Here is a 57671-nt window from a genome sequence, read left to right as displayed (position 1 = left end):
AGATAGCAAGCTATCAATCAGGGAAAAAATTAAATCCCCTCACTTATAGTTACCGCATTCCCTTGGGTTTGATTTTAATTATCGTTTTAATTTTGACCTGTTTATTTAGCTATTTAGCAAGCTTTGTCTGGGATCCTGATAAACATAGAAAGTAAAAGTTCATCTTTGAGATGGCTTTTTTTATTTTTGGTTTTTATTTTTCGGATTAAATAAGTGAGGTGAAAAATGTTATTAAATTATTTATCTAGAATCAAAGATTATTTATCCCAAAATTATATTTTAAGTCGGATACTTACGCTTTTATTAGCTTTGGGGATTATTGTGTTACTATTTGTTTTCATCTGGGGTGGGCAGGCTAATAAAGATAAAGAAGTTTCTCTTCCTCTAGCTGTGGAAAAAGAGGATAAAACAGTATTAGCAAGCAATCAAAATGAAGATAATAAAAATCATAAAAATCAAGTAGCTGAAAAAATACTGGTAGATCTTAAAGGGGCCGTCCAAAAAGAAGGTGTTTATCACTTAAAGCCAGGTAGCAGAGTTACAGACCTTATCCAAGAAGCTGGGGGATTAACTGAAGAAGCAGATAGAAATGCCATTAATCTTGCTCAAAAATTAAAAGATGAAGAAGTTATCTATATTGCAAAAAAAGGAGAAAATCCACAAGGAGTGGCCTCATCTTCTAAAGCAACTATAAGTAAAACAGGAAATCCTAGTCAGCCTGATAATAAAAAGGTTAATCTTAATAATGCCAGTCTAGAAGAATTAACTAAAATTCCAGGTATCGGAGAAAAGCGTGCAAAAGAAATTATTGAAAATCGTGATAAGTTGGGAGGCTTTAAAAGCTTAGATGATCTATTGGCAATCTCTGGGATTGGTCAAAAGACCTTAGATAAACTAAAAGATGATGTCGAAGTTGATTAGCTTTGTACCTATTACCCTTAGTCAATTAGCTTATCTTCTTGTTTTGGTATTTTATTCTGTTTTTAGCCCATCACTACCAATCTTTATTATTGATTTCATAATCCTTGTTAGACTATTGATAGGATATGACTTTAGAAAATTAAAGCAACTTTTTTGTATAGTAGCTTGTTTTTTAGTCTATTTTTCCTTATTAAAGGTAAAACAAGAAAAAGACTTTCATCATCAGGCTAGTACTTTAACTAGAGTAATCTTAGTACCTGATACAAGTACTATAAACGGGACTAGCCTTAGCTTTCTTGCTAAACATAAAGATAAAGACTATATGGTATTTTATCAGTTAAAGAATAAAAAAGAGTCAGATTTCTTTAGAAATAATACTAATTTTTTAGAAATAGAAGCTGATATTAGTTTAACAAAGGCTGAACAAAGAAGGAATTTTAATGGATTTGACTATCGGAACTTTTTAAAATATCAAGGTATCTATCGCATTGGCAACATCAACAAAATAGATAAAGTTACTATTAAAAAAGCAGATAATCTACTAGCATTAATATCTCAGTTAAGACGACAAGCTATTGTGTGGTGTCAAAAAAACTTCCCCCAACCAATGTCGCATTATATGACAGGACTACTTTTTGGTTATTTGGATAAGTCATTTGGTCAAATGACAGACCTCTATAGTCAATTAGGTATCATTCATCTTTTTGCCTTGTCTGGGATGCAGGTAGGCTTCTTTTTGAATTATTTTAGAAGGATTCTTATTTATAGCGGTCTTCCTCAAGAGTTTATTCCTTATTGTGAAGGTATTTTTTCTTTATTCTATGCAGGTATGACAGGCTATAGTATTTCAGTTATTAGAAGTTTGTTACAAAGGAATTTAGCTAATTTAGGTCTAAAAGCTCCAAATAATTTTGCTATTAGTCTTATTTGTATGTTTTTTATTAATCCTTATTTTCTTTTATCTATAGGAGGTGTCTTATCCTTCACCTATGCTTTTATTCTTTCTATACTTAATTATAATGATTTAAAGGCTGGTAAAAAAATAATAGTGGAAAGCTTAACACTTTCTCTTGCTATTCTTCCAATTTTACTTTTCTTTTTCTCAACCTTTAATCCAGCAGCCATTCTGTTAACAGCTATTTTTTCTTTTTTATTTGATGTTCTCATACTTCCCTTACTTTCTTTGGTTTTTATGATCTCTCCTCTTGTAAAACTAGGATTCTTCAATAAAATCTTTATAATCATGGAGAGTCTCATTCATTTTATTGGCCACTATCTATCTCGTCCGATTATATTTGGAAAACCTTCTCTACTTTTAGTTATCGTTTTGATAATTCTTTTAGCTATAACTTATGATTACCGGAAAAATAAAAAGATAGTTATACCCTTACTTTTTCTTACTACACTTTTATTTTATTTACCAAGAATAGCTTTGACTAATGAAGTTACAATTCTTGATGTCGGACAAGGAGATAGTATTTTTATTCGCGATCTTTATAACAGAACAATTCTCATTGATGTGGGAGGAAAGCATTATCACCAAGGGAAACAGGTCTGGCAGAAAAGACATATTATCAAAAATGCTCAAAGAACACTAATTCCCTATTTAAAATCACAAGGAATAGTCAAGATAGATCATCTCATACTTACCCATACAGATACTGATCATGTAGGAGATATGGAAGAGGTAATAGAAACTTTCAAAGTAAAAGAAATATTAATTAGTCAAGGTAGTCTTTCCAATCAGAAATTTGTAAAACGTCTCAATAAAATGGCAATCAAAACTAAGACCATCACTTGTGACTATCAGTTACCTATTATGGATTCTCACTTGCAAGTGCTTTATCCATGGAAAAAAGGTGATGGCAAGAATAATGATTCTCTAGTCCTTTATGGTAAACTCTTAAATAAACGTTTTTTATTCACAGGAGATTTAGAAAGTGATGGGGAAAAAGCTATTCTTGAAAAATATCCTAACTTAAAAGTTGACATCTTAAAAGTCGGCCACCATGGATCAAAAACCTCTTCAAGCCAAGCATTTCTTGAACAAATTACTCCAAAGCTTAGTCTCATCTCTGCAGGAAAAGATAATCCTTTTAAACATCCACACAAGGAAACTTTAGAAAGATTGAAAAAAGTAAAGACTAAGATTTATCGAACAGATCAAGATGGAGCTATACGTTTAAAAGGCTGGTCAAAATGGCAAATTGAAAAGAGTCACTCTAACTAGTAAAAAGTTCCTAAAGCAGATTGGAGAATAAGGTGGTATAATAGAGTTATGATTGCAATTGAAAAAATTGATAAGGTAAATAAAACACATTTAGCAGCTATAAGTCTAATAACTGGTGAAGATATTGGTCAATATAGTCAACTTAAAGAAGAATTCTTGAAAAAAATTGATTTTAATAAAGAAGACCTAGCTTACTCATATTTTGATATGTCTGAAAGTTCTTATCAAGATGTAGAAATGGACTTACTTAGTCTCCCTTTTTTTACCGACTATAAGATTGTTATTTTGGACCATCTACTAGATATTACTACTAATAAAAAAAATTATCTCAAGGACAATGAACTGAAAGCCTTTGAAGCTTATTTAGAAAATCCTCAAGAATCCACTAAATTAGTTATTTTTGCTCCAGGTAAACTAGATGGTAAAAGAAGAATTGCAAAACTATTAAAACGAGACGCAGATGTCTTAGAAGCTAGTCTTCTTAAAGAAAGAGATTTGCGTGCTTATTTTGATAGTTATAGCAAAAAGCTGGGATTGGCCTTTGACAGTGGAGTTTTTGATAAATTAGTCCTAAAATCTAATGCAGATTTTAGTCAGATGCTGATTAACCTTAATTTTTTAAAATCTTATAGGGGTCAAGGGACGGTTACTTTAACAGATATAGATGAGGCTATTCCTAAAACACTACAAGATAATATTTTTGACTTGACACGTTTTGTTTTACAAAAAGATATGGTAATGGCTCATGATCTAATTCATGACTTAATTCTATCTGGTGAGGATGAGATAAAGTTAATTGCTATTATGATAGGACAATTTCGACTTTACTTACAAATTGCGATTCTTACAAAAGAAGGTAAAAATGAACAACAAATAGTGATGGCCTTATCTGATTTATTAGGAAGAAAGATAAACCCTTATCAGGTTAAATATGCTATTAAAGACTCTACTAATTTAAGCCCTTCTTTTTTAAAATACAGCATAAAAACCCTTATTGAGACTGATTATCAGATAAAAAGTGGCCAATATGACAAGTCCTATCTCTTTGATTTAGCTATCTTGAAAATCCTTAATTTCTGATGATAACAGTGCTTTCAAGGCCTTATTTTTAGACAGTCAAAATAGTTGAAAGCTCTAATCATTTGCGTTACTATAGACTTAGAAATATAGGAAAAGAGGACAGAAATATGACTATTATTTTACCAGAACTTCCCTACGCATATGATGCATTAGAGCCACAATTTGATAAAGAAACAATGACTCTCCACCATGATAAACATCATGCAACTTATGTAGCAAATGCTAACGCTGCCTTGGAAAAGCATCCAGAAATCGGAGAAAATCTTGAAGAACTCTTGGCAGATGTTGAAAGTATTCCTTCAGATATTCGTCAAGCCTTAATTAATAATGGTGGTGGACACCTTAATCACGCTCTTTTCTGGCAATTATTGTCTCCTGAAAAGACTGAACCTACAGATGATGTAGCACATGCTATTGATGAAGCCTTTGGTTCATTTGAAGACTTCAAAGAAAAATTCACTGCCGCAGCAACTGGACGTTTTGGTTCAGGTTGGGCATGGCTAGTAGTTGGTCAAAATGGTAAATTAGAAATTATGTCTACTGCTAATCAAGACACTCCTATTTCAGAAGGTAAAAAACCAATTTTAGCATTGGATGTTTGGGAACATGCTTATTATTTAAATTATCGAAATGTACGCCCTAACTATATTAAAGCCTTCTTTGAAATTATTAACTGGAATAAGGTTGCAGAACTTTACCAAAAAGCACAAGCTTAGTCTAAGCCTCTTTATAGGCTTTAATGAATGATAACATTTAAACTTTAATAGAGAAGATAAATTGAACGATGTTTACAAACTCACTTGTGAGGAGAAAACAAAACTTCAATAAGGTCTTCTCTTTTTATATGTTAGAGTTCTATTTTTCACACTCTAAAGAGATTAAAAATATCAAAAATATAACCTTTGTAATATAAATGAAATCTTTTTGTCTATAAAATGACATATTTCCTTGATTTTTTATTAAATTAATATAAAATATAATTAATAGGAGAGATGACGTGATGCGAGAAAGAGACCCTCAGAAAGAAAAACTGTATAAATTGCTCATTTTTGTTAGTAGTATCTTGTGTTTGCTACTAGTGATAAATTTTATCACCATAAAAAGTAAAGGTCATAAAAATAAAAATCGAAATGTAGCAAAATCAGAATTATATAATAAAAAAAGAAAGGTTAAACCTCAATTAAAAGAAAAATCTAAAGCTGATAAAGAAGCACTTATGGCTGAAGATTTGGAAGAAATGAGTGCTCTAGGTTTATATTATGATTATGCCAACCTTAATTTAGTAGAAACTGTTAAGGCTTATTTGAAGGAATATGGTATTGAAGAGAGACAAATTGCTTTTTCTTATAAGGATCTTACATCAGGAAAAACCTATTCTATGAATGAAACACAGGCTATGACTGCAGGTAGTACTTATAAGTTACCCTTAAACATGTTGGTGGTAGATGAAGTTGAAAAAGGAAACCTATCTCTTAAAGAGCGTTTTGATATCAGAGAGACTACCTATGAGTATGATATGGAACATAAGGCTTATGTAGCACAGTTTCAAGGGGCTATGACTATTCCAGAAATGCAAGAATATTCTCTTCTTTACTCTGAAAATACACCTGCATATGCCTTGGCAGAGCGTCTAGGGGGTCTTGATAAAGCATTTGAAAGTTTAAATCGTTATGGAGAGTCAAGAGCTGACATCAAGACTATTCAACGAGAAGGAAATAAAACAACAAGTGATTATTATATTAAAGTGTTAGACTATTTATGGAAACATAGAGAAAAATATAAAGATTTACTTTACTATATTGGGGAATCTTTTCCTAACGAATATTACAAGACCTTTTTACCAGAATTAAAAATTTACCAAAAACCTGGGTATGTCAATGAAGCTTTAAATGTAGATGCCATTGTATGTGAAGAAAGTCCCTACTTGATTGCTCTTTATACAGCAAATTTGGGTGGAACCACTGAAAGTTCTAGTGAGATTAGTGGTGTCGGATATAATCAATTAGTTGCCTTAACCTATGTCATCAATCAATGGCACCGGGTTAACCATAATAGATAAAAAAATAAGCTTAAGACCTTAGATAAGACTCTCTAGATAGTCAATACTTAACTATCTTCAAGAGGAATCTAAAGTTTATGCTTATTTTTTACTATTCTTGCGACCTTATTTAACAAACATGGCGTCGCCAAAACTGAAGAAACGGTATTTTTCATCTACAGCATGCTTATATGCTTCAAGAACAAATTCACGACCTGCAAATGCAGAAACCAGCATTACTAGGGTTGATTTTGGTAAGTGAAAGTTAGTTGAAAAAGCATCAACCACCTTAAACTCATAGCCAGGTTTGATGAAGATGTTGGTCCAACCAGAATCAGCTTGAATGTTGCCCTTAAACTTATTACCAATGGTTTCTAGTGTTCGAATAGATGTTGTTCCGACAGCAATAATCCTAGCACCTGACTCTTTAACCTCTTGTAGTTTATTGGCGGCTTCCTCAGATAGGGTATAAAATTCAGAGTGCATTTCATGTTCATCAAGATTATCCACTGAAACAGGTCTAAAGGTACCTAGACCAACATGGAGTGTTAGATAAACTAAGTGTACACCCTTAGCTTGAATTTTAGCCAGTAATTCTTGGGTAAAATGGAGACCGGCTGTAGGTGCAGCAGCAGAACCATTTTCCTTGGCATAGACAGTTTGGTAGCGCTCTGAATCTTCTAATTTTTCATGAATGTATGGTGGCAGAGGCATTTCTCCCAGACTTTCTAGAACTTCTAAGAAAATCCCCTCATAGGTAAATTCGACGATACGTCCCCCATGTTCTAGTTCTTTGATTATTGTAGCTTTTAAACGTCCATCTCCAAAACTTATTTGGCTTCCAATTTTTAACCGTTTGGCAGGTTTTGCCAATACTTCCCATTGATCAGCTTCTGTATTTTTTAAGAGTAAGAGTTCAACTCGGCCATGTGTGTCAAGCTTTTCTCCATAGAGGCGTGCTGGTAAAACCCTTGTATTATTCATGACCAAAGCATCTCCAGGATTTAAGCAATCAATGATATCATCAAAGTGGCCGTCTGTCATTTCCTTTTTGTGATGATCGATAATTAAAAGCTTAGAACTATCTCTTTTTTCAAGAGGGGTTTGGGCAATTAGTTCTTCAGGCAAGTCAAAATCAAAGTCCTTAGTATTCATCTTTACTCCTTATCTTTTCAAAACATTTCAGTAGCCATAGCTATCTCAAATGACATCTAAACCATTATACCACTTGATAAGTCTTGAGTCATTAGAATTATTTTTAGTGAGAAAGTGGACTTGACAAAAATTGGTATATACCATATAATATAATTATAAAGGTCTATACCAATAAAGGAGAGAATTATGAAAGTTATTCGTGTACAAAATCAGGTTGAAGGTGGAGAAATTGCATTTACTCTATTAAAGGAAAGTCTTACTAAAGGAGCTAAAACCCTTGGTCTAGCAACTGGTAGTACACCGATTACTTTTTATCAAGAAATAGTAAACAGTAAGCTTGATTTTTCTGATATCACCAGTATTAATTTAGATGAATATGTAGCGTTACCTATCGAAAATCCTCAAAGTTATGACTTCTTTATGAAGGAACATTTATTTAATCATAAAAAATTTAAGAAGAATTACCTACCTAATGGGTTAGCAAAAGATTTAGATAAAGAAATAGCAGCTTACAATCAGATAATTGCAGAGAATCCAATTGATTTTCAAATTCTGGGTATTGGAAGAAATGGTCATATTGGTTTTAATGAACCTGGTACTTCATTTGATATGAAAACACATTTAGTGGATTTAGAAAAATCTACTATCGAAGCTAATAGCCGATTTTTTGCCAGCATTGATGATGTTCCTAACCAGGCTATTTCGATGGGTATTGCTTCTATCATGGAATCAAAGATGATTGTATTGTTAGCATTTGGCAAAGAAAAAGCTGCTGCTATTAAGGGCATGATTACTGGTCCTGTAACAGAAGACCTACCAGCAAGTATTCTGCAAAAACATGATAATGTGGTTGTCATTGTTGATAATGAAGCTGCTTCTGAATTAGAATAAAAAGGATTATTATCTGCTAGGTTTTTCAGAACTTGGCAGATATTTTTATTAGAAACTTATTGTGATAAACTAGTAATATGAGATTAGATAAATTATTAGAAAAAGCTAAAGTAGGTTCTCGTTCAGAGGTTAAGAAGTTATTAAAAACAAAGAAAGTTTTGGTCGATGGTGTACCTGTTATAAATGGTTCCCAGAATGTTGATACAGGTCTTCAAAAGATAGTGGTCCATCAAAAGCACATTAACCTCTTTAGTGAGGTCTACTATATTCTTAACAAACCTAGTGGCTTTGTAACAGCGCGGTCTGATGCCCAACATAAAACAGTACTTGATTTACTTGCTCCAGAAGATAAGGTAGAAGGACTTTACCCAGTTGGTCGTCTAGATCGTGATACAGAGGGCCTACTCTTGTTGACCAATAATGGTCCCTTAGGCTTTAGCATGCTTCATCCTAAGCAACATGTTGAAAAAACATATTATGTGGAAGTTAATGGTTTTTTAGCTTCAGATGCGCCAGCTTTCTTTTCAAGTGGTATTGTATTTTTAGACGGGACAAGATGTCGACCAGCTCAATTAAATATTATTGAAGCTAGTCCTGAGCTTTCTAGAGCTACCTTACATATTACTGAAGGAAAATTTCATCAGGTGAAAAAAATGTTCCTTAGTTATGGACTAAAAGTTATTTATTTACAAAGAATTTCTTTTGGAGACTTTAATTTAGGTTCATTAGAGCTGGGATCTTACAGGCAATTAACAGAAGAAGAAAAGGCTTATTTAAAGGCTTTCATGGTTTCAGAGAATATCTAATTATTCAAAACTTAAAAAAGCATTCATTTTTCTTGCTAAAGGTTAAAAGTGTCTATATACTTACAAGGTATGATTTTACAAGGAGATAATTATGAACAATAAATTGTCAATGAGAATAGCAATATTATCTATTTCTTTATTTCTCATGTCGCACTTGGCATTAGCACCAGCTATTCCCAAATTATATGCCCTTTATCATGGGGAAAATCCAAATATTGGCTTAGCTTCTGTTGAAAGTATTATTACCATGCCAGCCATGATGATTACGATTTTTATCCTACTAAGTAATCTTGTGGTAACTCGAATAGGGAAAAAGAAGACCGTTCAGCTAGGACTTATTCTGATTTTACTATCAGGTATTATTTCATTTTTCACCACTAATTTTACCCTTGTTATTTTATGTCGCCTTTTGCTTGGAATTGGGATTGGGCTTTATAATTCGCTATCAATAAGTTTAATTAGTGATTATTATGATGGTTTAGACCGTTCTAGTATGATAGGTTATCGCAATGCAACACTGAATATTGGTAAGGCTTTGACAACTTTTTTAGTAGGTCTTATGGCATTAATTGGTGTCCGTTATGCTTATTTAGTTTACTTGCTAGTCATTCCTGTTTATCTATTGTTTAGTAAATATGTCCCAGAGGACAAAGGTAGAGGCTTATCTTCTAAAGGTAAGGCGATTTTTGATAAGGAACTTCTCTACCTGATGGCTATTACATTTTTTGTAGGTATCAGTTATATTGGTGCCACAATTAAGATTCCTAGTCTTCTAGTGAGCAAGTATCACTATTCTAGCTTTTTGGCAAGCAACATTTTAACAGTCTTAGCTTTTAGTGGTATTTTAATTGGACTTGTCTTTGGCCTATTGACCAAATATTTTAAAGAAAAGACACTTCTTTTAATGACCCTATTAATGGGAATCGGGAATATCTTATTTATATTTTCTCAGTCACCCTTTCTTTTTATCATCGGAGCTATTTTGATTGGAGCTAGTTTTGTGGGCACTATGTCATCTGTTTTTGATTATATTTCTCGACATTATAATAAAGAAGAAAACAACTTTGTCACAGGATTAGCTATTTTTGCAGGCAATATTGGTGTCATTATAACTCCCTTAGTGCTAACAAAAGTACCAGCATACTTCCATTTTGATTTATATATTAGCCCATTTTATATCACCAGTGGTCTCATTTTACTCAATCTTATTCTTAGTCAGCTCTTAAAAAAGAATAAAATCAATTAAAAGTTATCAAAAGATAGCTTTTTTTCGGATATTTTATATAGAGAGTATAGTTATATAAAGGAGAGCAGATGTTAACAGCACTTACTGAGGATAAGAGCCTTATTAGTCTGGTGGATGAAATACCTCCCGCTCAGATTTTTAGGTGTCCGGCTTGTTATTCGAGATTACGTTTAAAAAAAGGCAAGATTGTAAGGCCTCATTTTGCCCATTTAAGTGCAAAAAATTGTTCCTTTGCCTCAGAAAATGAATCAATAGAGCATTTATCTTTAAAAGCAAAATTATATAGTAGTTTAGTTAGAAGTGAAAAAGTTGAGATAGAAAAATTTTTACCAGCTATACAACAAATAGCAGATTTATTGGTTAATGACTCTTTAGTGCTTGAAATCCAGTGTAGCAGCCTATCCATAGAAAGATTAAAGGAAAGAACGCAGGCCTATAAAGATAAACATTTACAAGTAAGATGGCTTTTAGGAGAAAAGCTCTGGCTGAAAAAGAAATTAAAAGAGCTACAAAAGCAACTTCTCAATTTTAGCTGGCAGATAGGTTTTCATCTATGGGAACTTGATTTAGCCAAAAATGAGATAAGATTAAAGTACCTGATACATGAAAACTTATTTGGGGAAGTGACCTATCTATGTCAAGCAGTTTCACTTGATGATAATTTAAGTAGCTTTTTTTCCTTACCCTATCAAAAATTAGAGGGAAAACAAGTAACTTGTCAAACAGATCAAAAACTCTTAAGTAAGATTAAAAAGGCCCTACAAAGAAAGGATAAAAAGTGGCTTTCTTATCAGGAAAAGCTATATTTACAAGGTGATAATTTATTAAATCACAGTTTAGATTTCTATTTTCCTCAAATTCAACCTGTAAAATCTTCAATTGGATTTTGTCAAATTGAGGCTAACCTAAATCTCTATTATCTTTCCTTCAAGAAATATTATAAAAAATTGAGTAATAAAACATCACAAACACTTTATCCGCCATTCTTTTATGTTAAAATATGGGAGAATAGATTTTAGGAGGAATATATGACAGATAATAGAGAACAATTAGAAGAAAAATACACTTGGGATTTAACTAGTATATTTGACACGGATGAAAAATGGGAAGCTGAAGTAGAGGCTATAGCTTTAGAACTTGAAAAGGCTCGACAATTGGCTGGACATTTGTTGGAATCAAGTTCTAGCTTACTTGAGATTACTGAGTTAGAACTGGATTTATCACGTCGTATTGAAACAGCCTATGTTTATGCTCATATGAAAAACGACCAGGATACAAGGGTTGCAAAGTATCAAGAATATCAGTCGAAAGCATCTGTTTTATATGCTAAATTCAGTGAGATTTTTTCTTTTTATGAACCTGAGTTTATGGCCTTAGATGAAAAAACTTATCAGGAGTACATGGCACAAGAGCCTAAGCTTGAGCTTTATAGTCATTATTTTGACAGACTTTTAAAAGGCAAACAACATGTCCTCTCACAAGCAGAAGAAGAGCTTTTAGCTGGAGCACAAGAAATTTTCAATTCAGCAGAAGAAACTTTTGGAATCCTGGATAATGCTGATATTGTTTTTCCAATAGTAAAAGATGATAAAGGCCAAGAAGTTGAAATAACACATGGCAATTTTATTAGCTTAATGGAATCTACGGATCGTTCAGTTCGCCAAGCAGCCTATGAAGCTATGTATAGCACCTATGAGCAATTTCAGCATACCTATGCTAAGACATTACAGACAAATGTTAAAGTGCAAAATTATAAGGCTCGGGTACATCATTATGATTCAGCACGTCAAGCTGCTATGTCTTCTAATTTTATACCTGAAACTGTTTATGATAGTTTATTAGCATCTGTTAATAAACATCTACCATTGTTGCATCGTTACCTAAAATTACGACAAAAGGTTTTAGGCTTAGAAGAGCTAAAAATGTATGATATCTATACACCTCTATCTCAAGCAGATATGTCTATTACTTATGATCAGGCTATAGAAAAGGCAGAAGAAGTTTTATCAGTCTTTGGTGAAGAATATTCTAGATATGTCCATAAAGCATTTACAGAACGTTGGATTGATGTTCATGTTAATAAGGGAAAACGTTCAGGAGCTTACTCTGGAGGGTCTTATGATACTAATGCCTTTATGCTACTAAATTGGCAAGATAATCTTGATAATTTATATACCTTGGTACATGAGACAGGCCATAGTTTACATTCAACATTTACTCGTCAAACTCAGCCATTTGTTTATGGAGATTATAGTATTTTCCTTGCTGAAATTGCCTCTACTACAAATGAAAATATATTAACAGAAGCCTTATTAAAAGAAGTAAAAGACGACAAAGAACGCTTTGCTATTTTAAATAATTATTTAGATGGCTTTAGAGGATCTGTTTTCCGTCAAACACAATTTGCTGAATTTGAACATGCTATTCATCAGGCAGATCAAAAAGGTGAGGTTTTAACAAGTCAGTTTTTGAATTCTCTTTATGCAGACTTAAATGAAAAATACTATGGACTTGCAAAAGAAGATAACCACTTTATCCAGTATGAGTGGGCTCGTATTCCACATTTCTATTATAATTACTATGTTTACCAATATTCAACAGGTTTTGCAGCAGCAAGTTTCTTGGCAAATAAGGTAGTTCATGGGACTCAAGAAGATATTAATGATTACTTAACTTATTTAAAAGCTGGGAATTCAGATTATCCTTTGGAGGTTATTGCTAAGGCAGGTGTTGATATGACAAGTCATGAGTATTTGGATCAAGCCTTTGCAATCTTTGAAGAAAGATTAACTGAACTAGAAGAGCTAGTTGACAAGGGTGTTCATCTCTAATAAAAAGATAGTTTCGGCTATCTTTTTTGCTAGATGCAGAGAAAGGATAAACAGTGAGTGATAAGAGTTTAATATGGGATTTTGATGGCACTTTGGTTGAATCCTATCAGGCTATTGAAGAAGTCTTACAAATCTTATATCAAAAATATGAGCTAGCATTTAATAAAGATAAGGTAATGACTTTTGTTATCAGAAAATCTGTAGGAGAGCTTTTAAAGGATTTGGCTAGAGATTATGACTTATCAGTTGAGGAGCTATTAACTTTTTTCAATCATCAACAAGAAGCACGTGATGATATGATAGAACTTATGCCATACGCAAAAGAAGTTCTTCATAAGACAAAAAATAATGGCATTCAACATTTTATTGTTACCCATAAAGGGAAAACAACAAGAGATGTTCTCAAAAGATTAGGTATTGATGCTTACTTCACAGAAGTCATAACTTCTGCTAGGGGCTTTGCAAGAAAACCTAATCCAGAATCTTTACTTTACCTAATTGCCAAGTATAAGTTATCTAAAGAACAAACCTTCTATGTCGGTGATAGACAATTAGATTTTGAAGCTGCAAGAAATGCTGGTATTACTTCTATCAATTTAAGAGTAGATAGAGTTAAGGATAATTATAAGATAGAGAGTTTATTAGATATTCTTCCTCTTTTGACTAAACTGGAATAAAATTCTATAGACAAAAATGATAGAAAAATACAGAAACTGCTAGTTTTTGCTAAAAATTTTTTATATAATAAAGTCTATGGTAGAATCTTATAGTAAAAATGCAAATCATAATATGCGTAGACCAGTTGTCAAAGAAGAAATAGTTGACTACTTACGTCATAAACAAAAGCAAAATACCGGCTATCTAGCTGAACTTGAAAGCTTTGCCCGCAAGGAAAATATTCCTATTATCCAGCATGAAGTTGTAGCCTATTTTCGCTTCTTATTACAGACAATTCAACCTCAAAGGATCTTAGAAATAGGAACAGCAATTGGCTTTTCAGCTCTTTTAATGGCAGATAATGTACCAGGGGCTGAAATTGTAACTATTGATCGTAATCCAGAGATGATTGGTTTAGCCAAAGAAAATTTTGCAACATATGATGTTAGAAATCAGATAAAGCTATTGGAAGGAGATGCTAGTGAGCTATTAGCTCAATTGCAAGAACCCTTTGACTTTGTTTTTCTCGATTCAGCAAAATCCAAATATATTGTCTTCTTACCAGAAATCTTCCGGCTTTTGAAGGTAGGAGGCATTGTTATCATGGATGATATTTTTCAGGGTGGCGATATTGTTAAACCTATTGAAGCGGTTCGCCGAGGACAAAGAACTATCTATAGGGGTTTACATAAACTATTTGATGCTACCTTGGATAATGAGGGGTTAACTTCAACTTTACTTCCTTTAAGCGATGGTCTCTTAATGCTTAGAAAAAATCAAGAGGTTATTGACCTACTTGATTAAGTAAAGTTTAAGAAAATATGTTATAATAATTTGGTCAATGATGAAAAGGAGTTCATAATTATATGAAAAATTCAAAAAAAGTTGTTGCAGGTTTTGTAACACTTGCTTCTGTATTAGCTCTTGCAGCATGTAGCTCAACAAATGACAATACAAAAGTGGTTACAATGAAAGGCGACACTATAACAGTTAGCGACTTTTACAATGAAGCAAAAACATCTACAGCAGCCCAACAAACTATGCAAAACCTTGTTTTGTTCCGTGTTTTTGATTCTGTATATGGTAAGAAAGTTTCTGATAAAGAAGTTGAAAAATCTTATAAGAAAACAGCAGAGCAATATGGTTCATCTTTCTCTGAAGCTTTAGCACAAGCAGGTTTAACAACTGAATCTTATAAAAAGCAAATTCATACAACTATGCTAGTTGAGTATGCTGTTAAGGAAAAAGCTAAAAAAGAATTAACAGAGGCTAACTATAAAAAAGCATTTGAAAATTACACACCAAAAATGACAGCTCAAGTCATTGCTTTAAATGATGAAGAAAAAGCTAAAAAAGTTTTAGAAGAAGTTAAAGCAGAAGGTGCTGATTTTGAAAAAATTGCTAAGGAAAATACAACTGCAACAGATAAAAAGGTAGATTATACTTTTGATTCTGGGGACACAACTTTACCGGCAGATGTCATTAAAGAAAGTGCCAAATTAAAGGAAGGTCAGAAATCTGAGTTGATTACAGTTGCTGACAATTATCAAAAAACATTCTACATTGTTAACTTAACTAAGAAAACTGAGAAAAAAGGTGATTGGAAAGACAATAAGAAACGTCTAAAAGCCATTATTCTTGATGAAAAAACTAATGATGCTAACTTCCAAAAGAAAGTTATTTCTGAAACCTTGGATAAGGCAAATGTAAAAATTAAAGATAAAGCTTTTGCAGAAATTCTAGCACAGTTTGCATCAAACAAAGGTAAAAAAGAAGCAACAAGCCCAATTCAATCCCCTGCTGATAAGTAAGCCCTTCTTGACTTAGAAGTAGAAAGATTGTATAATAGATAGGTTAAGAATTGTTTATCAAAGATTGGATTTAGAAAAGTGACGGGTGATGAAAGTCATGGATAATCAGATAAGCATGCTACTTGACCCTATAAAAAATAGATATTAATGAGAATGACAAGTTCATTGAATAGAGGTGGTACCGCGGTTTTCGCCCTCTGTGATATGAGCTTGTTTTCTGTTTATATTTTTCAAAATTGAAATTAAAGAAAGGAACTAGAGTTAAATAAAATTCATCTAATTATCCTGATTGCCAATTAAATAGTTTAGAAGTACATTGGTAAACTATAATTAGGTAAGCTTTAACTCTTGGTATCTTAATATGAAACAACTGTCATCAGCGCAAATTCGTCAAATGTGGTTAGATTTTTGGCAATCAAAGGGTCACTCTGTAGAACCTTCTGCAAACTTAGTACCTGTAAATGATCCTACTTTACTATGGATTAACTCAGGTGTTGCTACTTTAAAGAAATACTTTGATGGTTCTGTGGTTCCTGAAAATCCACGTATTACAAATGCACAAAAATCAATCCGTACCAATGATATTGAAAATGTAGGTAAGACAGCTCGTCATCACACTATGTTTGAAATGTTGGGGAATTTCTCTATAGGTGATTATTTCCGAGATGAAGCTATTGAGTGGGGATTTGAGTTGTTGACAAGTCCAGACTGGTTTGATTTTCCAAAAGAAAAACTTTACATGACTTATTATCCAGAGGATAAGGATTCTTACAATCGTTGGCTTGCTTTAGGTGTTGAGCCTAGTCACTTGATTCCTTTAAAGGAAAACTTCTGGGAAATTGGTGCAGGGCCTTCAGGACCTGATACAGAGATTTTCTTTGACCGTGGTGAAGCATTTGACCCAGAAAATATAGGGATTCGACTATTAGAAGAAGACCTTGAAAATGACCGCTATATTGAGATATGGAACATTGTTTTGTCCCAGTTTAATGCCGATCCTAAACTTCCTCGTTCAGAATACAAGGAACTTCCTAATAAAAATATTGATACGGGTGCAGGTTTAGAGCGTTTGGTTGCTGTTATGCAGGGAGCTAAAACTAATTTTGAGACAGACTTGTTTATGCCAATTATTCAGGAAGTTGAGAAATTATCTGGTCAGGTCTATGATCCTGATGGTGATAACATGAGTTTCAAGGTTATTGCTGACCATATTCGTGCACTTTCTTTTGCTATTGGGGATGGTGCTCTTCCAGGGAATGAAGGACGTGGTTATGTGCTTCGTCGACTTTTACGTCGTGCAGTTATGCATGGTAGACGTTTGGGAATTAAGGAAACCTTCCTTTACAAATTAGTAGTGATTGTCGGTCAAATTATGGAGTCTTATTATCCAGAGATTCTTGACAAACATGATTTTATTGAAAAAATTGTTAAACGTGAAGAAGAAACCTTTGCTCGTACCATTGATGCTGGTTCTGGTCATTTAGACCAATTGTTATCTCAACTTAAAGAAGCAGGTAAGGATACTCTGGAAGGTAAAGATATCTTTAAACTCTATGATACCTATGGTTTCCCACTTGAATTAACTGAAGAATTAGCTGAAGATGCTGGTTATAAGATTGACCATGAAGGTTTTAAGCTTGCTATGAAAGAACAACAAGATCGTGCTCGTGCAGCTGTTGTCAAGGGTGGTTCAATGGGAATGCAAAATGAAACCCTTGCAGGGATCAAAGAACCTTCAGAGTTTGTCTATGAAACAGAAACCTTGGATTCCGCTTTAGCTGTTATTATTGTTGATAATGAAAGAAGTGAAGTGGTATCTGAAGGGCAAGCCTTATTAGTTTTTGATCAGACACCTTTTTATGCTGAAATGGGTGGACAGGTTGCTGACCATGGTGTGATAAAAAATGTTAAGGGTGATGTTGTTGCATGTGTGACAGATGTTCAAAAGGCACCAAATGGTCAGGCACTTCATACTGTTCAGGTATTGGCAAGCCTTTCTCTAGGGACTGTTTATAGGCTAGAAATTGATCATAAACGTCGTTATGCAGTGGAGAAAAATCATACAGCTACCCATTTACTCCATGCAGCCCTACATCATATCATTGGAGACCATGCAAGTCAGGCAGGTTCTCTAAATGAGGAAGAATTCTTGCGTTTTGATTTTACCCATTTTGAAGCTGTCACTGCTCAAGAATTAAGACGTATTGAAGAAGAAGTTAATGAGCAAATATGGAATGCCCTAGCCATTACTACTGTAGAAACAGACGTAGAAACTGCTAAATCAATGGGAGCCATGGCACTTTTTGGTGAAAAATATGGTAAGTTGGTTCGTGTTGTAAGCATTGGGGATTATTCTGTTGAACTTTGTGGTGGAACTCATCTATCTAATTCATCTGAAATAGGACTCTTCAAGATTCTCAAAGAAGAAGGTATTGGTTCAGGAACTCGTCGAATTATAGCTGTTACTGGCAAAGAAGCTTTCAAGGCCTTTCGTGAGCAAGAAGATGCCCTTAAAGCAGTTGCTAAAAGCTTAAAAGTGACACAATTAAAAGAAGTGGTATCAAAAGTTACTAACCTTAATGAACAGGTTCGTGACTTACAAAAAGAAAATATAGAACTAAAAGAAAAAGCAGCCGCAGCTCAGGCTGGTGATCTTTTCAAAGATATCAAAGAAATAAATGGTATTTCTTATATTGCTAGTCAGGTTTCAGTATCAGATGCAGGTGCCTTGAGAACTTTTGCTGATAAGTGGAAACAAAAAGATTATTCTGATCTTCTTGTTCTAGTGGCTGCTATTGGAGATAAGGTTAATGTCTTAGTAGCAAGTAAGTCAAAAGAGGTACATGCTGGAAATCTTATCAAGCTCTTAGCCCCAATTGTAGCAGGTCGAGGTGGTGGTAAACCAGACATGGCCATGGCTGGTGGTTCAGATGCAAGTAAGATTGTAGAATTGCTTGCTGCAGTTCCAACCCATATAAATTAATAATAATAAAAACGAGGTTATAGATTCTTTTTCCTAATGGAGCTTTTAAGTTTCATTAGGAAATCTAAGTATTTATAACCTTGTTTTTTAGTTTTAACTATTAATTTCATAAAAATAGGATATATGTCTTGACACCTGTAATGATATTGTATAAGATAATTTATAGAAGGATAGTTATCAGGAAAGTTGGATGATATGAGCTTCCTTATTAAATCCACTCTATTCTTACTCCCCAAGCCAACTGCTAGCACCCTCCTATCTCCCTTTTTGCTAGCAATAGATTTAATTTTTGTCGCATCAGTAATTAGTTCTATTTATTTTTAAGGAAGTTTTGGTTTTTATCTATGACACTTATGACTTATCTCTATGGTCCAATATGGGCAGGTATATTAGAAATATTCTCAGATATCATTAATGTTGTAATTTTTGAAACAGGAACTTATCATCCGACTTTCTTGTTAACAGCCTATCTAGGAAGGCTTGTCAATGGATTGTTTACTTACAAATAAGTTTTGCTCAGAGGAAAATCCTTATGTCACACTTAGTGATTCTTATTGTAGTAGGTTTATTGATTAGCATTTGCTAGTAGCCTTTATTTTTAAAGTAAGCGTTTCTCTAGTGAGATACAAAGGTTTTGCTGTGACTTTCTATAAACTCTATAGATTTCTTTATCAAACCCTTCGAAGCAGTATAAACTTTTGCCCTAACAGGAAAATCTCATAAGCTAAATGTTACTTTAAAAATTAAAAAACAGAAAAACACTAAGTTTTTTCTGTTTTTTTTCTTATTGTTAGAAGCTTATTTATTCTAAGAAGGTATTTTTGTGTCATAAAGCCAATTAGGATAGCTAAGGCAATAGGTAGGATATTTATGAGGGGTTGTCCTGTAATTTCAATTAGAAATAAAGAGGCGGCCAAGGGAATATTATTAATTAGAGCTAAAAAGAGAGCTGCACCAATAATCACTGCAAACTGAATAGGTAGCTTGACTTGAAAGGTATGATTCCAAAGCTGTGAAAAGAGTAAGCCTAGGCCTCCCCCCATCATCATAGATGGTGCAATACGGCCTCCATAAGCTCCTGCATAAAAGATAATAAAAACAGTCAAGGCTTTTGCTAGTAGGAGTAAACTGACATAAGATAATTGAAAATCGCTATGAAGATAATAAAGGAGTCCAGCTTTGCCATTCCCAAGAATATGGGGGAAAAAGATACTTATACTAGCAGCTATTACAAAGGCAATGATAGTAGAGTAGATAAACTTAAAACTAGCTGGTTGATGCTTGGGTATAGCTAGTAATAAGCTTTTGTAGCCGAAAATAATAATGGATAACAAAAATCCTGCGAAAATTGTCCAAACAAAGAGGCTAAGGTTCCAATTGAGGGGAGCTAGTTGGTATTGTACTAGGCTTCCTACTAATAAACGAACAGTCCAAACAGCTATAAATGAGGTGATAAGAGCAGCATATAGATTTCTTAAGGACCATTTCAAAAGAATACTTTCAATGATAAAAATAATGGTAGCTAATGGAGCATTATAGACAGCTCCTAAAGCAGCGCCAGAAGCACAGGCAAGAAGTAAAGAGATATCATCTTTTTTGAGAGGAATATAGTTTAACCACAGGGCAGTTATAGAGACAGCAACTTCTCTGGAAGCTCCTTCTCGTCCTAAAGGAGATCCCATGGAAACCGTAATCAGTTGGAGCATCCCATGGATGAAATTTGATAAAGGGTTAACTTTTGCTTTCTTATGGACAATGTCCTTAATTGTTTCAATTTTTTTAGCATACTTAAAGGTAAAGTACCAGCCAAAGGCAGCCAGGCATCCTGCTAAAGTAACAGAAATAAATCTTCTACTAGGGCTTACTAGGGCAATTTGTTGACTAAAGGAACCTTCTTTGTAACCAAAACTAAGGGCTTGGATGAAGCTAATAAGTTCTGTTAGAAGACTTGCCACAAGCCCTGCCGTAATACCAGTTAAAAACAAGAGACTAGTCCAGACGATAAAGGATAAAACTTTTTTATTCATACCTATTATTATAGCAAAAGCTAAGGGTCCTAGATAGTAGAAAGACAATTTAATGTTCTAAGTTAAATTTTAGTTCTGATACAAAAGTATGGGGACTTTATAAGTGGTAGAAAAAACCTTAGAAGAAATTTTCTAAGGTTGTAGCTTTGAATTTATTCCAGACCAAAATTATAGTCATTATCTCTCATGGCTTCAACAGAACCAAGTAAATAACCATTTCCCACTTGTGAGAAGAAATCATGGTTAGAAGTACCTGTTGAAATCCCATTCATGACAATCGGATTGACGTCATTAGCTGTATCAGGAAAGAGAGGATCTTGTCCTAGATTCATTAGGGCTTTATTAGCATTATAACGAAGGAAGGTCATTACCTCTTCGGTCCAACCTACTTGATTATAGAGTGTTTTAGTGTAATTTTCTTCGTTTTCATATAATTGATAAAGAAGGTCATACATCCATTCTCTGAATTCTTCTTGCTTTTCTTCAGAAAGTTCATTAAAACCTAACTGAAACTTATAACCGATATAGGTACCATGAACAGATTCATCACGGATAATTAATTTAATAATTTCAGCTACGTTGGCAAGTTTATTATTTCCTAAATAATATAAGGGAGTAAAAAATCCTGAATAGAATAAGAAGGTTTCAAGGAAGGTAGAGGCAACTTTCTTTTGAAGTGGGTCACCATTCTCATAAATATCGTTAATAATTTTTGCTTTTTTTTGTAAGAATTCGTTGTTATTTGTCCATTCAAAAATATCTTCAATCTCTTTTTTAGTATTTAAAGTAGAAAAAATGGAAGAATAAGATTTAGCATGAACAGATTCCATGAATTGAATATTATTCAAAACAGCTTCTTCATGAGGAGTTCTAACGTCAGCACGAATAGCCTCAACGCCAGTTTCAGATTGCATAGTATCCAAGAGGGTTAAGCCACCAAATACCTTGCCAACTAAATCTTTTTCCTGGGCAGGTAGCTTACGCCAGTCGTCTAAGTCATTGGATAAAGGAATACGAGTATCAAGCCAGAATTGCTCAGTAAGCTTTTCCCAAGTTGATTTATCGATAACATCTTCGATCTCGTTCCAATTTATTGCTTCATAATATGTTGTCATGATATTCTCCCAAAGAGTAATAGATATAAAGACCTATATCTAAATCAGTCGTCTATTAGTAATTAAAAAACTGATCTCTTTATATATAATAATCTTATTTTCTTAAAAATAGGATGTGTTTTTCGAATAAATAAGTAAGTCTGATTAGACTAACCTTCAGTAGTTAGTAGCTTTTTGTAGAAAATATTGCAAAGCGTTTTCTCTAAGTTTTATTGAGCAAGCTTAGATTACACAACTTTCACACTGGTTTGCACCAACTTCTTCGCCATCATCTGTAAAGGTACGTACATAATAGATTGATTTAATACCTTTGTTAAAAGCGTAGTTACGTAGAATTGAAAGATCACGTGTTGTTTGTTTGCTTTCAGACTTCCATTCGTAGATTTCTTTAGGTAGTTCACTTCTTAAAAATAGAGTTAATGATAGCCCTTGATCTACGTGCTCTGTAGCTGCTGCATAAACATCAATGACTTTTCGCATATCCATATCGTAGGCAGAAGTATAGTAGGGAATAGTATCAGTTGATAGACCATTTGCAGGATAATAAATTTTTCCAATTTTCTTTTCTTGACGTTCTTCAATTCTTTGTGTAATAGGATGAATAGAAGCAGAGCAGTCATTGATATAGGAGATAGAACCATTTGGTGCTACTGCTAAGCGGTTTTGGTGATAAAGACCATCTTTTTGAACCGCCTGACGTAGAGCTTGCCAGTCCTCAGCCTGAGGAATAAAATGATTCTTAAACAGTTCTTTGACCAAGTCAGACTTGGGAACAAACTGACCAGTCACATACTTATCAAAGTAGCTACCATCAGCATATTTAGAATCTTCAAAGCCAACAAAAGTTGTTTGACGTTCCCGTGCAACATTATTAGATTCAACAAGGGTCCAATAATTCATCAACATAAAATAAATATCTGTAAATTCTATTGATTCCGGGCTACCATATTCAATATGATGCTGGGCAAGGTAAGAATGAAGTCCCATAGCACCTAGCCCAAAAGTGTGAGCCTGACTATTACCATGTTTAATAGTGGGAACAGCTTCAATACTTGAAGAATCAGTCACATAGGTAAGGGCGCGTGTCATTGCTTTTATAGAACGGCCAAAATCAGGAGATGTCATCATATTTAAGATATTGGTTGATCCTAAATTACATGAAATATCAGTACCCATTTCTAGAAATTCTTGAGCATCATTGATAAGACTTGGTTTTTGAACCTGCAAAATTTCAGAACATAAATTACTCATGATAATTTTGCCATCAATTGGATTGTTTTTATTAGCTGTATCAATATTAATGATGTAAGGATAGCCAGATTCTTGTTGTAATTTTGAAATTTCAGTTTCTAAATCACGTGCCTTAATCTTAGTTTTGGCAATCTTAGGATTAGCCACTAATTCATCATATTTTTCACTTATATCTATATAATTGAAGGGAATACCATATTCTTTTTCAATGCTATATGGACTAAAGAGATACATATCTTCATTATTACGTGCTAATTCATAAAACTTATCAGGAACAGTAAGACCTAAAGATAAGGTTTTAACACGGACTTTTTCATCCGCATTTTCTTTTTTGGTTGAAAGAAAGGCAATGATATCTGGGTGGAATATATTAAGGTAAACAACACCTGCACCTTGACGTTGGCCTAATTGGTTGGAGTAGGAGAAGCTATCTTCAAATAATTTCATGACAGGGACAACGCCAGAAGCAGCGCCTGCAAATCCTTTAATAGGAGCACCAGCTTCGCGCAGATTTGAAAGAGTGATTCCAACACCGCCTCCAATCCGTGAGAGTTGAAGAGCTGAATTGATTGAACGTCCAATAGAATTCATATCGTCTGTAACCTGTATTAGAAAACAAGAGACCAATTCACCACGACGACTCCGTCCGGCATTCAAGAAAGAGGGTGTTGCGGGTTGATAACGTTGATTAATCATTTCAATAGCTAGATCTTTAGCTAAATCTTCATTTCCATCAGCAAAGTAGAGCGCATTAAACATTACACGGTCTTCAATACTTTCTAGGTAATAATCGCCATCATTTGTTTTTAGGGCATACTGCTGATAAAACTTATAGGCTGCCATAAAAGATTTGAATTGGAAGTTTTCTGATTTGATTAACCCTGCCAATTCTTCGATAAAGTTTTTAGAATACTTCTCAATAAAAGCTGACTCAAGATAATCATTTTTTATCAAAAAAGAAACCTTCTCTGTTATAGAAGCAAACTGCTTTGTATTAGGAATGACATTCTCTTTAAAGAAAGCTTCAAGGGCTTCTTTATCCTTATGTAAAGGAATCTTACCATCTACTGGACGATTGATTTCGTTGTTAAGGCGAAAATAGGAAATTTCACCAATATTTTTGAGACTCATATTATTTTTTCCTTGCCTATTAGATTATTTCTTTTAATTTTGCCGGTTGAAAACCAGAAAAAACGACTTGGTCACTTTCAATAACAGGTGCGGAGGTAAAGCCAAGACTCTTAACGTAGTCCACTTTTCCTGGGTGTTGATCAATATTAATTTCCTGGAAATCAGCCCCGTGTTGTTCTAAGAATTTTTTGGTCATTTTACATTGCATACAATTATTTTTTGAGTAGACAGTAATCATCTTGATTCTCCTTTTAATTTCAATTACTATACTAGAATATAAAATTTGCTATTAAAAAGCAAGGTTTTTAATTTAAAAAGACCACAATATTTAGGGGGTGCTTTATAAAACCATCACTATATGTTGTGTAAATCGCCTTTGAGTCAAGTGCGATATCCTTATAAAAAATCCCTACGATTCAAGTCAGAATAAATAAAGACTGAAAAAACGGACTAAGAACTGCCAAGGGATAAGATGAAATTAAATGAGATAGTTTTCAAGAAAAATGGAAATTATTATGAAAATTTCTTACGAGGAAAGGTTTCTATTTTACATATAGAAGCTGGAGATAGCACTCTTGGATAGTCATAAGAGGATGAAAAGGAAAAGAAAATCTTTCAGCTTTTTTCTCAAGAAACATTTAATCTTGAAAATCAAATTGCAATATGCTATAATCTGTTATTGTAAGGGTTACCATGTGGTGGCTCGAAAATACACAACTATTAAAGGAGAACCATACTATGGCTTCAAAAGATTTTCACATTATTGCAGAAACAGGAATTCACGCACGTCCAGCTACTCTTCTAGTACAAACAGCTAGCAAATTTGCTTCAGATATTACTTTAGATTACAAAGGTAAAGCAGTTAACTTAAAATCAATCATGGGTGTTATGAGTCTTGGTGTAGGTCAAGGTGCTGATGTGACAATCTCAGCTGAAGGTGCAGACGCTGATGATGCGCTTGCAGCAATCGAAGAAACAATGACAAAAGAAGGATTGGCATAAACTATGACGGAAATGCTTAAAGGAATTGCAGCCTCTGATGGAGTTGCTGTTGCTAAAGCATATCTACTAGTTCAACCGGATTTGTCATTTGAGACTATTACAGTCCAAGATACAAATGCAGAAGAAGCTCGCCTTGATGTTGCACTACAAGCTTCACAAGACGAGCTTTCTCTTATCCGTGAAAAGGCAGTAGAAAGCTTAGGCGAAGAAGCGGCTTCAGTATTTGATGCCCATCTTATGGTTCTCTCTGACCCTGAAATGATCAGCCAAATTAAAGAAACCATTCGTGCCAAACAAACAAATGCTGAGACTGGTCTCAAAGAAGTTACTGACATGTTCATTACTATCTTTGAGGGAATGGAAGATAACCCTTACATGCAAGAACGTGCAGCAGACATTCGTGATGTTGCTAAACGCGTTTTAGCTCACCTGCTAGGTGTAAGACTTCCTAATCCAGCAACGATTGACGAAGAATCAATTGTCATTGCTCATGACCTAACACCTTCAGATACAGCACAACTTAACAAAAAGTTTGTAAAAGCTTTTGTTACTAATATCGGAGGACGTACTAGCCACTCAGCAATTATGGCACGTACTCTTGAAATTGCTGCAGTATTAGGAACTAATGATATTACTAAACGTATCAACCATGGTGATATGATTGCTGTAAATGGTATTACAGGTGAAGTTATCATTAATCCTAGTCAAGAAGAGATTCTTGCTTTTAAAGAAGCTGGCGCAGTTTATGCTAAACAAAAGGCTGAATGGGCATTACTTAAAGATGCACAAACGGTAACAGCTGATGGTAAGCACTTTGAACTTGCTGCTAACATTGGTACACCTAAAGATATCGAGGGTGTTAATGATAATGGTGCTGAGGCAGTTGGTCTATATCGTACCGAATTCTTATACATGGATTCTCAAGATTTCCCAACTGAAGATGAGCAATATGAGGCTTATAAAGCAGTATTAGAAGGTATGAATGGCAAACCTGTTGTGGTTCGTACTATGGATATTGGTGGGGATAAAGAACTTCCTTACTTTGAACTACCAAAAGAAATGAACCCATTCCTAGGTTTCAGAGCTCTTCGTATTTCAATTTCAGAAACTGGAAATGCTATGTTCCGTACACAAATTCGTGCTCTCTTAAGAGCATCTGTGCATGGTCAACTTCGCATAATGTTTCCAATGGTTGCTCTTCTTACAGAATTCCGTGCAGCTAAGGCTATCTTTGATGAAGAAAAAGCAAATCTATTTGCAGAAGGTGTAGAAGTTGCAGATGATATCCAAGTTGGTATTATGATTGAAATTCCTGCAGCAGCTATGCTTGCTGACCAATTTGCAAAAGAAGTAGACTTCATGTCAATTGGTACAAATGATCTTATTCAATACAGTATGGCAGCAGATCGTATGAATGAGCAAGTATCTTATCTCTACCAGCCTTATAACCCATCAATTTTACGTTTAATTAACAATGTCATCAAGGCTGCACATGCAGAGGGCAAGTGGGCTGGTATGTGTGGAGAGATGGCTGGTGATCAGCAAGCTGTGCCATTATTAGTAGGTATGGGACTTGATGAATTTTCAATGTCAGCTACTTCTATTCTACGTACACGTAGCCTAATGAAAAGTTTAGATACAGCTAAAATGCAGGAATATGCACACCGTGCTCTTACAGAATGTTCAACTGCTGAAGAAGTTCTTGAACTTGAAAAAGAATATTTATAATATAATGAAGTACTCCCGAGAATTTTTTCTGGGAGTTTTCTCGAATAAAGGGCAATAGTTTTATAGTAAAAAGTAATTCAGAAAGTCTCTAAAACGGGACGTAGCAATTTCTTGAAAAAAGAAAAATAAATAGATAGAATGAATTTATCATACAAAAGGAGATAATAGTTTGACAAAACAATACAAAAATTATGTCAATGGCCAATGGAAATTATCAAAGACAGATATGACCATCTTTGAACCAGCAAGTGGAAATCCCTTAGGTACAGTTCCAGCTATGAGTCATGAAGAGGTAGATGCTGTTTATGCTAGTGCTAAAAAATCTTTTCCTAAATGGAGAGCTCTTTCATATGTTGAACGTGCAGCTTATTTGCATAAGGCAGCAGATATTCTCATAAGAGATAAAGAAAAAATTGGACAAATCCTATCACGTGAAGTTGCAAAAGGCCTAAAAGCTTCTATTAGTGAAGTGGTTCGGACTGCTGAGATTATTCGTTATGCAGCAGAAGAAGGTCTTCGTATGGAAGGTGAAGTACTTGAAGGGGGTAGTTTTGAGGCAGCAAGTAAGAAAAAGATTGCTGTTGTACGTCGTGAACCTCTTGGTTTGGTTCTTGCTATTTCACCTTTTAATTATCCTATCAATCTAGCAGGTTCAAAAATAGCTCCGGCTCTTATTGCAGGAAATGTTGTTGCCTTTAAACCACCAACACAGGGTTCTATTTCAGGCTTAGTCCTTGCTGAAGTATTTGTTGAAGCGGGTATCCCAGCCGGCGTCTTCAATACCATCACAGGTAGAGGGTCTGAAATAGGAGACTATATTGTAGCTCATGAAGACGTTGATTTCATTAACTTTACCGGCTCTACACCGGTTGGTCAGCATATTGGAGAATTAGCGGGAATTCGTCCCATCCTTCTTGAATTAGGTGGAAAAGATTCAGCTATTGTTCTTGAGGATGCTGATATTGAAAATGCTGCTAAAAATATCATTGCAGGAGCATTTGGATACTCAGGACAACGTTGTACAGCGGTTAAACGGGTACTTGTAATGGAAAGTGTAGCAGATCAATTGGTTGAAGCTATTCGTGAAAAGGTTCTTGATTTAACAATTGGTAATCCAGAAGATGATGCAGACATTACACCATTGATTGATACGAAAGCTGCTGATTTTGTTGAGGGATTAATCAATGATGCTAGTGAAAAAGGTGCAGATGCTCTTACTGAAATCAAACGTGAGGGAAATCTTATTTGTCCAATCTTATTTGACCGTGTAACAACTGATATGCGTCTTGCTTGGGAAGAACCATTTGGACCAGTATTGCCAGTTATTCGTGTTAAATCAATTGAAGAAGCAATTGAAATTTCAAACAAATCTGATTATGGTCTTCAAGCTTCAGTATTTACAAATGATTTCCCAATGGCCTTCAAGATAGCAGAAGAACTTGAAGTTGGTACTGTACATATTAATAATAAAACTCAACGTGGTACAGATAACTTCCCATTCTCAGGGACCAAGAAATCTGGTGCAGGGGTACAGGGTGTCAAATATTCAATACAAGCAATGACAAGATTAAAATCAGTAGTCTTTGATATTAAATAAGTCCTATACTATATAAAAATAATAGCTAGATTTGATAATTTCAAATTTAGCTATTATTTTTGTCAATTTTTAAAGGCATGTTTAATTTTAATTTAAAGGGGGGCTAATTATTAGGATTTATTTATTTCTATTATTGTGTTAGAATAAAAATAAATTTGGAGGATACAGTGAAAAAATTAAATATACTATTAATAGCCTTGCTCCTCATAGCTTTAAGCATTCTAGGTGGCTTTGCTATTCATAAGTGGCAAATAAAGCAGCAATTACAAGCATATATAAAGGCAGAAAAAAAAGAGAGCAATTCCACTTACCCTATAAAGACGGTTAAGAGTTTAAAAGAGGGAGAAAGTACCTATTATTACTTTTCTCCTCTAAAAGATAGTGATGACTTTTACAAAAATAATTTACCACTTTCCTTATATAAGTATAAGGAAAAATCTCATAAATATGATCTGATTTTTATCAAGCCAGTTATTAAAACAACAGCTCTTAAGGGTATAAAAGAAGTCATTATTCACAAGATAAATTATGAACAAAAGTTCTTTAAGCTGATTAAGAGTTCAGATAAGATTATTAGTCACTATTATAGTAAGGATGATTTTAGTCCTTTTAAAATAGAAGAATTATTTTCTAATCATCCAGAAAAACTAGCAGAAGCAATCAAGAAATTAAAACCTGATTATTTCTTTGACTTAGCAAAAATGGATCAGTTGTCTGAAGATGATAACTTATTGAAAAATGCTTATCATATTCATAAAGATACTATTTCCTTTGAGGAAAAAGTAGAAGTCCCTATTTCAAGTTTGTTTGATAGCATCAACCCCATTTTTTTAGAAGGTGATTTAAAGCATGCCTATGAGGCTTATCTGGAGAAGAAAAAAGAAGAGCAAGCTAAACTAGCATCTGAAAAAAGAGTAGCTTTGACTTTTGATGATGGGCCAAATCCGGCCACCACACCACAAGTTCTGAGTCTCTTAGAGAAATATCATGCCAAGGCTACTTTCTTTATGATGGGTTCTAAAATTCCTGGAAATGAAAGTCTGGTAAAAAAAGTAGCAGATGCTGGTCATGAAATTGCTAATCATTCCTATGATCATCCCGATCTAACCAAATTAAATGATCAACAAATTAAGTATCAAATTAATACTACTAATGAAGCTATCTCTAAGGTTATAGGGAAAAGACCTATTTATTTAAGACCACCATATGGTGCAACAAATGATAGGGTTCGTCAGCTTGCTGGTTTAACAGAGATTCTTTGGACGGTAGATACAAGGGATTGGGAAAATCGTAATACCAATGCCATTATGACTAATATTAAACAGCAGCTTCATCCAGGTGGTATCATTTTAATGCATGATATTCATCAAACCTCTGTAAATGCCCTGCCTAGTGTTTTGGACTATCTGCAAAAAGAAGGCTATACCTGTGTTACTGTGAGTGTCTTAATGGGTAAAGAATAAAGACAACAATAGAACCATTTGAGGTTCTATTTTTTGATGAGTTCTTGATGGTAAAGTTGAATTTCTTCCACTTTAGCAAATTTCTTGAGTTTTTTGAGATCTTCAGGATGGCTTACAAAGGTTATAACAATGCCTTCTTTTCCCATTCTACCTGTTCTACCAGCCCGGTGGATATAATTTTCCTTATCTCTAGGAACCTCAAAATTGAGTACGTATTCTAAATTATCAATATCAATACCTCTAGCTACTAGATCAGTTGCAAGTAGTAAAGAAAGCTCATGCTTCTTAAATTTTTCTAAAATAGTTTTTCGAAATTTAACATTGATATCACTAGCCAATGAAGTAGCAGAAGCACCACTATATTGTAATCTATCCTCAGTAGCTCCTAGATCTGAAAGGCTATTAAAGAAGACAAGTCCTCTAAAGTCAGCAACATTTGAAAATTTGCGTAGCAGGTTCAATCTGTCTCTTTTTTCAACACTTATATAAAAATGTTTGATGGTAGATAGGCTTTGATGAGAAAGGTCAATAGTCTGAGTATTACTTGCAAGAGTAGCAGCATCAACCTTGTTAGTGGCACTCATATAAATAAATTGATGGTCTCTAGGAACATGATGACTAATTTTTTGGACAAATTGGTATTGGGAATCACTGAGTAATTCATCATATTCATCTAAAATGATAGTATCAACATGCATCATTTTAATCTTTTTATGCTGAATTAATTCATAGACCCGTCCAGGAGTACCAATCAAAATCTGAGGACCCTTTTTAAGTCTTTCGATTTGTCGTTTTTGACTAGTACCGGAAATAAAAAGTTGCGCAGTAAGCTCAAGAGGCTCTGCCCATTCTTTGGTAACTTCAAAAATCTGACCAGCTAATTCAGTATTTGGTGCTAAAATAAGTAGTTGTTGCGACTTTTTACTTTTGATTTTCAAGAGGCTAGGGAAAAGATAAGCTAGGGTTTTTCCAGTTCCTGTTGGGCTAATGCCTAGGACATTTTGCTGCTTGCTGATAGGTTCAAAAACCTTTTCTTGGATAGGAGTTAGCTCTTTAAACTGAGCTTTATTTAGATTATCTTGCCAAATGGCTGGGAATTCATTTATCATTTAAAAACCTTTTTCTTTCTTCTTAATTATTATAACATGAATTGGCTAGGTCTTCTAGGAAGTGTTTAGGAAACTTTTCTTATAAGAGTGCCTAGCTATATTTTTTTATTTTTGGTAAAATATACAAAGACTTTTTAGATTTGGAGTGTAAGATGCGTAAAAAACCTATTATTATTGGTGTTACTGGGGGTTCTGATGGAGGAAAAACGAGTGTTTCTCGGGCCATATTGGACAGTTTTCCTAATGCTAGAATTGCAATGATTCAGCATGATTCTTATTACAAAGATCAAGCTCATTTGAGTTTTGAAGAAAGAATTAAGACAAACTATGACCATCCTCTTGCTTTTGAAACGGATTTTATGATTGAGCAACTAAAAGAACTTTTAGAAGGTAGACCAGTTGATATTCCAATCTATGACTATAAACAACACACAAGAAGTTCCAAAACCTTTAGACAGGAACCTCAAGATGTTATTATTGTTGAAGGAATTCTTGTTTTAGAAGATGAACGTCTAAGAGATCTGATGGATATTAAACTCTTTGTGGATACAGATGATGATATCCGTATTATCCGTAGAATCAAACGGGATATGATGGAACGTGGGAGAAGTTTAGATAGTATTATTGAACAATACACGACAGTAGTTAAGCCTATGTACCATCAATTTATTGAACCAAGTAAACGCTATGCTGACATTATTGTTCCTGAAGGGGTTAGCAATTTAGTCGCAATTGATTTAATTAATACAAAAATTGCTAGTATTTTAGTTGAGAAATAAAGAAGGTTTGGATAGGATGTTTTTATTCTTATTATGGGGCTTTTTATTATGGAATGTCTTTGTTTTTTTCCTTTATGGTTTAGATAAAAAGCGAGCTATAAAAGGGAAATGGAGGATTTCAGAGAAGGTGCTTCTCAGTACTAGCTTGTTGACAGGTGGTTTAGGGGCCCTGCTAGGAGGACATTTTTTTCATCATAAAACGCAAAAATGGTATTTTCAATTGAGTTGGTATCTAGGAATTGGCTTAATAGCTTTAATGGCCTATCTTGTTCTACCTATCAGCTCTTATTTTTAGTAGATTTATCTCTTAATTATAATAGAGTTATTTTCCTGGCCTTTAATTCTGGTCAGGTTTTTGGTTTTAAAAATACAACTGATCAAAACTTTAAAGTTTAACTAGACTTGTGTTATAATAAGAAACATGAATAAAAAGATAAAAGAAGATAATTATAAACTGATGCTTGCACAGGCTCAGGGTTTGTTTGCTAATGAAGATAATGCACTTGCTAACCTGTCTAATGCGAGTGCCCTTTTGAATATGACACTTGCAAACTCTGTTTTTACAGGTTTTTATTTATATAATGGTCAGGAATTAATCTTAGGCCCCTTCCAAGGTCGTGTGTCTTGTGTACACATTGCACTAGGTAAGGGAGTTTGTGGTCAATCAGCTAGTCTAGGACAAACAATTATTGTTGATGATGTTAAAAAGCATGACAATTATATTTCTTGTGATTCAGCTGCTATGAGTGAGATTGTTGTTCCTATCTACAAAGAGGGGAAATTGCTAGGGGTCTTAGATTTGGATTCTAGTGAAGTTGCTGACTATGATACCCTTGACCAAAAATATCTAGAGGAATTTGTAAACCTATTAGTTGAAAAAACAAAATTTAATTTTGACATGTTTGGGGTTGAAAACTAATGTATCAAGCACTTTATCGAAAATATCGCAGTCAGACTTTTTCCGAAATGGTTGGTCAGACCGTTATTTCAACAACACTAAAACAGGCTGTAGAGTCTGGTAAAATTAGTCATGCTTATCTCTTTTCAGGACCTAGAGGAACTGGGAAAACCAGTGCAGCCAAAATATTTGCTAAGGCCATGAACTGTCCCAACCAAGTTAATGGTGAGCCCTGCAACCATTGTGACATCTGTAGGGATATTACAAATGGTAGTTTAGAAGATGTGATTGAAATAGATGCAGCATCTAATAATGGGGTTGATGAAATTCGAGATATTAGAGATAAGTCGACCTATGCTCCCAGCAGAGCTTTGTACAAGGTATACATTATCGATGAGGTCCATATGCTTTCAACAGGAGCCTTTAATGCCTTACTGAAGACCTTGGAAGAGCCTACTGAAAACGTTGTTTTTATTCTCGCGACAACAGAATTGCATAAGATTCCAGCGACTATCTTATCGAGAGTACAGCGTTTTGAATTTAAGGCCATTAAACAAGCAGCTATTAAAGAACATTTAGCGCATATTCTCAATAAGGAATCAATTGCCTTTGAAGAGGATGCCTTGACCTTAATTGCTAAAAGAGCAGAAGGTGGGATGCGGGACGCCTTATCTATCTTAGACCAAGCTCTAAGTCTATCAAGTGATAACCAGGTTAATTTGGCAGTTGCAGAAGAGATTACAGGTTCAATCAGTATTCGTGCTTTAGACCAGTATGTTGAACATATCTTGCACAATCAAGCCCAGCTAGCTTTAGAAGACTTGGCTACTATTTTTGATAATGGAAAGAGCATGATCCGCTTTGCGACGGATTTACTGGCCTACTTACGTGATCTATTGGTTGCTAAATCAGGTGGTCAAGTGACCTATCAGTCTCAGCTATTTGATAATAATTTAAAGGTTGAGAAGGAAATTATTTTTCAATTGATTGCAACGGTTACCAGACATATTCCTGAAATAAAGCAGGGCTCACATCCGCGTATCTATGCAGAAATGATGACCATTGCTTTGGCAGATAAAAGTCAAGTAGCGGATGCTATTCTACCAGAATCCCTAGTAAATCAACTCCAAAATCTTCAGGAAGAAATAGGACTTTTAAAAGAAAAACTCAATAACTTGTCACAAGTTTCTGGCAGTCCTAAGTTAGCGCCTTCTAAAAAAAGTAGTCAAAAGACCTTTTCTTATAAGGTTGATAAGCAAAAGATTTTTAAAATTATGGAAGAGACTGTTCAAGATAGTCAGCAATCTCGAAAGTATCTTGACTCGCTTAAGTCTGTGTGGAATGAGATATTAGATAGTATTTCAGCTCAAGATAGGGCTTTGCTTTTAGGTTCTGAGCCAGTGTTAGCAAATAGTGAGAATGCTATTTTAGCTTTTGAAGCAGCTTTTAATGCGGAACAGGCGATGAACAGGCAAGACTTAAATGCTGTATTTGGTAATATTATGAGCAAGGCAGCTGGTTTTTCACCTAACATTCTAGCTGTCCCTAAATCAGATTTTCACCATCTCCGCAGTGAGTTTGCTTTGCAGATGAAAGCTCAATCTCCTGCCAGTCAAGAGCTGACAGAAAAAAGTAAAATTGATATTCCAAAAGAATTTGACTTCTTAAGTGAAAAAATGACTACAGTGGAGGATTAAAAAAAGAAAATTCGTCGACGAATTTTCTTTTCATTGATATAATAGCAATATGACAATTAGACAATTTATTTTTATAGCATTTGTATGTGCTTTTGAAACTTATTTTTTTAATGATTCTTTGATAGCAGGTCACTTTCTTTTTGCTGGCTTTTGGGCTTTTTTGTTGTTTAGAGATTTAAGAAAGGCTTATGCTATCAATAAGTTCTCTAAAGAGTTACTTAAAGCTAGTCGAGCTACCAAGAAGAAAGACTAACTTCGCCACTACCAAGTATTTTTTCATGACCATCACTTAGTTTAAGGATTAAGTGTCCTTGATCAGTAATATCTGTAGCAAGAGCCCTGTATTCCTTGTCTTCTTGCCAGAAGCTAACTTCTTTATTTAAGACAAGAGATTTTTCCTTATAGACTTTAATGTGGTCTTTAGCAGGAATGGTAAAAAAAAGTTTCCAAATTTCTTCAATAAGCTGATTTCTACTGATAGTTGGTTCTTCCTTGAACAAGGAACCTGCTTTAGAAGAAAGTTCTTCTGGAAAATCTTTAATGTAAAAATTTAAACCAACACCAATAATAAGATCAGTGATAAGTCCTGTTTCAACAGATGTGATAGCTTCGGTTAAAATGCCGGCTATCTTTTTATTTTCTAAGTAAATATCATTGACCCATTTAATTTGAGTCTCAATTCCGGTTAATCTGGAAATTGCCTTAACAATACTGGAGGCTACAATCATTGTATAGGGTTCCATTTCAAGATAGGGCAAATTAGGCTTTAGGTGAAGAGACATATAGATACCACCAGTCTGGGAAGCATAGAAGTTGCGATTTAGACGTCCCTTCGCCCTAATCTGAGAAGATGCTAAGAAAAGATGGGGCTGTTTGGAGGGATTATTGGTATTTTGTTTAGCATCTTCTTGGGTAGAGATGCTTTTTTTGGTTAAAGTAACAGGGAAATTGAGTTTCTGACTAATCAGTTCAGGAAGGAGTAAGTCTCCAGAAAGAATACGATAACCTTTTTGCTTGGAAGATTCAATAAGCAATCCTTGTTGTTCTAGAGTTTTTATGGCCTTCCAAACAGACGTTCGTGATAAGGATAGTTTTTCAGCTAGTACTTCTCCGCTAACATAAGTATTGGCTTCTTTTAAAAATAAATAAATTTTCTCATAAGTTTTCATAGCTCTAGTATATTATATTCTAGTGAATTTTCAAGCTAAATAAGGTTTAAAAGGACCTTGGAAAATGAGCAGGAGAGAAATAATGCTAAATGGCAGATTCAACTAGAAAATAGAGAATAAAATGTTATAATAAGGAAGTTAATGAGTCCCGAAAAGGCAGATGATTAACTGTCATTGCTCTTTGTAACTTTTTAACCCACTTAATCATGGTTTATTTACAGACCATGGTTTAGCAGAATTACTATGCATAAAGGTAAATTTTTTTGAAAAACTATTTGGCTTTTTATGTCTTGGTAAACTATTTTTTATTAAAAGGGGGACATTTTTATGTCAGAACGTAAACTTTTCACGTCTGAGTCAGTATCAGAAGGGCATCCAGATAAGATTGCTGACCAGATTTCCGATGCTATTTTAGATGCTATACTTGCTGAGGATCCTGATGCTCACGTTGCTGCTGAAACAGTAGTCTATACAGGCTCTGTTCATGTTTTTGGTGAAATTTCAACTAAAGCCTATGTTGATATTAACCGAGTTGTTAGAGATACTATTGCAGAAATTGGCTACACAGAGGCTGAGTATGGCTTTTCCGCTAATGCAGTAGGTGTCCATCCATCCTTGGTGGAACAATCAGCAGATATTGCTCAAGGGGTTAATCAGGCCTTAGAAGTCCGTCAGGGACAAAAAGAAGATGATCTTAATGCCATTGGAGCAGGAGATCAGGGATTGATGTTTGGTTTTGCTATTGATGAGACAGAAGAGTTAATGCCTTTACCAATTGCTCTGTCACATAAATTAGTTAAAAGACTAGCAGATCTACGAAAGTCAGGAGATATTACTTATTTACGTCCTGATGCAAAGTCTCAAGTAACCGTAGAGTATGATGAAAATGATAAGCCAGTAAGGGTTGATACTGTTGTTATTTCAACCCAACATGATCCAGATGTTAGCAATGATCAAATTCGTCAGGATGTGATTGAAAAAGTTATCAAGGCAGTTATTCCAGCGTATTATTTAGATGATGAAACGAAATTCTTCATTAACCCAACTGGACGCTTTGTTATTGGTGGTCCTCAGGGAGACTCTGGTTTGACTGGTCGTAAAATTATTGTAGATACCTATGGCGGTTTTTCACGACATGGTGGAGGGGCATTTTCTGGTAAGGATGCTACAAAAGTTGATAGATCAGCTTCCTATGCTGCTCGCTATATTGCTAAAAATATTGTGGCTGCAGGTTTTGCCAAGAAAGCAGAAGTACAGTTGGCTTATGCTATTGGGGTAGCCCAGCCTGTTTCTGTCCGAATTGATACTTTTGGGACAGCTACTGTTTCAGAATCTCAGCTTGAGGATGCTGTTCGCCAGATCTTTGATTTACGACCTGCAGGTATTATTAAAATGCTTGATTTAAAACGACCTATCTATAAACAAACAGCAGCCTATGGACACATGGGAAGAACAGATATTGATTTACCTTGGGAACAATTGGACAAGGTAGAAAGCTTGAAGGCTATTCTTTCTTAAGCTACCTATTTTAAGTTAAATAAAAAGATAAAGATAGAGATTAAATTTTCTATCTTTTATTTTGTTTTTTGGAAAATGGCTTGAAAGAAGGGACTTGCTTATGGAATTCTTTAATTTTAAACCATTGTATTGGATTATAATTTATGATAAAATGATAAGGTTGAATTCTAGTATAGGAAAGATTAGGAAGTATGCGAAAAATAATTATTAATGGTGGAAAACCTTTATCCGGAGAAGTAGCTGTTTCGGGTGCTAAAAATAGTGTTGTAGCTCTAATTCCTGCTATCATTTTAGCAGATGATCTTGTTACCTTAGATGGTGTTCCAGCTATCAGTGATGTTGATAGTTTAATTGAAATTATGGAACTCATGGGAGCTAAAATAAAATATCAAGAAGAAACTTTAGTTATTGATCCAAGGGGTATTCAGAGTGTTCCTATGCCTTATGGAAAGATAAATAGCTTGCGTGCTTCTTATTATTTCTACGGAAGCTTACTAGGTCGTTTTGGTCAGGCAACTGCAGGTTTACCTGGAGGATGTGATTTGGGTCCAAGACCTATTGATCTTCATCTAAAAGCCTTTGAAGCTATGGGAGCTACGGTCAGTTATGAGGGTGAGAATATGCACCTTTCAGTAGACAAGGGAAGTTTACATGGCGCTCATATTTATATGGATACTGTAAGTGTTGGTGCTACTATTAATACCATGCTCGCAGCTACCAAAGCTAAGGGAAAAACCATTATTGAAAATGCTGCAAGAGAGCCTGAAATAATTGATATTGCCACTTTGTTAAATAATATGGGAGCTCATATTAGAGGAGCAGGTACTGATATTATTACTATTGAGGGTGTTGAAGTTTTACACGGTACACGGCACCAGGTTATCCCAGACAGGATTGAAGCAGGTACCTATATAGCTTTGGCAGCAGCAGTAGGTCAAGGGATAAGAATTACAAATGTCCTTTATGAACATCTAGACAGTTTTATTGCAAAATTGGAAGAAATGGGTGTTCGAATGACTGTGGAAGAAGATGCTATCTTTGTTGAAAAACAGGATAAACTTAAGGCTGTTACCATAAAAACCTCTCCTTATCCAGGTTTTGCAACAGACCTTCAACAACCTTTAACACCTCTCTTGCTAAAAACGCAAGGCAGAGGTGCCATTATTGATACTATCTATGAAAAAAGGAGTAATCATGTTCCGGAATTAGCACGTATGGGTGCAGATATTTCAGTAGTGGGTGGTAAAATCGTTTTTGATGGTCCAAGTCACTTGACAGGAGCCCAGGTAAAAGCAACAGATCTTCGTGCTGGAGCTGCCTTAGTAACAGCAGGTCTTATGGCCCAAGGTAGGACTGAAATTACTAACATTGAATTTATTTTACGTGGTTATGCTAACATCATTGAGAAATTACAAAAACTCGGAGCAGATATATCTCTTATAGAAGACTAAAGAACCTTAGGGTTCTTTTTTAATTATCAGATGATTTTTAGCTTTTTAAAGAAATAAGTATGTGTTTATTCAATAAAAAAGCCTATTTGAAAGGGTATTTAATAAAAAAAGAGAATAAAGTTCTAAAAAATATTGACAAGTCATCAGATGAATAGTATTATAGGTATATAAGTGAAACGCTTACAAAAAAAGAAAACCAAATTTAAGGGGGATTTCTCTGATGGAGAAAATGATTGTTCAAAGGGAAGAGGTTGTACAATATAATAGAGCTAAGACGTGGCAGCTTGTTATGTTTGCGTTAAATAATGCATCTACTAATATATACCTATTTACCTTTATGTTTGTAACCTATTTTTCAACAGGTGTTTTAGGACTTGCAGCTATTTTTGTTAGTCAGATTATGGGCTATATCCGTATTTTTGATGGCTTTATTGATCCAGCAATTGGAGTTTTAATTGATAAGACTGAAACAAAGTTTGGTAAATATCGTCCAATTCTTGTTTTAGGTAATCTTATTACAGCCTTTTCATTGATATCCCTCCTTGGATTACGTGAAGTCAGTACTAATATTCGTTTTCCGCTCTTCATTCTGGTCTTAGTTGTTCATAAAATTGGTTATTCAATGCAACAAACCATTACTAAGGCAGGTCAAACAGCGCTAACAAATGATCCTAAACAACGTCCAATCTTTAATATTGTTGATGCTGTTATGACAACTTCATTAATGACTGGTGGTCAATTTGTGGTTTCAGGATTCTTGGTTCCAAAGTATGGTAACTTTACACCAGAGTTCTTCAATGTCTTGATTTATGGTACGATTATTATTTCAGCAATTTTAGCTGTAGTTGCCATCATAGGTATTTGGTCTAAAGATAATAAAGAGTTCTTTGGTCTTGGGGAAAATACGCAAAAAACTAAGCTCAAAGATTACTGGAAAGTTATTAAGGGAAATAAACCTCTTCAAGTCCTATCAATTGCAGCAGCTTTAGTTAAATTTGCTGTTCAATTCTTTGGTGATTCAGTTGTCATGGTTATCTTGTTTGGTATCTTATTTGGTAACTATGCTTTGTCTGGACAGTTTTCATTATTATTTATTGTCCCTGGTGTATTAATTAATATTATCTTCTCAACTATTGCTCGTAAAAGAGGTCTCAGATTTTCTTACGTTAAAGCCATTCAACTTGGTTTAATTGGTTTGCTTGCTTATGGGGCTGTCCTTTACATGGGGAATCCAGGAGATTTAAGTTTAAGTAAGATTAATCTTTATACTATCTTATTTATTCTTACTAATATTGTGGCAAGATATGCTGCTCAAGCTCCAGTAAGTTTAGTATTGACTATGGGCGCTGATATTTCTGACTATGAAACTTCAGAGTCAGGTCGCTATGTTTCTGGTATGATTGGAACTATCTTCTCATTAACAGATTCAATTGCCTCATCATTTGCTCCAATGGTTGTTGGCTTTGTCTTGGCCGGTATTGGTTTTTCTAAAGCTTACCCAACTATTGAGACTCCTTTAACGCCAGAATTAAAAATGGCCGTAATGATGCTCTTGGTAGGTATCCCATTTATAGCCTTGCTAGTCGCTTTATTCTTAATGAAATTCTATAAACTTGATAAAGAAGAAATGATTCGTATTCAAGAAAAAATTCAAGTAATGAAAGCAGCCAAAAGTAAAGAAAGAGCAAAAGATATTGCAAAGAACGTTCCTTTAACTGATATGGATTATGTTGATGTGACAAAATATCCTATCAATAAAGATTAGAATTGTAACTGAGCTGCTCGTAAGGAGCAGCTTTTTTCTCAATTATGTTATAGTATAAAAAAGGAGTTTGCTTATGAAAAAAGTAGTTTCTCTGGGAGAAGTCTTGCTTCGGTTAAGCCCACCACAGTACCAAACTTTAACACAGGCTACTAGCTTAGAATGTCAATTTGGTGGCTCAGAATTAAATGTTTTAGCCTCCTTGGTTCAGCTAGGCCACCAAGCCTCCCTTGTTACAGCCTTGCCTGGCAATGATCTTGGTAAAATGACCAAGTCCTTTCTGTATGCTAAAAAGATTGGTTTAGAGCATCTTATTCAAAAAGGAGAGCGATTAGGGCTCTATTATTATCAAAAAGGTTACTCACTAAGAGCTAGTCGTGTCATTTATGATCGTAAACATTCTGCCTTCTGGGAAACTGTCAAGGAAGATTATGCCATTGAAACTATTTTTCAGGGAGCAGATTGGTTCCATGTTTCAGGAATTACTCCCTTATTAACAGAAAATCTTTATGATATTACGATTTTACTAATGAAAAAAGCCAAAAGTATAGGGATTACGGTTTCTTTTGACTTAAATTTTAGAGAGAGTCTGGGCTATTCTTTTGAAGAAGCTAGACATCTCTTAAGTCCTTTTGTGGCCTTGGCAGATGTTTGTATTGGTATTGAACCTATTGCCTTGCCTACTGATGATCAAAACAGTGATTTAAAAGATCAATTGGGTTTAACCAGACCTTATGAAAATAAAGAGGTCTTAGAAAAAGTTGTGTCTCAAATTGCTAAAGATTACCATATCTCATCCCTTGCTTTCACTCAAAGAGAAATGGGACATATGAACGAATATCTTTTGAAGGCTTACTTATATCAAGATGGTCATTTATTTGAAACTGAAAAATCAGGGATACAGGTTTTAGATCGGGTAGGAACTGGAGACGCTTTTACAGCTGGGCTTATCCATGGTTTACTTGAGAAAGAAAGTGCCCAAACAGTTTTAAATATTGCTATGACAGCATTTAAATTTAAACACACCATTGAAGGCGACATTAATACTATGAGTCGACAAGATCTAGAGCAATTACTAGCAAGCAAGACCCATGAAATAAAAAGATAAAAATAAAGATAAAATGAGGTAATGAGATGTTATATCCTATATTTAGTAAAACACGAAGTATGTATGATTTAAGCGGTGTCTGGAATTTCAAACTGGGGGAACATGATCCTGGAAAGAAATTGTCTTCTGGCGAGGTAATGGTTGTACCAACTTCCTTTAATGATGTAGTTGTGGATAAAGATAAGCGTAATTATATTGGTGATTTTTGGTATGAACGTTTTCTTGATATCCCCCAAATTAATCAGGATCAAGAGTTAGTCTTACGATTTGGCTCAGTAACCCATGCTGCTAAAGTCTATGTCAATGGACAATTTTTAGGTCAACATCAGGGTGGTTTTACGCCTTTTGAAATTGTTATTCCTGAACATTTACATCAAGATGGACAGTTACAGTTAGCTGTTTATGCTAATAATGTGCTGGACTATACAACACTACCAGTGGGTAATTATAGTGAAGAAGTCCTTGAAGATGGCGGTATTAAAAAGCAAGTTAAAGAAAATTTTGACTTCTTTAACTATGCTGGTATTCATCGTCCAGTGAAATTAGTGGTTAGACCTAAAATTCATATTTCGGATATCATTATTACAAGCCACTTATCGGAAGATTTAAAAAAAGCAGAGGTAAGGGTTTCTGTAGAAACATCAGCTCCAGTTGATAAGGTTGAAGTTCTTATTTATGATCAAGAAAAAAATAAACTTGGTCATATTGAGAATGGCAAATTAGAAATTGAAAATGTTTGCCTGTGGGAAGTCCTAGATGCTTATCTTTATACTGCAAGGGTTTCTTTATTTAAAGATGGTAACTTAATTGATACCTATGATGAAGAGTTTGGTATACGTAGCGTTAGAGTAGATAATGGTCAATTTTTTATTAATGAAAAACCTTTCTATTTTAAAGGTTTTGGAAAGCATGAAGACACCTATATTAACGGTCGCGGTTTAAATGAAGCAGCTAACTTAATGGATTTGAACCTCTTGAAGGAAATTGGAGCCAATTCTTTTAGAACCTCTCATTATCCCTATTCTGAAGAAATGATGAGACTAGCTGATAGATTAGGAATTGTGGTCATTGATGAAATTCCTGCTGTTGGTCTTTTCCAAAATTTCACTGCTGCACTAGATATCAGTGATAAGGATCATGGAACTTGGAAACTAATGAAGACCAAGGATGCCCACGAACAAGCTATTCAAGAGTTGGTCAAACGAGATAAAAACCATGCTTGTGTTATCATGTGGGTGGTTGCTAATGAACCTGCTAGCCATGAAGAAGGAGCTCATGAGTATTTTGAGCCTTTAGTTCAACTTTATAAGGATTTAGATCCTCAAAAGAGACCTGTGACCCTAGTTAACATTTTAATGGCTACACCAGACAAAGATAAGGTTATGGATCTAGTAGATGTTATTTGCTTAAATCGTTACTATGGTTGGTATCTTGAACATGGTGATCTTGATAAGGCAAAAATTGGCTTGAAAAAAGAACTTTTAGACTGGCAAGCCCTTTATCCGGATAAGCCAATTCTTATTACTGAGTATGGGGCTGATACTCTTCCTGGTCTCCATTCAATGTGGGAAATCCCTTATACTGAGGAGTTCCAATGTGATTTCTACGATATGTCTCATGATGTTTTTGACACTATTCCTAATTTGGTTGGAGAACAGGTCTGGAATTTTGCTGATTTTGAAACCAATTTAATGATTTTGCGTGTTCAGGGTAACCATAAAGGTCTCTTTTCAAGAAACCGTCAACCAAAACAAGTTGTTAAAACATTTAAAAAACGTTGGACATCTATTCCTAATTACCATAATAAAAAAAATAGTGTAAAATAGAATAAGTGAATAAAAAGAGGTATAAAGATGTCCAGACCCTTAGTTGAAAAAACAACCGAACGATTATTAAAACTTATCTTAAAGAGAAATTATGAAGTAGGTGCCAAGCTTCCAAATGAATATGAGCTAGCCCAAGATTTAGAAGTTGGACGTAGTACTATTAGAGAAGCCGTCAGAAGTTTGGCGACACGAAACATTTTAGAAGTAAGACAGGGATCAGGAACCTATATTAGTTCTAAAAAAGGAGTCTCAGAAGATCCTTTAGGTTTTTCCTTGATAAAAGATACAGATAGGTTGGCTTCTGATCTCTTTGAACTAAGACTCTTGTTAGAGCCTAGAATTGCTGAGCTGGCAGCACAAAGGATAACTGATGAGGAAGCTGAGGCTCTAGAAAAAATTGTTATTGAGATTGAAGAAGCTGTAAAAGCTAGTGATCCCAAACACCTTCTCTTGGATGTGAAATTTCATTCTATGCTAGCAAATTATAGCGGAAACATAGCTATGGATAGTCTTATTCCAGTGATTAATCAGTCCATACATCTTATCAATGCCAAGTATAGTAATCATCAGATGAAATCAGATAGCTTACAGGCGCACAGAGATATTTTAAATGCTATCAAAGATCGAAACCCTGTAGCAGCACATGATGCCATGTTACTACATACCATGACAGTTAGAAATTCAGCCTTAAAAAATCATGAATAGTTAAAAATAGTAATGAAAGTTACTATTTTTTCATGCCTTATTCTTGACAAATCATCTGATGATTTGTATAATGTATTTAAGATAACGGTTTCATACCAAGGAGGTTCATATGTTAAATCGCTTAAAAGAGAACTTTTTCTTCGCAGTTATTCGAGGAAAATCAGCTGAAGATGCCATTGAGATTACAAAACATGCCATTCTAGGCGGGATTCGCAATATTGAAATTACCTATACGACACCAAATGCATCAGATGTTATTAAAAAGTTATCTGATGATTTTAAAGAAAATCAAGAAGTCATCATTGGAGCAGGAACAGTTATGTCTCTTGAACTAGCTAAAGAAGCCATTCAAGCAGGTGCTAGTTTTCTAGTTAGTCCTCACTTTGATAAGGAAATTGCTGACCTTGCTAATCAAGAGCAAGTTTATTACTTCCCAGGATGTGCAACAGCTACAGAAGTGGTAACAGCAATGAAGAGTTCTTGTCCTATTATTAAATTATTCCCAGGTGGTATTCTTGGTCCTGGATTTATCAAAGACATTCATGGTCCAATTCCAGAAGTTGATTTAATGCCATCAGGTGGTGTTTCAATTGATAACGTGGCTGACTGGAAAAAAGCCGGTGCTGTAGCTGTAGGTGTTGGTTCAGCCCTATCAAGTAAGGTTGAAGTAGAAGGCTATGATAGTGTCACAGAGATTGCCAAAGCATTTGTTAAAGCTGTGCAATAAAGAAAGTAGAGGTTTGGAAATGGCATTTAATAATCAGAATTTTATGTTAAAAAATGAGCCTGCTAAGCTACTTTATCAACAAATCAAGGATCAGCCAATCTTTGATTACCATTGTCATCTAGATCCTAAAGAAATTTTCCAAGATAAGGTCTATGACAATATTGTTGATTTGTGGCTAGGAGGAGACCATTACAAATGGCGTCTTATGCGTGCAAATGGTATTCCAGAAGAAGAAATCACAGGCTCCGCTTCAAAATTAGATAAATTTAAGGCTTTTGCTAAGACTCTTGAAAGATCTTTTGGGAATCCTGTTTATCATTGGTCAGCCTTAGAACTTAAAAATGTCTTTGGTATTGAAGAAGTCTTAACTCAAAAAAATGCGGAAGAGATTTATAATCAATTAAATCAATTTTTAAAAGACAATAAGGTTAGTCCCCGTAAACTAATTGCCGACAGCAAAGTAACCTTTATAGGGACTACAGACCATCCTTTAGATGATTTAGAATGGCATAAGGCTCTAAAAGAAGACAAAGATTTTAGAACAACTGTTGCCCCAACCTTTAGACCAGATGAAGCCTTTGTTGAACATGTAGGCTTTAGCCAATTTGTAGCTAATCTGTCTGAAAAGACCAAGATTGAGATCAAGGACTTTGCGTCTTTTGTGGATGCAATGGAAAAGAGGGTTGCATACTTTGCAGAGAATGGCTGTCAGGCAAGTGATATTAGTTTTACTGAAATTGTTTATGAAGAAGTTGAAACAAGCGAACTAGATAGCCTTTTTGCAAAAGTTTTAGCTGGTCACCAGGCTAGTTCATTAGAAATTAAACAATGGCAAACAGCAGTCTTTGCAGAACTTTGTCGTTTATATAAAGAGTATAGTTTTGTTACCCAAGTCCATTTTGGAGCTCTTCGTAATAATCATTCTGGTCTTTATAAAAAATTAGGTGCCGATGTAGGGGTTGATTCCCTAGGAGACCAAACCCAGTTAACTAAAAATATGAATCTTTTACTAGATAATCTGGTGCAAAAGGACAGCTTACCTAAGATGATCTGGTATAACCTAAACCCAAGCTATAATATCGCTGTGGCAAATACCCTAGCAAACTTCCAAGCAAATCAAGATGGGATTAAGTCTTACCTTCAATTTGGAGCTGGTTGGTGGTTTGCTGATACTAAACTAGGGATGATTAGTCAGATGGATGCTTTAGCAGAGCAAGGTATTTTGGCAAATTTTGTAGGGATGTTAACAGATTCCAGAAGCTTTTTATCCTATCAACGTCATGACTACTTCAGACGAATCCTTGCTTCTTATTTAGGACAATGGATTGAAGAAGGAGAAGTTCCTGAAGACTATGAAGCACTTGGCCAAATGGCTAAAGATATCGCCTACAACAATGCGCAAGCTTATTTCAAAAAATAATAAAAAGAGGTAGACACACATGGAAATGTCATTTAGATGGTACGGGGAAGATGATCCTGTTACTTTAGAAAATATTCGTCAAATTCCGACAATGAAAGGGATTGTAACAGCAATCTACGATGTACCAGTGGGAGAAGTCTGGTCTCGCGAAAGAATTCAAGAATTAAAAGCACAGGTGGAAAATGCTGGCTTAAAAATTTCAGTTATCGAATCGGTTCCAGTTCATGAAGATATTAAATTGGGGCGTCCGACACGTGACAGATTAATAGATAACTATATTCAAACAATTAAAAACCTTGCTGCTGAAGGAATTGATACTATTTGTTATAACTTTATGCCTGTCTTTGATTGGACACGTACAGATTTAGCATATGAATATCCTGATGGTTCTAATGCTCTGATTTTTGATGAAGAAGTTTCTAAAAAAATGGACCCTGTCAATGGTGAATTATCCCTACCAGGTTGGGACTCAAGTTATACTAAAGATGAAATGAAAGCCATCATGGATGCTTATGCTGAAGTTGATGAAGAAAAATTGTGGGAACATCTTGAATACTTTATTAAACGTATTATTCCAGAAGCAGAAGCAGTTGGTGTTAAAATGGCTATTCACCCAGATGATCCTCCATACTCAATATTTGGTCTCCCACGTATTATTACTGGACTTGATTCAGTGGAACGTTTTGTTAAACTTTATGATAGTAAGAGCAATGGGATTACACTTTGTGTGGGCTCATATGCTTCAGACCCTAAAAATGATGTATTAGCTATTTCTCGTCGTGCTTTTGAACTTGATCGTGTTAATTTTGTGCATGCTCGTAATATTAAGCTAGAAGAAGGTAAATCCTTTAAGGAATCAGCCCATCCATCAGAATATGGTTCTATTGATATGTATGAAGTAGTTAAAATGTGCCATGAATTTAATTTCCAAGGAGCCATTCGTCCTGACCATGGTCGTATGATTTGGGGAGAAACTGGACGCCCAGGTTATGGTCTGTATGATCGTGCCTTAGGAGCAACGTATCTATCTGGCTTATATGAAGCCGTTCAAAAAAATAACCGAAAATAATTTCAAATGATTATAAGGACTTACCTATTTTACTGGTAAGATTGCGATAAGTTCTCATTAAATGCAAGTCCCTTGATAAGGGAGTAAATGGAGGAAAAGAAGATGTCAAAAGTAATTGATTTTAAAGATAAAGTCGTTATTGTAACTGGTGCTGGTGGTGTGTTATGTGGCTATATGGCAAAAGAATTTGCCAAAGCTGGCGCTAAAGTTGCCTTATTAGATTTAAATCAAGAAGCAGCCCAAAAATTTGCAGATGAAATTGTTGAAGCTGGTGGAATAGCTAAAGCTTATAAGGCTAATGTTCTATCAAAAGAAAATCTAGAAGAAGTTCGTCAAGAACTCCTTAAAGACTTGGGAGCACCAGATATTCTTGTTAATGGAGCTGGTGGTAATAGTCCAAAGGCAACTACAGATAATGAGTTCCACGAATTAAATCTCCCAGAAGAAACTAAGACCTTCTTTGACCTAGATGAAGCTGGCATTAGTTTTGTCTTTAATTTAAATTACTTGGGAACTCTCCTACCTACTCAAGTATTTGCCCAAGACATGATTGGACGTGAAGGTGCAAATATTATTAATATTTCTTCAATGAATGCTTTCACACCACTTACAAAAATTCCTGCCTACTCAGGAGCTAAAGCAGCCATTTCTAATTTTACCCAGTGGTTAGCAGTTCATTTCTCAAAAATTGGTATTCGTTGCAATGCTATTGCACCAGGATTTTTAGTTACAAATCAAAATCGTGGTCTCTTATTTAATGAGAATGGTGAACCAACTGCGCGTGCAGAAAAAATTCTTAATAATACACCAATGGGACGCTTTGGCGAAGCTGAAGAATTAATTGGAGGGCTCTTCTTCCTAGCTGATGAAAAATCAGCAAGCTTTGTAAATGGTGTTGTTTTACCAATTGATGGAGGCTTTGCAGCTTACTCAGGTGTTTAATAATCAAAGGATCAAAACATTTGTTTTGGTTCTTTTTTATTTATTCGTAAGAGAGAATAATTAATTTATGAAATGATCATTTTTATGGAATGATTACTTAACTATTAAAGGTAAAACAGAAAAAGTTAAAAAAACTAAAAATAATATTGTTTTTAAAAATTCTAAATGTTATAATGTGAATGCTTATATCCTACTAATTATTAGGGAATATAAAGTGGGGCTTGTTTTTAGCAAGTAGGGAAAAGAGAGAAAATGATGAAAAAATGGATGACATTTATGGGGCTCCTTTTAATGGGTTTCTTTTTTAGTTTGGCTGTGTTGACTCAAACAGTATTTGCTGCCGATGCAGGAGTAAGCTATCAAGGTTTTAAGATTAATAAATTAGATAGCTCTGGTGCATCAGTACCCTTTATTTATGTAAAACCAAATAATGGTGAACAAGATGAACTTGTATACTGTTTTAACCTTAGTTATGAATATCCTCCTACACAAGGTGGAACAGATCCTAATCCTCAATATAAAAAGGAAGAAGGAACTGCTGATAAGATGACTAGTATAGCAGTTAATGAAAGGTTATCAAATGAAGACTTAAGGACTGCTATCCTAAAAGTCATTTACTATGGTCATCCTAATGATAAGGATGGAATTATGAAACAGTTTTCTTTATCAGAAGTTCAATTTCATGATGTGACTCAAAAAGCTATCTGGCATTTTACGGATAAAGGCGATGGAAATGGTCTTCAAAATGATGCTAAAGCTGCTTATGATTATCTAATTGATGTTAATTCAAAAACATTACCAGATAATATAAAATTAAATCTTTTCACAACTAGTGATAAACATAATGAAAAGCAGTACCAAAATTTATTATCAGCTACTATTTTAAATAGTGATGGTTCAAAACATGACATTAAAACAAGTATTTTTGCTAAAAAAGTTTGGCAAGGGACTCAAGCAAATGAACCTAAGCCAAATGTAAACCTTGAATTGCAGAAAAAAGTAAATGGTAGCTGGACTAAGGTTGAAGTAAAAACGGTGGCAACTGCAAGTGATTCAAATGAATCTACAGTTCAATGGGATAATCTAGATGGAATTAATAGTGATTATAGAGTAGTAGAAACTGATGTTCCAGCTGGTTATAGACAAATTCCAAATGATAAATTAACAATAGGTAATCAAGAGGATCCATTTGTGATTATCAACGAAAAAATTACAAGTAAAATCTTAACTAAGATTACTGCTAATAAGACTTGGGTGAATGCCCCAGCTGCTAAACCAGATGTCTACTTTGCTATTTTTAAAACTGTAGATGGTGTAAAAACAAGAGTTACTGCTGCTGATGCGCAAATTCCAGCTGAATATCAAAGTCAATTTGAAAATATAAAAAAATTAGATTTAACTAAAAATAATCTTAGCTGGGAAGGCTTGCAGTTGCCAAAAACGGCAAGTGTATCCTACTCTGTTGAAGAAGTCGATAAAGATGGCAATCCTTGGTCTAATAAAGACTATCTAGCACCAACTAGTCAAGTGGTAGAAGGTTCAGATAAGATGGCTGTAACCATTACCAATACCTACCAAAAACTTGAAACAGCTACCATTACAGCTAAGAAGCTTTGGTCAGGTTTTGACGGAAAAAACACACAAGTAACCTTCCGTCTTGTTTCAGACAATAACCAAGATTTAAGTATGCAAAAAGATCAAACCATTACAGCTGAAGAAGTTGCTAGCTGGACTGTCGATAAAAGTCAATTAGAACATTACAGTGTGGTTGAACTTGATGCAAGAGGACAAGCTTACAAAGATGGTGACACAATTAACCTTGCAAACACAGCTTTTAAAGTTGCAATTACCTCTAATGATTCCACCCAAGGTAAAGATTTTACCATCACAAATACTGCACAAAAGCTAACTAAGGATATTTCCTTTAGTAAGGTTGCCCATTTAAATGGTGAAGAACTAGTCGGAGCAGATATTAGTATCTTAAAAGCTTCAGACCAGACAGTGGTTGATCATTGGACTTCTACGACTTCTGCTCATCAAAGTCAACTCTTAGAAGGTTCTTATATTTTCCGAGAAAATGCTGCGCCTGCAGGCTATCAAGTCGTTACAGACATAGGCTTTACAGTTAATGCTGATGGCACGATTACCGTCACAAATGTGAACGGTAATGAGCTTGCAGTTGTTGATGGAAAACAATTAAAAGTCCTTGATAAATTACAAGTAGTGGCTGCGCCTAAGCATGATATTTTAATCAGTAAGACAGACCTTGGTGGACAAGAATTAGCAGGAGCAAGCATTCTTATTACTAAAGCTGATGGCAGCAAGCTTTATAGCTGGACATCGACTAATCAAGGACAGCAGATAGCATTAGAAGCTGGAACCTATATTTTCCATGAAGAGGCTGCACCAAAGGGTTATTTAAAAGTCACAGATATTACTTTTGTGGTTGATGACAATGGTCACCTAACTGTCACTAAGGATACTAATAGTGTTCAAGCTAAAGCAAGTAAGAACCACTTAAGTGTTGTGGATGAAGCTGATACTATTACTGAACATGGCCCAGACCTTTCAACTGATCAACCTTCTACAGGTGGACAAGTTGGGGGAAGTAGTGATTTGATTGAATATGAAGAAGACAGTCAGCCAGGAATGTCTGGTACAAATCCGGGTACTGTAGAAATCATTGAACATGGAAATGTCGTTGATTCTACTAGCGACAGCCAGACTGGCATGTCGGGTCACAATGAAGGCATACAAACCACAGAAGAAGACTCTCCTAAGCAAGCTGATGCTCCTAAAGAGAAAGCTGAAGAAGTTGAGAAAACTCAAAAGCCAGATGCTAAAAAATCTGACGCTAAACAGAAGGAAAAGGCTCAAAATCAACTTCCTAAAAGTGGTGAGAGAAGTTCTTATGTAGCTATTTTGGGCATTATGCTGATAGCTAGTCTGACAACTTATCTTATCAAAAAGCAGTTTTAATAGTTTTCTTGCATTTTTAAAATGATTAGGCCTAACAAATCTTGTTAGGCTTTTTTAGGTCTAGAAATTATAATTAGTCAGATGATTTTTCTTTGAAATGAGGCCTGTTTTTAATTTGACAGCGTTTTCTACTTATGATACAATTAATTCATCAGATGATTTATCAGACTTTGGAGGATAAAATGACAAGTAAAAAACAAGAATTTGTGTTCTGTGTGGATTCAGATGGCTGCGCAATGGATACAATGACATACAAACATCAACTTTTTTTTGGACCAATTGCAGCAGATATCTTTGAGGTTGCAGAGAGACAGGCATTTTTAAAAGAGTGGGATAAGGTTAATCTCTTCTCACGTACTAGGGGTGTTAACCGTTTTGTAGGACTGGTAATGGGATTAGAATTTGCAGGTCTTGCTAATATTGATCATTTAAAAAACTGGGTGAATACAACAACATCACTTTCTAATGCTTCCTTAGAGGCAGAAATTGAAAAAAATCCTAGTCAAGACTTACAAAAAGCCTTGGATTGGTCTAATGAAGTGAATAAACAAATCAAGAACTATCAAGGAGATGCACTAGCTTTTCCAGGGGCTCTGGGTGGTTTAGAAACCTTGCATAAACTGGGCAAGGTATTTGTTGTTAGCTCTGCCAATAAAGAAGCTGTTGAAGAAGAATGGCAGGATCAAGGTTTAATGCGTCATGTGGATGATTTATATTGCCAAGATAAGGGTAAAAAAGAAGATGTCATAGCTGCTTTAATTAAAGAAGGTTTTGATAAAGACAAGTTAATGATGGTTGGTGATTCACCAGGAGACTTAGCAGCAGCTCAGGAAAATGGGGTTGCCTTTTATCCAATATTAGTGGGTCATGAAGCGGATTCATGGGAAGAACTTGCCCAAAAGATAAGTCAGGACTTTATTCAAGGAAAATTTACTAAGAAAGAGCAAGAAAGCCTTGTGGAAGGTTTCTGGCATAATTTAGATAACTAACATAATAAGAAAGGAAGTAAGAAGTAAGATGACACACTTAGTTGATTTAAGAAAAACCCCCTTTAATCTAGATCAAGAAGCCATTGATTGGATTGAAACAACAATTAGTGAGATGACTCTTGAAGAAAAAATAGGACAATTATTTTTCAATATGGGGGCTAGCCGTTCAGAAGACTATCTAACAGAAGTTTTAGAAAATTACCATATTGCGGCAGTCCGCTATAATAAAGGTCCAGCAAGTGAGATTTACGATCAGAATTTTATCTTACAAACAAAATCAAAGCTTCCTATGCTAATTGCGGCCAATACTGAAGCTGGTGGTGATGGCGCTGTAACTGATGGTACTAAAGTAGGTGATGAAATCAAGGTAGCTGCTACCAATGATCCTAAATATGCCTATGAAATGGGACGCATTGCAGGTATTGAAGCGTCAGCTGTTGGCTGTAATGCTTCCTTTGCCCCTATTGTAGATTTAACACGTAATTGGAGAAATCCCATTATTGCTAATCGGAACTGGGGCTCTAATGTTGACCAAATTATTACTCTTTCAAAAGAGTATATGAGAGGCATTATGGATTATAATATTATGCCCTTTGCCAAACATTTCCCAGGTGATGGCATTGATGAGCGTGACCATCATTTATCCTATGCTTCTAATCCAATGACCAAAGCAGAGTGGATGTCTACCTTTGGCCGTATTTACGGGGAATTAGCTGAAGCTGGCTTACCTGGAATTATGGCAGGCCATATTCATCTACCAAATGTAGAAAAAGAAATGCATCCAGAGCGTGAATTAGATGAGATGCTTCCAGCATCACTTAATAAAACCTTGCTAGATGAACTATTGCGTGGTGAATTAGGTTATAATGGCGCAATTGTTACTGATGCTTCCCATATGGTTGCCATGACAGCATCTATGCCTCGTCATATTTTATTACCAACAGCTATCGAGGCTGGCTGTGACTTATTCTTGTTCTTTAATGATCCTGACGAAGATCTACAATGGATGAAAGAAGGATATGAAAATGGTATTCTTTCAGACCAGCGTTTACATGATGCTTTACGTCGTACCTTGGGATTGAAGGCAAAATTAGGACTGCACCATTATGAAGGGCGCCGTGAAGAATTATTTATGCTAAAAGAAGAAGCTATGGCTTTAATTAATACAGCTGAGGCAAAGTCTATTGTAGACCAAGTAGCTGATAAGGCTATTACCCTAGTAAAAGATAAGCAAAAAAATATTTTCCCAGTAACTCCGAAACGCTATCAACGTGTGCTTATTGTTAATGTAGAAGGTCATAAGGGTGGCTTTGGGGCAATGATTGCAGGCAATAAAATGCGAGCTTCTGATTATCTGAAAGAACTCTTGCAAGCACGTGGCCATGAGGTTACAGTTTGGGAGTCAACAGAAGAGCGGATTATGAAATTGCCAGAAGATCAACGTCCTGCTGCCTTAGCTAATGTCTATGCTCAAAAACAGCCTATTGCTAACTTAACTGACAAGTATGATTTGATTATTAATCTGGTTGATGTCAATTCAGGCGGTACAGTGCAACGAATTGTTTGGCCAGCAGCCAAAGGAACGCCAGATCAACCTTTCTATGTCCATGAAGTCCCTACAATCGTTGTATCAGTTCAACATGCTTTTGCCTTAGCTGATATGCCACAGGTAGGAACCTATATTAATGCCTATGATGGTCTACCAAATACCATGGAAGCATTGGTCAGAAAACTGGCAGGAGAATCTGAATTTACAGGCGTATCACCGGTGGATGCTTACTGTGGACTTATTGACACACATTTATGGCGTGAATTTTAAAGGATAAACTAAAAATAAGCCATTTGCTAACTTAGAAAGAGGTGGAAAGTGCCTAAACAAGTTGATTTAAAGAAAAAACCATATTATCTAAAAGATACCCAACTAAAATGGGTTGAAGAAACCTTGTCTTCTTTGACAGATGAAGAAAAAATAGGACAGCTCTTTGTTAATTTATTTTTCTTTGGAGAAGATGCTTTTTCTGGAAATAATCTTACTAATAAAGAAATACTAGAAAAATACCATATTGGTGGGGCTCGCTACATGAATGGTAGTAAAGAACAAGTACAGGGCCTTCTAAATGATTTGCAAGAAAATGCTAAGATTCCCTTACTGATTGCTGCTAATTGTGATTCTGGTGGTGATGGAGCGGTAAAAGGTGGAACCTATATTGCCTCAGGAGCTCAGTCAGAAGCAAGTCGTGATAGCTGGGTGCCTTACCATGCTGGCTTGGTTTCAGCTAGAGAAGCAAGTGCTATGGGAGTTAATGTCAATTTTGACCCATGTGTGGATATTCTAGAAAACTGGCGTAACACCATTGTCAATACACGCGCCTATGGAACAAATGCCGAAGATGTCATTACCTATACTAATGCTTACTTGGATGGGCTAACTTCAGAAAGAAATATTATTCAATGTATTAAGCATTTTCCAGGGGATGGTACAGAAGAACGTGACCAACATTTGGTCTTAGGTGTCAATGAAAGCCAGCCGGAAGAATGGGACAAGACTTTTGGAAAAGTTTATCGTAACCACATTGATCGTGGGGTAGAAATGATTATGGCTGGTCATATTGCTCTGCCATTCTATCAAAAAAAATTAAATCCAGACTTGGAAGATAAGGATATTCTACCAGCTACTCTAGCACCAGAATTAATTAATGGTTTATTAAAGAGCCATTTAGATTTTAATGGTCTAGTCATTACAGATGCCTCTCATATGTTAGGTATGACTTCTGCCATGAGACGGGAAGACTATGTCCCCCAAGCTATTGCAGCAGGTTGTGACATGTTCTTATTCTTTAATAATATGGAAGAAGACTTCCATTTCATGTTAGAGGGGTATCATAAAGGCATTATTAGTCAAGAGCGGCTTGATGATGCCGTGCGTCGTATCTTGGGATTGAAAGCTAAACTAAATCTTCACATCAAAAAATCAAGTGGTACACTTCTTAAATCTCCTGAAGAACTTGAAATTATTGGTTGCAAAGAACATTTACAATGGCAAAAAGAGGCCGCAAAAAGAAGCATGACCTTACTTAAGGATACACAGGCTAATTTGCCAATAAGTCCCAAGACCCATAGACGCATTCGACTTTACTATTTAGAAGGTGAAGTGGGTGGCTTAAATACTGCTAATGATAAGGTAGTTGAAAATCTTAAAAAAGCCTTAGAAAAACGAGGTTATCAAGTCGATATTAACGATGGAACAACCCGTGTCAAAGGTTCAACAGTAGCCTATCGAGAAAATGTGGATTTAGCCTTGACGGTTGCCAATGTTGTAGGTTATGGTGCCCAAAATAATTATCGCATTCAATGGAAAACAGCCATGTCAAACGAAGTTCCATGGTATGTTCATGAAGTACCAACAGTTTTTGTTTCCTTAAACTATACTACCCATCTTCATGATGCAACCATGGTTAAAACAGCTATTAATGCTTACCATCATAACGATAACACTATCGAAGTATTACTAGACTGTTTAGAAGGAAAAGAAAGATTCAATGGTCAACCAAATGACTTAGTCTGGGCCAATAAATGGCAGGCTAAATTATAAACATTATTAAAAAGCCTTAGGAAAAGGATAGAGACTTGAAGATTAGATTGTATATCTAGTATTTGAGATTCTAGAAAGCCCTTTTTCAAGGCTTTTTTTGGAAATAATACAGTTTCAGTGATTTTAGAAACTGTTATAGTAAATTAGGGAAAATTTTGTTATAATAAATTCAAATTAGACGTTAGAAAAGGTATCAAATGGACATTTGGACAAAAATTGCAGCTTGTTCTTATATTGAAACAGAGAGATTGATTTTAAGACCACCTAGCTTCAAAGATGCGCCTTCTTTTTTTGATATTTCGGGAAATCCAGAGCAAGTTGATTTTATATTTCCAAGTTTAATGACTAAAGCTGAAAGTGATTATCTCCTAACTCATGCCTTTTTAAAGAATCCCTTGGGAAAATGGGCAATTCAAGTCAAATCAGATCAGAAAATGATAGGCATTATCAGCTTTGATAAAATGGATAGCAAGCTTTTAAGTGGTGAATTAGGTTATTTTTTAAATAAGACCTTTCGAGAAAAGGGCTATATGACAGAAGCCCTTAAAACGATTCTTTACTTTTCTTTCCGAGAATTTCAGATGAAACACATCACAATTATTACACATGCTGAAAATAGAGCTAGTCAAAGAGTAGCTGAAAAATCTGGCTTTTCTTTCATAAGAGAGTTTAAAGGTAGTGATCGTTACACCCATAAAATGAGGCGATACAAAGAATATCAAATAAATATAGGTGATTATAATGAGTAAACATCAAGAAATTTTAGACTACTTAGAAAATCTAGCAATTGGAAAAAGAGTAAGTGTTAGAAGTATCTCAAACCATTTAAATGTCAGTGATGGGACTGCTTATCGAGCAATTAAAGAAGCTGAAAATAGAGGAATTGTTGAAACCAAACCTCGCAGTGGTACAGTTCGAGTGGAAAGAAAAAGTCGTGTCCGTATTGATAAATTAACCTATACAGAGATTGCTAGAATTAGTGATTCAGAAGTTGTGGCAGGAAAAGCCGGTCTAGGACGTGAATTTAGTAAATTTTCCATCGGGGCAATGACTGAGGAGAATATTCTTCGTTATTTGGTTAAGGGTGGCTTATTAATAGTAGGTGATCGTGAAGAAATTCAACTCCTAGCCTTGGAAAAACACAATGCTATTTTGGTGACAGGTGGTTTTCCCATATCTAATAAAGTCATAAAGACTGCTAATGATCTTGGTATTCCTGTGATGATTACCCAGTATGATACCTTTACTGTAGCTACTATGATTAATCACGCCCTTTTAAATTTTAGAATTAAAACTGATTTAAAAACAGTAGAGAAGGTCTTAATACCTATTGATGATTATGGTTATCTTTTTGAGCACAATAGCATCGAAGATTTTAACCATCTCATCAAAAAATCCAAGGAAGTTAGGTTTCCAGTTGTGACAGCTGATAAACGAGTGATTGGTATTGTTAGTATGCGAGATGTTCTTAATAAAAGTAGGGATACTAAATTATCTCAAGTTATGACTAAAACACCAATTACAGCTAATCCTAATACTAGTCTTGCTAATATCAGTCAAAAAATGATATTTGAAGATCTGAATATGTTACCTGTCGTTGACCAAGAAGGGATTATATTAGGAGTTGTCACAAGAAGATTGGCCATGGAAAATCTTCAAAATAACCAAAAGGTCACTAAAAATACTTACAGTGAGCATATTTTATCAGAATTATATGAATATAATGATTACTATCAAATATTAGTAGAACCCAGCATGATAGATGCTACTGGAAACCTTGCACAAGGGGTTATCTCAGAAATCTTAAAAGAAATTACCTATAAAGTATTTAACAGAAAGTATCAAAAAAATATCATAATTGAACAAATGATGATATACTTTTTACATGCTGCACAAATTGATGATCAATTAAAAATTTATCCTAAAATCATCACAGAGACAAGACGAAGTGGTATCCTTGATTTTGAA

48 protein-coding genes (2 of these 48 only partly in view) are annotated in these 57671 nt (G+C 34.9%); 41 read left to right on the top strand and 7 right to left on the bottom strand.

Annotation, left to right across the window (positions count from 1 at the left end; all coding sequences use genetic code 11):
• From A3GU_RS0103985 to A3GU_RS0103960, 6 genes are all read left to right on the top strand, one after another.
• A protein-coding gene (locus A3GU_RS0103985) for a lysophospholipid acyltransferase family protein (RefSeq protein ID WP_018366256.1) crosses the window boundary here: on the top strand, positions 1-155 show its final stretch. Its footprint begins 586 nt before the window's first position; only the last 155 of its 741 coding nucleotides appear in the window; its start codon lies off the left edge, out of view; its stop codon occupies positions 153-155.
• A 70-nt stretch (positions 156-225) separates the two neighbouring features.
• Positions 226-921 (top strand): helix-hairpin-helix domain-containing protein, encoded by a 696-nt coding sequence (locus tag A3GU_RS0103980; protein ID WP_018366255.1) that lies wholly within the window; start codon positions 226-228, stop codon positions 919-921.
• Positions 914-3151, top strand: coding sequence for a DNA internalization-related competence protein ComEC/Rec2 (locus A3GU_RS0103975; RefSeq protein ID WP_018366254.1), 2238 nt, complete (start codon positions 914-916; stop codon positions 3149-3151). The genes A3GU_RS0103980 and A3GU_RS0103975 overlap by 8 nt, the downstream gene beginning before the upstream one ends.
• A 48-nt stretch (positions 3152-3199) precedes the next feature.
• A complete protein-coding gene (gene holA / locus A3GU_RS0103970; RefSeq protein ID WP_018366253.1) occupies positions 3200-4231 on the top strand; it encodes a DNA polymerase III subunit delta in 1032 nt (343 codons plus the stop codon).
• 107 nt (positions 4232-4338) lie between these two features.
• The gene (sodA, locus tag A3GU_RS0103965; RefSeq protein ID WP_018366252.1) at positions 4339-4947 is read left to right on the top strand and encodes a superoxide dismutase SodA; all 609 of its coding nucleotides are present in this window, start codon (positions 4339-4341) and stop codon (positions 4945-4947) included.
• Between the two features lie 284 nt (positions 4948-5231).
• Complete coding sequence (locus A3GU_RS0103960; protein WP_018366251.1) at positions 5232-6290, top strand: serine hydrolase; 1059 nt, start codon at positions 5232-5234, stop codon at positions 6288-6290.
• Between the two features lie 105 nt (positions 6291-6395).
• Here A3GU_RS0103960 and queA read toward each other — a convergent pair whose 3' ends face one another.
• Positions 6396-7424, bottom strand: coding sequence for a tRNA preQ1(34) S-adenosylmethionine ribosyltransferase-isomerase QueA (queA, locus tag A3GU_RS0103955; protein ID WP_018366250.1), 1029 nt, complete (start codon positions 7422-7424; stop codon positions 6396-6398).
• Positions 7425-7610: 186 nt separating this feature from the next.
• Here queA and nagB point away from each other — a divergent pair, with 186 nt between their 5' ends.
• The 10 genes from nagB (at position 7611) to A3GU_RS10200 (ending at position 19158) form a co-directional block, all read left to right on the top strand.
• A complete protein-coding gene (gene nagB, locus A3GU_RS0103950) occupies positions 7611-8315 on the top strand; it encodes a glucosamine-6-phosphate deaminase (protein ID WP_018366249.1) in 705 nt (234 codons plus the stop codon).
• A gap of 77 nt (positions 8316-8392) precedes the next feature.
• A complete protein-coding gene (locus tag A3GU_RS0103945) occupies positions 8393-9121 on the top strand; it encodes a 16S rRNA pseudouridine(516) synthase (protein WP_018366248.1) in 729 nt (242 codons plus the stop codon).
• Positions 9122-9212: 91 nt separating this feature from the next.
• On the top strand, positions 9213-10367 hold the full coding sequence (locus A3GU_RS0103940; RefSeq protein ID WP_018366247.1) for an MFS transporter: 1155 nt from the start codon (positions 9213-9215) through the stop codon (positions 10365-10367).
• Between the two features lie 68 nt (positions 10368-10435).
• Positions 10436-11386, top strand: coding sequence for a competence protein CoiA (locus A3GU_RS0103935; RefSeq protein WP_018366246.1), 951 nt, complete (start codon positions 10436-10438; stop codon positions 11384-11386).
• A gap of 9 nt (positions 11387-11395) precedes the next feature.
• Positions 11396-13198 (top strand): oligoendopeptidase F, encoded by a 1803-nt coding sequence (pepF, locus tag A3GU_RS0103930; RefSeq protein ID WP_018366245.1) that lies wholly within the window; start codon positions 11396-11398, stop codon positions 13196-13198.
• A gap of 53 nt (positions 13199-13251) precedes the next feature.
• Complete coding sequence (locus A3GU_RS0103925; protein ID WP_018366244.1) at positions 13252-13875, top strand: HAD-IA family hydrolase; 624 nt, start codon at positions 13252-13254, stop codon at positions 13873-13875.
• Between the two features lie 76 nt (positions 13876-13951).
• Positions 13952-14659: an O-methyltransferase gene (locus A3GU_RS0103920; RefSeq protein WP_018366243.1), complete on the top strand. Its 708-nt coding sequence runs from the start codon at positions 13952-13954 to the stop codon at positions 14657-14659.
• Positions 14660-14721: 62 nt separating this feature from the next.
• Complete coding sequence (gene prsA / locus A3GU_RS0103915) at positions 14722-15666, top strand: peptidylprolyl isomerase PrsA (protein ID WP_018366242.1); 945 nt, start codon at positions 14722-14724, stop codon at positions 15664-15666.
• 361 nt (positions 15667-16027) lie between these two features.
• Positions 16028-18649, top strand: coding sequence for an alanine--tRNA ligase (gene alaS, locus A3GU_RS0103910; RefSeq protein WP_018366241.1), 2622 nt, complete (start codon positions 16028-16030; stop codon positions 18647-18649).
• 344 nt (positions 18650-18993) lie between these two features.
• Positions 18994-19158: an ECF transporter S component family protein gene (locus A3GU_RS10200; RefSeq protein WP_018366239.1), complete on the top strand. Its 165-nt coding sequence runs from the start codon at positions 18994-18996 to the stop codon at positions 19156-19158.
• Positions 19159-19410: 252 nt separating this feature from the next.
• On the opposite strand, the gene A3GU_RS0103900 is transcribed toward A3GU_RS10200, so the two are convergent.
• The 4 genes from A3GU_RS0103900 to nrdH form a co-directional block, all read right to left on the bottom strand.
• Positions 19411-20676 (bottom strand): chloride channel protein, encoded by a 1266-nt coding sequence (locus tag A3GU_RS0103900; protein ID WP_018366238.1) that lies wholly within the window; start codon positions 20674-20676, stop codon positions 19411-19413.
• 152 nt (positions 20677-20828) lie between these two features.
• A complete protein-coding gene (gene nrdF, locus A3GU_RS0103895; RefSeq protein WP_018366237.1) occupies positions 20829-21791 on the bottom strand; it encodes a class 1b ribonucleoside-diphosphate reductase subunit beta in 963 nt (320 codons plus the stop codon).
• A 222-nt stretch (positions 21792-22013) separates the two neighbouring features.
• On the bottom strand, positions 22014-24173 hold the full coding sequence (nrdE, locus tag A3GU_RS09540) for a class 1b ribonucleoside-diphosphate reductase subunit alpha (protein ID WP_018366236.1): 2160 nt from the start codon (positions 24171-24173) through the stop codon (positions 22014-22016).
• A gap of 19 nt (positions 24174-24192) precedes the next feature.
• Entirely contained in the window at positions 24193-24417 is a 225-nt protein-coding gene (nrdH, locus tag A3GU_RS0103880; RefSeq protein WP_211205190.1) for a glutaredoxin-like protein NrdH, read from the bottom strand.
• Positions 24418-24911: 494 nt separating this feature from the next.
• On the opposite strand from nrdH, the gene A3GU_RS0103870 reads away from it, so the two are divergent.
• From A3GU_RS0103870 to A3GU_RS0103855, 4 genes are all read left to right on the top strand, one after another.
• Complete coding sequence (locus tag A3GU_RS0103870) at positions 24912-25175, top strand: phosphocarrier protein HPr (protein WP_004230961.1); 264 nt, start codon at positions 24912-24914, stop codon at positions 25173-25175.
• A gap of 3 nt (positions 25176-25178) precedes the next feature.
• The gene (gene ptsP / locus A3GU_RS0103865; protein ID WP_018366233.1) at positions 25179-26903 is read left to right on the top strand and encodes a phosphoenolpyruvate--protein phosphotransferase; all 1725 of its coding nucleotides are present in this window, start codon (positions 25179-25181) and stop codon (positions 26901-26903) included.
• Between the two features lie 169 nt (positions 26904-27072).
• On the top strand, positions 27073-28500 hold the full coding sequence (locus tag A3GU_RS0103860; RefSeq protein ID WP_018366232.1) for an NADP-dependent glyceraldehyde-3-phosphate dehydrogenase: 1428 nt from the start codon (positions 27073-27075) through the stop codon (positions 28498-28500).
• A 167-nt stretch (positions 28501-28667) separates the two neighbouring features.
• Entirely contained in the window at positions 28668-29963 is a 1296-nt protein-coding gene (locus A3GU_RS0103855) for a polysaccharide deacetylase family protein (RefSeq protein ID WP_018366231.1), read from the top strand.
• Positions 29964-29989: 26 nt separating this feature from the next.
• Here the strand turns inward: A3GU_RS0103855 and A3GU_RS0103850 are convergent, their stop codons facing one another.
• Positions 29990-31072, bottom strand: coding sequence for a DEAD/DEAH box helicase (locus A3GU_RS0103850; protein ID WP_018366230.1), 1083 nt, complete (start codon positions 31070-31072; stop codon positions 29990-29992).
• Positions 31073-31224: 152 nt separating this feature from the next.
• Between A3GU_RS0103850 and udk the strand changes: the two genes are divergently transcribed.
• The 5 genes from udk (at position 31225) to A3GU_RS0103825 (ending at position 34699) form a co-directional block, all read left to right on the top strand.
• Positions 31225-31851, top strand: coding sequence for a uridine kinase (gene udk / locus A3GU_RS0103845; RefSeq protein WP_018366229.1), 627 nt, complete (start codon positions 31225-31227; stop codon positions 31849-31851).
• Positions 31852-31867: 16 nt separating this feature from the next.
• Entirely contained in the window at positions 31868-32146 is a 279-nt protein-coding gene (locus tag A3GU_RS0103840) for a DUF1294 domain-containing protein (protein WP_018366228.1), read from the top strand.
• A gap of 126 nt (positions 32147-32272) precedes the next feature.
• The gene (locus tag A3GU_RS0103835) at positions 32273-32770 is read left to right on the top strand and encodes a GAF domain-containing protein (protein ID WP_018366227.1); all 498 of its coding nucleotides are present in this window, start codon (positions 32273-32275) and stop codon (positions 32768-32770) included.
• Positions 32770-34446: a DNA polymerase III subunit gamma/tau gene (gene dnaX / locus A3GU_RS0103830; RefSeq protein WP_018366226.1), complete on the top strand. Its 1677-nt coding sequence runs from the start codon at positions 32770-32772 to the stop codon at positions 34444-34446. The genes A3GU_RS0103835 and dnaX overlap by 1 nt, the downstream gene beginning before the upstream one ends.
• Positions 34447-34495: 49 nt before the next feature.
• The gene (locus tag A3GU_RS0103825) at positions 34496-34699 is read left to right on the top strand and encodes a DUF3272 family protein (RefSeq protein ID WP_018366225.1); all 204 of its coding nucleotides are present in this window, start codon (positions 34496-34498) and stop codon (positions 34697-34699) included.
• Here the strand turns inward: A3GU_RS0103825 and birA are convergent.
• Positions 34680-35615 (bottom strand): bifunctional biotin--[acetyl-CoA-carboxylase] ligase/biotin operon repressor BirA, encoded by a 936-nt coding sequence (gene birA / locus A3GU_RS0103820; RefSeq protein ID WP_018366224.1) that lies wholly within the window; start codon positions 35613-35615, stop codon positions 34680-34682. The two genes, A3GU_RS0103825 and birA, sit on opposite strands and share 20 nt — an antisense overlap.
• Positions 35616-35942: 327 nt before the next feature.
• On the opposite strand from birA, the gene metK reads away from it, so the two are divergent.
• The 16 genes from metK to spxR all read left to right on the top strand — a co-directional run.
• Entirely contained in the window at positions 35943-37133 is a 1191-nt protein-coding gene (metK, locus tag A3GU_RS0103815) for a methionine adenosyltransferase (protein ID WP_018366223.1), read from the top strand.
• A 191-nt stretch (positions 37134-37324) separates the two neighbouring features.
• Entirely contained in the window at positions 37325-38584 is a 1260-nt protein-coding gene (locus tag A3GU_RS0103805) for a UDP-N-acetylglucosamine 1-carboxyvinyltransferase (RefSeq protein WP_018366221.1), read from the top strand.
• Between the two features lie 220 nt (positions 38585-38804).
• A complete protein-coding gene (locus A3GU_RS0103795; RefSeq protein ID WP_018366219.1) occupies positions 38805-40349 on the top strand; it encodes an MFS transporter in 1545 nt (514 codons plus the stop codon).
• Positions 40350-40422: 73 nt separating this feature from the next.
• A complete protein-coding gene (locus A3GU_RS0103790; RefSeq protein WP_018366218.1) occupies positions 40423-41454 on the top strand; it encodes a sugar kinase in 1032 nt (343 codons plus the stop codon).
• 26 nt (positions 41455-41480) lie between these two features.
• Complete coding sequence (gene uidA / locus A3GU_RS0103785; RefSeq protein WP_018366217.1) at positions 41481-43280, top strand: beta-glucuronidase; 1800 nt, start codon at positions 41481-41483, stop codon at positions 43278-43280.
• Between the two features lie 27 nt (positions 43281-43307).
• Positions 43308-43985, top strand: a complete 678-nt coding sequence (locus tag A3GU_RS0103780) for a FadR/GntR family transcriptional regulator (protein ID WP_018366216.1) — start codon at positions 43308-43310, stop codon at positions 43983-43985.
• Positions 43986-44094: 109 nt separating this feature from the next.
• The gene (locus A3GU_RS0103775) at positions 44095-44712 is read left to right on the top strand and encodes a bifunctional 2-keto-4-hydroxyglutarate aldolase/2-keto-3-deoxy-6-phosphogluconate aldolase (protein WP_018366215.1); all 618 of its coding nucleotides are present in this window, start codon (positions 44095-44097) and stop codon (positions 44710-44712) included.
• Positions 44713-44731: 19 nt separating this feature from the next.
• A complete protein-coding gene (uxaC, locus tag A3GU_RS0103770) occupies positions 44732-46132 on the top strand; it encodes a glucuronate isomerase (RefSeq protein ID WP_018366214.1) in 1401 nt (466 codons plus the stop codon).
• Between the two features lie 19 nt (positions 46133-46151).
• Positions 46152-47201, top strand: coding sequence for a mannonate dehydratase (uxuA, locus tag A3GU_RS0103765; RefSeq protein ID WP_018366213.1), 1050 nt, complete (start codon positions 46152-46154; stop codon positions 47199-47201).
• Between the two features lie 102 nt (positions 47202-47303).
• The gene (locus A3GU_RS0103760; RefSeq protein ID WP_026216437.1) at positions 47304-48143 is read left to right on the top strand and encodes an SDR family oxidoreductase; all 840 of its coding nucleotides are present in this window, start codon (positions 47304-47306) and stop codon (positions 48141-48143) included.
• 252 nt (positions 48144-48395) lie between these two features.
• A complete protein-coding gene (locus A3GU_RS0103755) occupies positions 48396-51122 on the top strand; it encodes a SpaA isopeptide-forming pilin-related protein (protein ID WP_018366211.1) in 2727 nt (908 codons plus the stop codon).
• Between the two features lie 182 nt (positions 51123-51304).
• The gene (locus tag A3GU_RS0103750; RefSeq protein ID WP_018366210.1) at positions 51305-52111 is read left to right on the top strand and encodes an HAD family hydrolase; all 807 of its coding nucleotides are present in this window, start codon (positions 51305-51307) and stop codon (positions 52109-52111) included.
• Between the two features lie 28 nt (positions 52112-52139).
• Positions 52140-53930, top strand: a complete 1791-nt coding sequence (locus tag A3GU_RS0103745; protein ID WP_018366209.1) for a glycoside hydrolase family 3 protein — start codon at positions 52140-52142, stop codon at positions 53928-53930.
• Positions 53931-53978: 48 nt separating this feature from the next.
• Entirely contained in the window at positions 53979-55703 is a 1725-nt protein-coding gene (locus A3GU_RS0103740) for a glycoside hydrolase family 3 protein (protein WP_018366208.1), read from the top strand.
• A 197-nt stretch (positions 55704-55900) separates the two neighbouring features.
• On the top strand, positions 55901-56452 hold the full coding sequence (locus A3GU_RS0103735; RefSeq protein WP_018366207.1) for a GNAT family N-acetyltransferase: 552 nt from the start codon (positions 55901-55903) through the stop codon (positions 56450-56452).
• A protein-coding gene (gene spxR, locus A3GU_RS0103730; protein WP_018366206.1) for a CBS-HotDog domain-containing transcription factor SpxR crosses the window boundary here: on the top strand, positions 56445-57671 show its 5' portion. The gene runs 57 nt beyond the window's last position; the window shows 1227 of its 1284 coding nt (coding positions 1-1227); its start codon is at positions 56445-56447; its stop codon lies off the right edge, out of view. The genes A3GU_RS0103735 and spxR overlap by 8 nt, the downstream gene beginning before the upstream one ends.

The organism is Streptococcus didelphis DSM 15616, assembly GCF_000380005.1.
Lineage (GTDB): Bacteria > Bacillota > Bacilli > Lactobacillales > Streptococcaceae > Streptococcus > Streptococcus didelphis.
This window is presented reverse-complemented; position numbering and strand designations above follow the sequence as displayed.

Bases quoted from the DNA above. Each gene is read 5' to 3' on its own strand.
- A3GU_RS0103980 (WP_018366255.1), top strand. From the start codon at position 226: ATGTTATTAAATTATTTATCTAGAATCAAAGATTATTTATCCCAAAAT.
- holA (WP_018366253.1), top strand. From the start codon at position 3,200: ATGATTGCAATTGAAAAAATTGATAAGGTAAATAAAACACATTTAGCA.
- sodA (WP_018366252.1), top strand. From the start codon at position 4,339: ATGACTATTATTTTACCAGAACTTCCCTACGCATATGATGCATTAGAG.
- A3GU_RS0103960 (WP_018366251.1), top strand. From the start codon at position 5,232: ATGCGAGAAAGAGACCCTCAGAAAGAAAAACTGTATAAATTGCTCATT.
- queA (WP_018366250.1), bottom strand. From the start codon at position 7,424: ATGAATACTAAGGACTTTGATTTTGACTTGCCTGAAGAACTAATTGCC.
- nagB (WP_018366249.1), top strand. From the start codon at position 7,611: ATGAAAGTTATTCGTGTACAAAATCAGGTTGAAGGTGGAGAAATTGCA.
- A3GU_RS0103945 (WP_018366248.1), top strand. From the start codon at position 8,393: ATGAGATTAGATAAATTATTAGAAAAAGCTAAAGTAGGTTCTCGTTCA.
- A3GU_RS0103940 (WP_018366247.1), top strand. From the start codon at position 9,213: ATGAACAATAAATTGTCAATGAGAATAGCAATATTATCTATTTCTTTA.
- A3GU_RS0103935 (WP_018366246.1), top strand. From the start codon at position 10,436: ATGTTAACAGCACTTACTGAGGATAAGAGCCTTATTAGTCTGGTGGAT.
- pepF (WP_018366245.1), top strand. From the start codon at position 11,396: ATGACAGATAATAGAGAACAATTAGAAGAAAAATACACTTGGGATTTA.
- A3GU_RS0103920 (WP_018366243.1), top strand. From the start codon at position 13,952: ATGGTAGAATCTTATAGTAAAAATGCAAATCATAATATGCGTAGACCA.
- prsA (WP_018366242.1), top strand. From the start codon at position 14,722: ATGAAAAATTCAAAAAAAGTTGTTGCAGGTTTTGTAACACTTGCTTCT.
- alaS (WP_018366241.1), top strand. From the start codon at position 16,028: ATGAAACAACTGTCATCAGCGCAAATTCGTCAAATGTGGTTAGATTTT.
- A3GU_RS10200 (WP_018366239.1), top strand. From the start codon at position 18,994: ATGACACTTATGACTTATCTCTATGGTCCAATATGGGCAGGTATATTA.
- A3GU_RS0103900 (WP_018366238.1), bottom strand. From the start codon at position 20,676: ATGAATAAAAAAGTTTTATCCTTTATCGTCTGGACTAGTCTCTTGTTT.
- nrdF (WP_018366237.1), bottom strand. From the start codon at position 21,791: ATGACAACATATTATGAAGCAATAAATTGGAACGAGATCGAAGATGTT.
- nrdE (WP_018366236.1), bottom strand. From the start codon at position 24,173: ATGAGTCTCAAAAATATTGGTGAAATTTCCTATTTTCGCCTTAACAAC.
- A3GU_RS0103870 (WP_004230961.1), top strand. From the start codon at position 24,912: ATGGCTTCAAAAGATTTTCACATTATTGCAGAAACAGGAATTCACGCA.
- ptsP (WP_018366233.1), top strand. From the start codon at position 25,179: ATGACGGAAATGCTTAAAGGAATTGCAGCCTCTGATGGAGTTGCTGTT.
- A3GU_RS0103850 (WP_018366230.1), bottom strand. From the start codon at position 31,072: ATGATAAATGAATTCCCAGCCATTTGGCAAGATAATCTAAATAAAGCT.
- udk (WP_018366229.1), top strand. From the start codon at position 31,225: ATGCGTAAAAAACCTATTATTATTGGTGTTACTGGGGGTTCTGATGGA.
- A3GU_RS0103840 (WP_018366228.1), top strand. From the start codon at position 31,868: ATGTTTTTATTCTTATTATGGGGCTTTTTATTATGGAATGTCTTTGTT.
- A3GU_RS0103835 (WP_018366227.1), top strand. From the start codon at position 32,273: ATGAATAAAAAGATAAAAGAAGATAATTATAAACTGATGCTTGCACAG.
- dnaX (WP_018366226.1), top strand. From the start codon at position 32,770: ATGTATCAAGCACTTTATCGAAAATATCGCAGTCAGACTTTTTCCGAA.
- A3GU_RS0103825 (WP_018366225.1), top strand. From the start codon at position 34,496: ATGACAATTAGACAATTTATTTTTATAGCATTTGTATGTGCTTTTGAA.
- birA (WP_018366224.1), bottom strand. From the start codon at position 35,615: ATGAAAACTTATGAGAAAATTTATTTATTTTTAAAAGAAGCCAATACT.
- metK (WP_018366223.1), top strand. From the start codon at position 35,943: ATGTCAGAACGTAAACTTTTCACGTCTGAGTCAGTATCAGAAGGGCAT.
- A3GU_RS0103805 (WP_018366221.1), top strand. From the start codon at position 37,325: ATGCGAAAAATAATTATTAATGGTGGAAAACCTTTATCCGGAGAAGTA.
- A3GU_RS0103795 (WP_018366219.1), top strand. From the start codon at position 38,805: ATGGAGAAAATGATTGTTCAAAGGGAAGAGGTTGTACAATATAATAGA.
- A3GU_RS0103790 (WP_018366218.1), top strand. From the start codon at position 40,423: ATGAAAAAAGTAGTTTCTCTGGGAGAAGTCTTGCTTCGGTTAAGCCCA.
- uidA (WP_018366217.1), top strand. From the start codon at position 41,481: ATGTTATATCCTATATTTAGTAAAACACGAAGTATGTATGATTTAAGC.
- A3GU_RS0103780 (WP_018366216.1), top strand. From the start codon at position 43,308: ATGTCCAGACCCTTAGTTGAAAAAACAACCGAACGATTATTAAAACTT.
- A3GU_RS0103775 (WP_018366215.1), top strand. From the start codon at position 44,095: ATGTTAAATCGCTTAAAAGAGAACTTTTTCTTCGCAGTTATTCGAGGA.
- uxaC (WP_018366214.1), top strand. From the start codon at position 44,732: ATGGCATTTAATAATCAGAATTTTATGTTAAAAAATGAGCCTGCTAAG.
- uxuA (WP_018366213.1), top strand. From the start codon at position 46,152: ATGGAAATGTCATTTAGATGGTACGGGGAAGATGATCCTGTTACTTTA.
- A3GU_RS0103760 (WP_026216437.1), top strand. From the start codon at position 47,304: ATGTCAAAAGTAATTGATTTTAAAGATAAAGTCGTTATTGTAACTGGT.
- A3GU_RS0103755 (WP_018366211.1), top strand. From the start codon at position 48,396: ATGATGAAAAAATGGATGACATTTATGGGGCTCCTTTTAATGGGTTTC.
- A3GU_RS0103750 (WP_018366210.1), top strand. From the start codon at position 51,305: ATGACAAGTAAAAAACAAGAATTTGTGTTCTGTGTGGATTCAGATGGC.
- A3GU_RS0103745 (WP_018366209.1), top strand. From the start codon at position 52,140: ATGACACACTTAGTTGATTTAAGAAAAACCCCCTTTAATCTAGATCAA.
- A3GU_RS0103735 (WP_018366207.1), top strand. From the start codon at position 55,901: ATGGACATTTGGACAAAAATTGCAGCTTGTTCTTATATTGAAACAGAG.